Raw genomic sequence first — 54,310 nt, forward strand, 5'->3', positions numbered from 1 at the left:
CGGCCGACGCATCGCGATGGATCCAGGGCCTGGAGAGGCGGTGGTGGTGTGCAATGCGGATGGAAGCATGGCCGGCATCGGCCACCGCGAGAGCGAAGGTCTGCTGCGACCCAAGGTGGTCTTCGATGCAGCAGGCTGAAACCAACAGGTCGCTCAGTACTCTCCGAGCGCATCCCGCCCTGCCCTGACGCGATGGCTGGCCACAGCAAATGGTCCCAGATCAAACGCACCAAGGCCGTCGTCGACGCCAAACGTGGTGCGGTGTTCACCCGGCTGGGGCGGGAAATCATGGTGGCGGCCCGTGCCGGAGCCGATCCCGCCGGGAATTTTCAGTTGCGCACGGCCATCAGCAAAGCCCGTGCCGCTGGGGTGCCCGCCTCCAACATCGAGCGGGCCATCGCCAAGGGGTCAGGTCAGGCCGGTGATGGGGCCCAACTGGAGGAGGTGCGCTACGAGGGCTATGGCCCCGGCGGCATGGCGGTGCTGGTGGAAGCGCTCACGGACAACCGCAACCGCACCGCGGCGGATCTGCGGCTGGCCTTCAGCAAGAACGGCGGAAACCTGGGGGAAAACGGCTGCGTGGCCTACCTGTTTGAACACCGCAGCGAAGTGATCCTCAACGCCGGCCCCGACGACGAGGAACGGTTGCTGGAAAGCCTCCTGGAACTGGACGCCGACGGCTATGAGCTGTTGGACGAATCAGTGATGGTGCATGGCCCATTCGAGGCCCTGGAGAACCTTCAGGACGGCTTGCGCCACGCAGACTGGGATGTGCGGGAGTGGGGCCATCAATGGTCCGCCCAGACCAGCGTTTCGGTGAGTGATCCCGACACCGCCCGCAGCTGCCTCAAGCTGCTGGATGCCCTCGACGGGCTCGACGATGTGCGCAGCGTCAGCGCCAACCTTGATCTGGCCGAGGGGCTGGAGATCGACTGACGCACCGGCTTTCAGAACCACGTCGGAAACAAAGCCAAGCTGAGACAGGGGACCCAATGGCTCTGCTTGAAGCTGGCACGTCCATTGAATGAAGTGGCCAACTGTTTTACGTTCCGGATGACAAGGTTTCTCAGCTTTGGCGGCCCCTCTCTCCAATTGCAAAGCTTTACCCCAGGACAAGCGACGCAGCTGCAGGCGCCAGCAGTCCAAGGATCTGCAGTTGGGCTGGTTAGATGAATTGGGTGCCTCCGGACAGAAAGGCAAAGAGGCCTGGCAAGTGCAGCTATGGCTTGGGATTTTTCCAATCCACCGAAGGCAGCTTGGCAATCCGGCCTTGTTGCACAACACCGTTGGCACCATTCGGTCGCATCTGGGCAGCACTTACGGCCAAATGCTCCAGTCAATGCTGCTCGATCCCGCCCTTCAGATTTCTCTGAATGGACCTTCCAATCACCGAAAGAAACCCAACGAAAACCTGGCGAGAGAGCTGCTCGAGCTCTTCTCTCTGGGAGAAGGCAACTACAGCGAAGCCGATGTAAAGGAGGCTTCACGAGCTCTCACTGGCTATCGCCTGGGTCCTAACGGTCAGATGGCGCTCAAGCACCGTCGCCATGATCCAGGCCCTCACACAATCCTTGGACGCACGGACTCCTTCGATGCGACCAAACTTGCTGACTGGTTGACCAAGCAGCCGGCCACCGCTCGTCACGTGACACGCCGGGTGTGGCGACGTTGCATTGGGACTGACCCTTCACCAACACACCTTGAGGCAATCGCCTCCGCCTGGCGGGATGTCGATCTCTCCCTGCCCTGGCTGATGCAAGCCTTGGCCGAATCCCCTGAGGCTGAGCAGAGCAAACGCCAGGGTCTGCGTCTTGTGGACCCCCTTGAGCTGGTCATTCGCAGCCTGCAATTGCTGGACAGCCCACACCCCGATGCACTTGCCATCAGCTTGCGGGGGTTGCGGGCCATGGGGCAGGCCCCCTTTGAACCACCCTCGGTCAAGGGTTGGCCCGTCAATGAAGAGTGGCTGAACCTGCGTTGGTTACAGGCCCGTCGACGCACCCTTCAACAGCTACTGGCAGATGAAGAGGTTTGGGACACACGCCAGTTACCGAAAACCCTGGCCACCAGCCTCACCGATCTGCCTCCTCTGGCTCTGGCATTACCGACGGCGGCCGATCGCGACAGCGTCGCTGCCCTGTTCGCTGATCCGATCTGGCAGCTGGGTCTCTCCCCTGCCTTGCCCTGATGTCTGAGTTGCATCTGTCCCGCCGAAGCCTGCTGTCTGGTGTTGCTGCCGCTGCAGCGACCGGTGGTTTGGGTGCATTGGCGCAAACATTCGCATCCGGTCGAGGGACATCGGCTTCAAACCATGTGCTGGTGCTGTTGGAATTGCGCGGCGGCAACGACGGCCTAAACACCCTCGCGCCGATCCATGATCCCGCTTATCGCCAGGCCAGACCAACCCTGGCGTTGGGTGATGACGCCATTGCTCTTACCGATGGCCTCGCCTTACACCCAGCCCTGGCTTCGTTGGAACCTCTCTGGCGTCGTGGCCGCCTGGGTTTTGCACTCGGCGTGGGTTGGTCGCATCCAAATCGCAGTCATTTCAAGGCGGCCGATCAATGGGCCGTCGGTGATCCATCCGGCGAAGGAGCTGGCTGGCTGGCAAGGGCCTACAACGTTCGCACACAGGCAGGGCCGCTCGTCGCTCTGCATGCCACCGGGTGTGCGGCGATGGAAGGAGGTTCTCCTCTGGCTTTGCAGCTTGGGACTGCTCAATTGCAGGGCCGTCTCTCGCTCATGCCGAACCGTCTGGCGATGGATGCCAGTCCAGTGCTTCGCCAGATGATTGCCCTGGAATCAGCCGGTGCCAGGGAGATTGAGCGATTGCGCGGTGCCCTGGCACCGCCGCCTGTGGGTCTGAACTTACCGCCGGGTGATCTGAGCCGGCAAGTGAAGCTGGCACTACGCCTGCTTGGTAGCGGTCAATGCCCACCAGTGTTGGCATTAGCCCAGGGCGGCTATGACACCCACAGCAATCAGAAGCGCCGGCATCAGCGAGTCCTAAAAAATTTGGCCCACGCTTTAACGGGCTTGGATGCCGGTCTGCGAGCCATGAAACAACGGCCTCAGATGACCCTCTTAGCGGTGAGTGAATTCGGGCGCAGGCTGCGGGAAAACGGTTCCGGCGGAACGGATCACGGCAGTGCGTCGGTGGCCTTTTTGATGGGTGACCGAATCCCAAGTCGGTTGTTGGGCACCTATCCCAGCCTCCAAAACCTGGATGAACGAGGTGATCTGAGGCCCACACAGTCGCCCGAACAGCTCTACCGCCATGTCTTAGCCATGGGCTAAGGCATCTCATCAGCGCCAAACGCCTCCTTGAAGTCTGCTGTCAGCAAATCCGAACCAAAGCTTGCGCCACTGAGCCCTGGGCAACCCCATCGCTAGGCCGTGGACATCCCTTCTGGAGGATCACCATGTCCATGAAACAGCTGGAGACGTTCATGTCGCGGGTGCAGAGCAACGACTCCCTACGCGATGAGGTGCAGCGCTGCGGCAAGGACAACTCCTGCGTGGTCAAGGTCGGTGCCAAACACGGTCACAAGTTCTCCCCGTCCCACCTGAGCCGCTGGCAAAAGGAACACTGAAACCCAACCAGGCCGGCGGCCGGGCCCCCTCAGGGGGTCCCGCTCGCCTGCTCCTCTGTGCCATCGGGTTGCTGACGAATCATCCGCGCCAGCATCTGCAACTTGGCATTTTCTGATTCCGAGGCCCGTGTGGCCATCCAGGCACTGGCCGCCTTCTGCTGAGCCAGCTGCTGCACAAGCGCCAGAGCCGTCTCGCGCAGCTGCTCGAGGTCCTCACACTCCTGGATGAAGCGCGTCCAGCGTTCCGCCTCAAAGCTCTGCTCAAGACGCCGTTCCACCGGGTCGATGCTCATCGCCTCTGATTTGGGCTGTTCAGGCTAGAGCCGCTGCATCGCACCAGAGCCAGACATTGGGATGAGTCAGCAGCCAACTGGCGGGCAGCGCAGGATCCGGCTCTTTCAAGGCCAACAACCGCTTGAGGATTCCGGCCTTGGCGGTGCCGGTCACCACCAGATGAATCTCGGCAGCCTCGAGAATTTCCCGCAGGCCCAAGGTGATGGCCCGCTGGGGCACAGCCTCAACGCAACCATCGAAGAGCGCCGCGTTCTGATGCCGGGTTGCGGGCGTCAGCACCACCTCATGGCAGTGCTGATTAGGGGGACAGGGCGGCTCGTTGAAGCCGACATGACCATTGCTGCCAAGCCCCAGGAGCTGTAATCCGATGCCCCCGCAGCGCGTGAGCTGCTCGCCATAGCGCCTCGCAGCGGCCGATCCGTCAGTGGCGGTGCTGTCGGGAAGATGCACCGCTGAGACGGGCAGACCCAACGGTGCAGCGAGGTGATGGGTCATGTAGGCCCTGTAACCGCGGGGATCTTCCGCCGAAAGTCCGAGATATTCGTCCAGGTTGAAACTGCACCATCGGGCGCGCAGGGCCTCCAGCTCATCGGCAGACCACGACAGCAGCCGTTCCACCAGGGTGCGATAGAGCGGCTCCATGGTGCGGCCCGTGGCGAGGCCCAAGGGCTTCAGGGGATCAGGCCCCTGCCAACTGCGCAGATGACGCTCCAGATGGGCCGCCAGCACAGCGCAGAGATCCGTGTGACTGGAATGGCGTTGCAGACGACAGGGAAACCGTGCCAAAGGGCGAAACCGGCATGTCTCTCCAGAGTGGCTTCGTTGGGGGCTTCAGCGCCAGCGATGGGTCGTGGTGCGGCTGGTAGGGAACAACCTCAGCCCCGCGGTAGTAGTGCCGAAGAATCGAGCGGAAGTGAGCCCCCTGCTCCGCCAGACCATGGGCTCCCCACTGACTCATGCCAACGCCATGGCCATAGCCCTGGCCCTTCACCAGCAGCTGGAGTCCGCCAGCGGACCAACGACGCACCGATGTCTTGCTGACCAGCACCGGCGGAGGGGCCACCAACAGGGGCGGCCGTGCTCCCCGCTGGCGGGCCGCCGATGCGGTGATCCGATCAATGCGGGAGCCCAGGCGGGCGGTTGCAGTCACCCGCCGCACCGGAAGCTCCACGGGAGAACGCTGCCCCCCCGCCACCATCTCAAAGTTCACCAGTGTGCTTTTGAGTCCCAACCGCTTGCGCAGCTCGCCGCCGCTGAGCACCAGCGATCCGCGGGGCCCGCGCAAGCGGGCCTCACGCACCCGTCCGCTGGCGGAACGACTCAGCACCTCAACGTCCTGGAGCCCACCGGTTTCGGGCAGCCGCTGACGCAGCCCAGACGAATCAAACCATTGTTCCCAGCGGTGCACCGGGCTGTGCTGATCGTGATCGGGGACGCTGACCAGATAGGGATGCTGGCGGCGCCAGACCATCCCACTCGCCTCGGTCACCCCGCCAGAACTGCTGTGGAAGACGGCATCGATCAGGCGACCCCCATGCACGAGCACCAGCGAACGGGTGCTCGCCACCGCCGTGCGTGTGCTCGGCGTTTCCGACTCCACGCCGCGGTACACCTGACTCGCCACCGTGGCCTTCACATCCCAGGCACCACCGCGACTGCGCTGTTTCAACGCATAGGTGCGCGCGGCCACGGCCTGGGCCTGCAGGGCAGCCAGGGGCCAGCGGTGGGGCATTTCGCTGCCGACAACACTGGCGAGATAGGTCTCAACGCCCAGGCTGTTGACCACCCGCAAGGTGCCGCCGCGGCCGCTGACGCGGAGCACACCCCGGTAGCGACGCCCTCCCAACCAGATGCCCCGTGGATCGTCGTTCTGCACCGTCACCAGGGTGCTGGGGGCCAGCCGCATCGATCGGCCATCCACAGTGGCGCTCAGGCGGGCCCCTTGAAGGCTGAGCTGCAGCCGCTGTGGCCGTCGCTCGCCGCCGGGGAGTCCCTGCACCCGCAGCGGCAGTGCACCATCGGAGCGCAGGCTGACCCGGTTGCTCTCCTGCAGCAGCACGCGCATCTGCGGCTCGCGGCCGCGGGCCAGCGCCACCGGTGATGGACCGATCACAGCGACGAGCACCAGACCGACGGCAATGGAGGCGCGGCGCACGCTGGAGATCAACAGGCGCCCCAGTGTGCCGCCTGTGCCGGGGTTCAGCCAGATGGCAGCATGAGCCTTGAGGAGCACCGGCCTTGCAGGTCACATTTCTCGGTACGAGTTCTGGGGTACCCACCCGGGCCCGCAACGTTTCAGCCGTGGCTCTGCGCTTGCCGCAGCGCTCGGAGATGTGGCTGTTCGACTGCGGCGAGGGAACCCAACATCAGTTTTTACGCAGTGACCTGCGACTGTCGCAGCTGCGTCGGGTGTTCATTACCCACATGCATGGCGATCACCTGTTCGGCCTGCCTGGTCTGCTCGCCAGCCTCGGGCTCGCCGGCAGCAGCGCCGCAGGGGTGGATCTCTACGGACCGGACCCGCTGGAGAGTTACCTCAATGGTGTGTTGCGCACCAGCTCCACGCGGATCGGCTATCCCCTTGCTGTCCACAGGGTCCGGGATGCAGCCGAGCAGGGCACGCTGCTGTTCGAGGACGACGACTTCACGGTGCGCTGCACCCCGCTCACCCACCGTGTGCCGGCCTACGCCTACCGGATCGAACAGAAGCCCCTGGCCGGTCGCTTCGACATTGAGAAAGCACGGGAACTCAACATCCCGCCCGGCCCCGTGTACGCCCAGTTGAAGCGGGGTGAAACGGTGACCCTGGAGGACGGTCGCAGCATCGACGGCACCAGCCTCTGCGGTGAGGAACGGCCCGGCGTGAGCGTCGTCTATTGCACCGACACCGTGTTCTGCGAGGCGGCCGTCGAGCTTGCGCGCGGCGCGGATCTGCTGATCCATGAATCCACCTTTGCCCATGGCGAGGCGGAGATGGCGTTCCAGAAACAGCACTCCACCAGCACCATGGCTGCCCAGACGGCCGCCGAAGCGGGTGTGGGGCAGCTGGTGCTCACCCACCTCAGCCCGCGCTACGTGCCTGGCAACCCGGTCACGCCCCAAGACCTGTTGGACGAGGCCAAGGCAATCTTCCCCAACACGCTGTTGGCCAAGGACTTCCTCAGCATTGACGTCAAACCACGCTGCAACAGTTCGTGATCCGGCCACAGAGGGTCACTTCCCCGTGATACAAGAGCTTGGTGCGGTGAATGCGTCACACCCCCTTACCTTCATGGCCTCTGTGTTCTCTTCCTTGCGACGGTCCCTGAAGGGCCTTCTGGTCCTCATCCCGGTGCTGATCGGTTTAGCCGTTATCTCTCCGGCCCAGGCGGCCCAGTGGGACGCTGAGACCCTGACGGTTCCGGCAGATCCCTCCGGCACAGAGGTGACCTTCAGCGATCGCGAAATCGATGCTGGCCGCAAGGTGTTCAACACCAGCTGCGGCACCTGCCACGCCGGTGGCATCACCAAGACCAACCACAACGTGGGCTTGGATCCTGAGACCCTGGCCCTGGCCACCCCGGCCCGCGACAATGTTGAGGCCCTGGTCGATTACATGAAGGACCCCACCTCCTATGACGGTGAGTACAGCATTGCTGACCTTCACCCCAGCATGCGCGACGCTGAGCTCTATCCCGCCATGCGCGACCTCGATGACGAGGATCTGCGCCTGATGGCCGGTTACATCCTGGTGTCACCCAAAGTTCAGGGCAGTGCCTGGGGTGGCGGCAAGATCTACTTCTGAGCAGCTTCCGCCGATCAACTCCGATCAAAATTGTCTGTCCCCGGCGGCCTCAGGTCGTCGGGGCTTTTTGCTGGGGACTCACCTGCTCAGGGGCCATGGAGTTGGGATGGCGGCTGTACCACCACTCCTGCAGATCCCGGCTGAAACGAACGGAGAACAGGGTCAGCACCGTGGGCGTGGGTCGCCCGCCCGGCTGCAGCAGTTCCACGGCGTAGGAGGGGCAGCGCCTGGCCGCCAGGTCGGGAACAAACCGCCGTCCGATCCGTCGCCAGCTCGGCTCTTTGCTGCGCCAGGCCAGGCGACAGCAGGGCCAGGGCAGTTCCTCACGGTCAAACAACCGGCAACAGGGCCCGATGACGCGGAAGCTGTACTGACCGCCGGGGCTGGTGTGCACACTGCCGGGCTCCAGAAGATCGTCGACTTCGGGGCGGCTCACGGCAGGAGAAGACAAGTGACACGCATGGAAGACGACCAGACCAAAAAAAACCACCCCCGAAGGGGTGGCTGAAAAAACGTCCCGTTGAAGGGCAGAGGCTCAATAGAGCTCTTCCTCGGCGTGGGTCTTGATGGTGCAGTCGCTGGTGGGGTAGGCGACGCAGGTCAGCACGAAACCAGCTTCGATCTGGTCGTCGTCCAGGAAGCTCTGGTCGGACTGGTCGACGGTGCCAGCGGTGATCTTGCCGGCGCAGGTGGAGCAAGCGCCAGCGCGGCAGGAGTAGGGGAGGTCGATGCCCTGCTCTTCAGCAGCGTCGAGGATGTACTGGTCGTCGGGCACTTCGATGGTCTTGTTCAGACCTTCGCTCTCGGAGACCAGGGTGACCTTGTAGGAAGCCATGATTGATGAATGCGTACAGGGTTCCGGAAAACCCGGTCCTGCAGAACGCCACATTTTTACTTCAAATAGGTGCTCAACCTGACGATTCCTGGGCCACTGGGGAGGAGGACCAATCGGAGACCCCACTCTGATAAGCCTGGCTTATGGAGCCAAGGTCAGCGGCGGCGGATCTCCAGCAGCCCCCAGCGGCCCTGTTCCGCTTCGGCAGTGACCATCCAGCCCAAGCCCCCCAGGACCTCCTTCAGGCGCGGTGCCTGATCCACCAGGAGCCCACTGAGCAGAGCGCGTCCATCGGGCTGAAGCAGCCCCTCGAACCCCGGGGAGAGGGCTTCAATCACCGGAGCCAGGATGTTGCAGAGCAGCAGATCAGCACGGCGGGGGGCGAGCAGCCCGTTCAGGGTCTCCACTGAACCGAGGGCCACCTGAAGCTCTAGCTCCGATCGGCCGTTGAGGCCGCGGTTGTCTGTCGTGGCACGCACCGCCAGGGAATCGGTGTCAGCAGCCACCACCGCCTCCGCGCCCAGGCCCAGCGCAGCAAGGCCCAGCACCCCGCTGCCGCAGCCCAAATCCGCCACAAGCGCCCCCACCGGAGGCGACTGCTCCAAGGCTTCCAGGCAGAGCCGGGTGGTGGGATGGCTTCCGGTGCCAAAGGCACTGCCGGGGTCCATCTTGATCACCAGACGATCGGCATGCTCCGGCGGGACCTCCAGCCAGGCCGGCAGGATCAACAGCCCTGCACCGACAGGATCGGCCTGCCAGTGCTGTTTCCAGCTGAGGCTCCAATCCTCGTCGGCCACATCGTCCCAGTGCCCATCGGGCAGGCTGAGACCAAAGGGCTCCGCCAGCGGCTGCAGGCTGGCGATCAGCTCACGCCGTTGCGGCTCCGGCCACTCCGGCTTCGGGAGCCAGACCAACAGCGTCTTACGGTCAGGCGTTTCGGGCGCATGCTGCACCGCATGGCGGTGCAGGCCGAGATCCGTCAGCTTCCACACCAGCGATTCCTCCAGCTCTGGAGGACACGGGAGTGTGAGACGCCACCACATCAGAGCGTGACCGGGTGTGCTTCCTGGATGCCATCGATGGCCGTGATCGTCTGCAGAAGATCTGCTGGGATCGGATCATCGATGCTGAGCACCATCACCGCATCGCCGCGCACGATTTTGCGGCCCACCTGCATGGAAGCGATGTTGACGTTGTGTTCGCCCAGCAGAGAGCCCAGGTGACCAATGATTCCGGGCATGTCCCGGTGCCGGGTGAACAGCATGTGGCTGCTGGGGGTCACATTCACCGGGAAGGCATCGATGCTGGTGATGCGCAGATCGCCGTCGGCAAAGACGGCACCGGTGACGCTGCGGCTGCCCTGATCACCACGGGTGGTGATTTGCAATGAGCCTCCGGCGAAGTCGCGGCTGCTCTCATCCTTCACTTCCAGCACCTGAATGCCGCGGGCCTTGGCTTCGAGCGAGGCATTCACGAAGTTGATACTGTCACCCAGGCCAGCGCTGAGCAAACCCTTCAGGGCAGCAATCACCAGAGGCTGGGAGGGATGGCTGGCGAATTCACCTTGCAGGCGCAGTTCCATCTCCTTCACATGACCGCCAGCCAGCTGACTGACGAGCAGACCGACCGTCTCGGCGAGCTGGAGATGGGGCTTGAGCCGCTCCATGATCTCGGCACTGAGGCCGGGAATGTTGACCGCACTGCGGGCCGGCAGACCCAGCAGCACATCACGGATCTGCTCCGCCACATCGATCGCCACATTCTCCTGGGCCTCTTCCGTCGATGCACCGAGGTGGGGCGTCAGCACCAGACCACGCTCCACCGCCCGCAGGGGGGAGTCTTCCGCCAGGGGCTCACTGGCGTACACATCCAGGCCCGCACCGGCGATCACACCGTTGTCGATAGCTTCAGCGATCGCCGCCTCATCCACCACGCCGCCGCGGGCGCAGTTCACGATCCGCGCCGTGGGCTTCATCGTGCGCAGCAGCTCCGCATTCACCAAGTTCTCGGTGTCCTTGGTGCGCGGGATGTGCAGGGTGACGTAATCGGCGGAGCGGAACAGCTCATCCAGCTCCAGCAGCTTCACCTGCATCCGTTGAGCCCGGTCAGCAGCAATGAAGGGGTCGTAGGCGATCACCCCCATGCCCATGGCCTGGGCAACCCGGGCGACGTGGGATCCGATCTTGCCGAGACCGACCACCCCCAGAGTCTTCTTGTAGAGCTCGTTGCCGACGTATTTCTTGCGGTCCCACTTGCCGGCCCGCATGCCGCCATGGGCCTGAGGAATGTGCCGCGAGAGGGTCAGCATCATCGCCAGAGCGTGCTCCGCTGCAGCGATGGTGTTGCCCTCAGGCGAGTTCACCACCAGCACACCCCGCTGGGTGGCGGCAGGCACATCAACGTTGTCAACGCCGACGCCGGCACGGCCGATGATCTTGAGCCGGCTCGCCGCCGCGATCACCGCTGCGGTCACCTGGGTGCCAGACCGGATCATCAATCCGTCGTACTCACCGATGATCCCGATCAGCTCCTCCTCTGAAAGGCCGGTGCGCTGATCCACCTGCGCCACTTGGCCAAGGATGTCGATCCCGGCCTGGTCGATCGGATCGGAGACAAGAACTTTCGTCATCGAAAGGCGCAGAACTGCCGCGGTGAACTGTAGAGATCGACATCCACCACCCCCTCCAGTTCGATGCACAGGGTTCAGAATTCAGCGCATTGGATCTGAATGCCCCATGCCCGTCTGTGTGATGGTGATGGCCGATGCCCCTGCGGCGGAAGGCCTGACCCAGCGGCTCCGGGACACCGATCTGCCGCTGCTGAAGTGTCTGACAATCCCCCCAGAGGGGGATGCCATCGACAAGGTTGCCCTGCTGAACCCAAACCTCACGCGCCAACAGCGCCAGCGGGGCATGGCCCGCTGGCTGATGCCCTTCGGTTTCCTGGCAGGGGTCACCTTCACCAAGATCACCACCCTCACCACCTTCGCCAGCTTTGGCCCCTGGGGTGAAACCCTGATCGGCGGCTTGCTGGGCATGGGCTCCGGCCTGATCGGGAGCTATGCCGCAGCCGCCAGCGTGGATTCAGACAACGATGCAGGCGTGCGGATCCTTCGCAACCGCCGCGACGAAGGACGCTGGCTGGTGCTGCTGGAAACACCCAATGGCATCGAGGCCCCCTGGCAGGTGATTCAAAAGTCGCGGCCGCAGCAGGTGGTTCGCCTCGACGACCTGTGATGCTGCCCCGGGAGGAGCTGCTGGCGGGGGCCCAGAACCAGGAAGGGCTGACGGTGCTGGTCGATCTCGCGGAGCAGGTGTTGCGCACCTGGCAACCGGCCTGGAGTCCCTTTCTCAGCGCACCGCTGCGGGAGGAAGCCTTGGCACGCCTGGGCAGCCTCAGTGAATTGACCTGGATCAGTGATGGCGGCTATCCAGGCGCCGAACGCCAACGGCTGCTCTGCCACCGTCGCGACGACAGCCCTGATCCAGCAGCCCCGGTTCAAGGCCTGCTGATTGAAGGCAATTTCCTCTTCGACCCCCTTTCCCCCGAGGACCTGCGCGAAGCGTTGCAGACCATGGGGGTCGATGCAGACAACATCGGCGATCTCTGGGTGCGCGGCGATCGCGGCGGGCAAGGGATCTGCACCCCCAGTGCTGCCGAAGCCCTGCATGGCCGCCTGGGGGCCGTGCGCGAGGTCGAGATTCGCTGCGAGTCCCGTCCTCTGGAGCAGTTGCAGCAGCCTGTACAAAGAAGCGTCCGCACCCTGCAAACGGTGGAGGCCTCCTGTCGCCTGGATGCGATTGCATCAGCAGGATTCGGGCTGTCACGAGCCAAGATCGTGACCCACGTCAAAGCCGGGCGCCTACGGCTCAACTGGGGCAACGTGCGTCAAGCCAGCCGTGAACTGGTGGTGGGCGACCGGCTGCAGCTGCAGGATCGCGGCTCGGTGGAGGTGCTCTCGCTCACGCGCACCAAACGGGAGCGCTGGCGCGTTGAACTGCGCCGCAGCTGAGTTGAGCTGCCCACCAGCTGCTACTGTTCAGCCTCGGTCGATGAAATCACAAGATTTCAACTTGATCGATGTCGGGCGATTAGCTCAGGGGTAGAGCACTACATTGACATTGTAGGAGTCACTGGTTCAAATCCAGTATCGCCCACTTTCCCTGTAGGGACTGCGTTTTCGAACTTCAGACCTCGCGATGACACGCACGATTGTCGTTGGCTTGGGTCGCTCAGGTTTGGGAGCTGCGCGTCTGCTCAAGCAGCAGAATCGCGACGTTGTTGTGTTCGAACGGGGCGATAACGAAGCCCTCCAACACACCTCGAAAAGCCTCGCCGAAGAGGGCATTCAGGTGGTTCTGGGGCAGCCCCTGACCCTGCAGAGCTTTGACGCCTGGCGCGACAACCTGGACGCTGTAGTGATCGGTCCTGGCATTCCCTGGGATCACCCAACCCTGGTCCAGCTGCGATCCGAGGGCATCCAGGTGCGGGGCGAGATGGATCTGGCCTGGCATGCCCTTCAGCAGATCCCCTGGATCGGCATCACAGGAACCAACGGCAAAACCACGGTCACCCATCTGCTCAGCCACGTGCTGGAGGCCTCAGGCCTTACGGCACCGATGGGGGGAAACATGGGCCTCTCCGCGGCAGAGCTGGCCTGCCAGATCGGCTCAGGGGCCACACCGCGGCCGGATTGGCTCGTGATGGAACTGAGCAGCTACCAAATTGAGGCAGCACCCGCCGTGGCCCCAAAGATCGGCATCTGGACCACGCTGACCCCAGACCATCTCGAACGCCACGGCAGCCTGGAGGCCTACCGGGCCATCAAACGCGGGCTGCTTGAACGCTCGGCGTGCGCCCTCTTCAATGCCGATGATCCAGACCTGCGCCAGCAGCGCAGCAGCTGGAACCGTGGCACCTGGGTGAGCAGTGAGGGCCCGCGTCCGGACAACCAGCCCGCCGACCTCTGGATTGATGACGAGGGCATGGTGCGCAACACCACCACCCGCTTGTTTGCGGCTGATGCCCTGGTGATGCCGGGCCGCCACAACCGCCAAAACCTGTTGCTGGCGACCGCTGCTGCCCTCGAGGTCGGCCTCTCCCCCCAGCAAATCGCCGACGCCTTGCGCACCTTTCCGGGCGTACCGCACCGGCTTGAGCAGCTGGGCACGTTGGCAGGAGCCAGCGTGTTCAACGACAGCAAAGCCACCAATTACGACGCAGCCGAGGTTGGCTTGCGGGCCGTGCAGGGGCCCGTCGTGGTGCTGGCCGGGGGGCAGACCAAACAGGGCGATGCCAGTGGCTGGCTTGAGCAGCTGCAAACCAAGGCCTGCAGCCTGATCCTGTTCGGTGCGGGGGCCGATGAGCTGGCCAGCCTGGCCAAAACGGCTGGATACCCCGGCGAACTGCTGCAGTGCCCGGAGCTCGAGAGCGCTGTGAACCTGGCTGAAACGGCCGTACAGCGCCATCAAGCCTCATCGCTGCTGCTGTCACCGGCCTGCGCCAGCTTTGATCAATACAGGGATTTCGAGGCCAGAGGAGACCACTTCCGCACCCTGATCACCCCCCTGCTGGACGTCGACTGAGACCAAACGAACGCCATGGGATGCATCTGGGCCTAACGGTCCGATGATGGTGTGAAACAAGCCTTGCGACGTGGCCTTCTGGTTGATGAAAAGCGAACCCGACGCCTACGGGATCGATGATCTGCGGCGCGAGGGCACGACGTTGTGGGATGGCATTCGCAATTACCAAGCCCGAAATTTCATGCGCAGCATGGAGCTGGGCGACCGGGCTTTTTTCTACCACTCCAATTGCAAACCACCCGGGATCATCGGGCTGATGGAAGTGATGGAAACCGGTCTGGTGGACCCGACGCAATTTGATCCCACGGCCAAGTACTACGACCCCAAATCCAGCCCTGAGAAACCACGCTGGGACTGCGCACGGCTGCGATTCCTCGGCGAATTCGACGTTCTGCTCAGCCTCGACCAGCTGCGGGAGCTCTACAACGAAGAGCAGCTGCCCGTGATCAAACGCGGCAACAGGCTCTCAATCCTTCCGGTCCCCACCGATACCGCCAACGACCTCCTTTCACGGCTTGGCCAGCTCCACTGAAATCCCACTGGTCACGCTGCTGCCACGGGCCTGGATCGGCTTCAGCCGGGGGCCCTGGCGCTGTGTTGGCTTGGCGGCGTTGGTGTTGATCAGTGCCAGCGGCCCTGCGGTGATCGGCCACGACCTGCGCCTGGCGGGATCCCCATGGCTGAATCGACTGGGGGACCTCTCAGTGTTGATCAGCCTGGTGCTTCCGCTGCTGCCCCTCCTGGGCTTGCTGCAACTGACGGATGGCCTGCTCCCTGACCGACGCGACGACCGCCCCCAACAGAGCTGGAGACAGCTGCTGCGCCAGGCCTTCACCCTGGTGCTGCTTGAGCTGGTGCTGGTGCTGGGAGGCGTCGGATTGATTCAGTCGTTGAGCTGGGCGCTCGGACGCTGGAGCACGGCCTTGGCAGGCCTGAGCGTGCTGCTGGGGGGAGTGGTGCTGCTGAGCTGGCTGTTCAGCCAAACCCTGGCCCTGCCCCTGCTCGTGCACGAGCGCTGCCGTGCGCTTCAGGCGATGGACCACAGCCGACAACTGGTGCACCGCAATGGGCTCAAGGTGCTGGCGCTGCTGGGGATGCTGCTCGGCCTCAATCTTCTTGGGCTGATCGGGGCCACCCTGGGGCTGCTGCTCAGCCTCCCCTTCAGCGCCCTGGTGCTGATGGCCTGCTGCCGGCCTCAGACCCCATTGATCAGCGATTCCCGGCGGAACATGTTTCCGACGTAAACCCGGGTGATCTCCCGCGATGCCTGGCCGTTCTGCACCAGGAAGCCGGCAAGCGCGACCTGAACCAAACGGTATTGATCCCAGTTCGGATGTCCTTCGATGAACTGGGTCATGGCCTGCTGGAGGGGCTGCGGCACTTCCGATTGGAAACTCACAACACTCGTCTCAGCCGCGGCTTGCTCAAGGCCTTCCGGCATCTTTTCTCTTCGAAACGAACACTAGTTCTCCACACCACGGCGCCGCCGTCAAGAACCCCCAACACGGGACCATTCTCACGAATCTCCAAGCGAGATCCCTGCCAGAAAGCCACTGCTGCACTGATCGAAGCACCGGCCTAGACGGAACTGCGCAGCCCGCCGCCATCGTCAAGCAAAAACAACGACAAACGGGGGATTTCCACAGAAACCCGCCAGGGCGGCGCTAACGCCCCATGGCCTGTGGAAAAACTGTGCAGAGCAGCGAGGAAAGGGCGGGGGAAATCAATGACTCAAAAACGATTAGCTGGATTAATCAATGCTGCGAGTCCCACAACGTTCTCAAGGCCGCAACGACCGCCGCCGCCGCTGGGGCCGGCCACTCCCCCTCCGCAGCACGTCCCTGCTGCGGGGTGAGCAGGATGCGCAACTCCCATTGGCTGCGATCACCGCTCAAGCATCCCCACCACACGCCCCGATCCAGCTCCAGCTCGATCGATTCCTCGGGCATCAGTTGGTCAACCAGACCCCTGTGCTGCTTTTCCAGGGTTGCCGCGAGATCCACCAGATCTCGCCACTCCGGCTCGGTCAACTCAAACGCCCAGCGTTCTCCTCCAATAAGAACGCAATATTCGCCGCGGGAGGGGTCGTGCGACACCCGCCAACCGTCCCCCTCCTGCTGGATCACAACCGATGGATCAACCAGGCAGCAGATCGGGCTGGTCTTGCTCGTCACTCAATTCCACGATGGCCCGCTGCACCGGCTTAACGCTGGACTCCTCCAGCAGACCGTCAAAGTCGTCGAAGCGGCGCTGCTTGGCCCGGAAGGCAATCCGCACCGTCGTCAGATAACGGTTGCTTGATTGACGAATCAAGCTTTCGCCACGTTTGGCGAGATCCTTGGAATCGACTCCGGCCGAAAGCACAGGCTTCTAGATCAAACACCTTCAGATTAGTTGGTGGCCGTTTCAGGCCAACTGATCAGAGTGAAAAGGCACGTGCATCGGATAAGCACGCTGACGGGCCCCAGGGACCCGCAGCACGATCTGACGCCCCAACGCCAGGGCCGCAAGAGGCACCCGCAGATCAGCGACCAAACCACTCAGCTCCTCGAGGTGCGCATCGTCAACGCACTCGATGCGGATGCTGCCCCAGCTGCGACGCATGCGACAGCTCCGCAGAGGCTCCAGCCTGTCCTGCAACTCGGGATCTTCCCGGTAAAAGGAGAAGATCAGCTGTTGCAATCGATCCATCGCCTCCAGCCCCCTTAGTCTCAACCTGACTTCACCGTGCCCCGAGCACGGTCTGAGATCGCGTGGTCGAAGAAAAGCTTCAGCATTCAGGCCAACGGGGCGGAACACTCGCCATCGACTTGGGCAGCACCACAACCGTGGTGGCGTATCAGGGGGCGACATCCACAACAGCCGATCTGTTGAACCTGCCCGCCATCTGCAGCCGGGCTGGTGAAATTCCCAGCCTGGTGTGGAACGCGACGCAACTTCCCCTGATTGGTCGGCAGGTGCTCGAGTCGGGGCTCAACGATTCCGGTGACATCCGCCTGCATCGGGACTTCAAAAGCCGCATCGGTCAGGCTGAGGCCCCGGATCAGCAGGCAGCCCGTTGGGCCGGAGAGCAGCTGCTTCAACAGATCTGGAGCCGGCTCCCCCCCGATCTCCCGATCGAGCGGCTGGTGCTCACTGCGCCTGTGGAGTGCTATCGGGCCTACCGCAGCTGGTTGCTTGAGGCCTGCACTCCGCTGCCGGTAACTGAAATCGCCCTGGTGGATGAACCCACCGCAGCCGCCATGGGTGCAGGGCTTCCTCCTGGTTCCACGCTGCTGGTGGTGGACCTGGGCGGAAGCACCCTGGATCTCGCCCTGGTGGCCCTGGAAGGAGGGGAAGGCCGTGCCGCACCGATCGCGCAACTGCTGCGGCTGGGGGGACGCAGCCTGGGGGACAACAGCCGCCAGATGCTGCGCACAGCAAAGGTTCTGGGCAAGGCAGGGCTGCGCCTTGGTGGTCGCGACATCGATCGCTGGATTGTGGACGGCTGTTGCCCAGGGCAACCCGCCAGCGCCCCCCTGCTCAATGCCGCCGAACGGCTGAAATGCCGGCTGAGCGACACCGCCCTGGGCGAACGCGAGCAGCTGATGGAAGTGGCGGTGGATGGCCAGGAGCATGTTCTCCGCCTGTCGCGCAGCGAACTCAACAACCTGCTGCTGGAGCGCGGCTTCGCGAACGCACTCGAACAACTGCTGGAAACCTGCCTAGCGGGCGGGCGCCGCAACAACTGCAGCCTGGAGGATCTGAACGGCGTCGTGGCCGTTGGAGGCGGGGCCCAGCTGCCCTTCCTGCGCCAGTGGCTCTCCGAAAACACGACGCCAGCCCCCTTGCTCACCCCACCACCGGTGGAAGCCGTCGCCCTCGGCGCCCTGAAACTCACGCCAGGGGTGGCCATCCGGGATGTGCTTCAACACGGGGTCTCCCTGCGCTTCTGGGATCAGCGCAGCAACAGCCACCGCTGGCACCCCCTCTTCGTGGCCGGTCAACCCTGGCCGAGCCCCGCCCCCCTGGAGCTAGTGCTGGCCGCCAGCCGGACCGGTCAACGCAGCTTGGAGCTGGTGCTGGGGGAGCCCATCCCCCAGGGGAGCCACAGCGTGGTCTTCATTGATGGTTTGCCGACCCTGCAGGAGCAGACCGCCGGGGAGGTCTCCCATCAGCCTTGGCCCGGCATCGAGCTGGTGCTGCCTCTGGATCCCGCCGGAGAGCAGGGCGAAGACTGCCTGCGGCTGCGCTGGAGCATTGATCAAGAAGCGCAGCTTCAGCTGGAGATCAACGATCTGCGTTCAGGTCGGACGTGGTCCCAGCCAACGCTGGGAGCTGTCCGATAAGACTGACCCATAAAGACTGTCCGATAAGACGTCCGTCCACAGGCCCTTGGAAGGGGAGCCGTCACTCCATAAAACAGAACCAACGTTCAGCTCCACCCTTCGTGGCGGCACCGCGTCAACTGCTGCTTCGGCTCTGGGGTGTTGGAACCCTGGGATTGGTGCTGGCGATTGCGACAGGTGCTTACTGGTGGGAACAACAACTGCCGAAGCGGCTGCAGAGCGCCCTCGCTGCCAACGACTACGAGGCCTGCATCCGCACCAGTGAGCAACTCGCCTCCCTACGGTGGTTGGGGGAGGGCGCACCGCAGGAGCAGGCCCTCTGCCGCCAGAAGCACGCCGAACATCTCTGGGACCAAGGCGATTCGATCGCTGCCCTCACGCTGCAGCAGCAACTGGTCGCCTCGGGCCATGGCGACCTTGCCCTGCATCGCAAGACCCTCGAACGCTGGCGCCAGGCTCTGATGGATCAGGCGATTGCTCTGTTTCGTGAGGGAGACCTGCAGCAGGCACTCGAGTTGCTGGATCCCCTCAAAGGCAGCGCGCGCAGCTCCATCAGCCAACTCAGTGCAACGCTGATGGAGATCTGGAACCGCAACCAATTGGAACAGCGTCGGCTGGTTCAACTGGTGGAGCAAGAACGCTGGTGGGAGGCCTTAGACAGCCTCAACAAACTCGATCATCCCTGGTGGCAGCAGCAGGCAAGTGCCACCCGTCAAGAGGTGGAGAGTGCCATTCAGACCCTCGATGAGGCCCAGCAACACCAACAGCACCCAGCGGTGCGTGCCGACGTCATCAGCGGTGACCGGCTGGATGCCGCCGTCGAGGATCAGTTGCTCCAAGGTCTGGACCCCTGGACGGCCTTTTCAATGGGCTGCAGCGACCTTGGCGGTCGCGTCGAAGAGGACGGACCGGAAAGTTTCTGTCGACGCTCGTCCCCAAGCCCGTGACAAGATGAGCCCGTGGACGACTCAGGTGCAATGCAGGCGGGCGACAGGGTGACGGTGGAGGCATCCGTCGTTGTGTTCAACCATCCCGAACACCGGGGCAAAGCCTTTGACATGAAAGGGCAGACCGGAGAGGTGGCGAACGTTCTCAATGATTGGAAGGGTCGGGTGATCAGCCCAACGCTTCCTGTGATCGTTGCCTTCGGCCGCTACAAAGCCCATTTCCGCGCCGACGAACTCAAGCCTGCCGGCTGAGTCGGCTGAGGAACACCCCCTCCTCACCATCAACATCCCTGAGGCGGAGCTCGATGGTTTCACTGCGTCGGGTCGGCACAACGCGACCACAGAAATCAGGCTGAATCGGAAGCTCCCGATGGCCTCGATCCACCATGGCCAGCAACATCACCCGCTGCGGCCGCCCCCAGTTCTGCATGGCCTCTAGGGCGGCACGCACCGTCCGCCCCGTGAAGATCACATCGTCCACCAGAATCACCTGGCGGTCCTCAATGCTGGTGGGGAGAGTCGTGAGCTGGGGCAGACGGGTGCCGATGCGCTCCAGATCATCGCGATGGAACGTGGGATCAATGGCCCCCTGGGAGATGGCATGACCTGTCAAGCGCTCCAATTCCCGCGCCAAAACTCTGGACAACTGAACGCCGCGGGTGGGGATCCCCAACAGCATCAACCGACGGCTGTCTTCGGCGCTCTCCAACACCTGCGATGCCAAACGCGACAGCGTTAGACCAAGCTCACGCTCCGAGAGAATTTCGATCCGTTCAGGGTCGGCCATGGAGGATTGAGCGCTGCAGGGTGTGGGAATTGGCTGAAACTGAAGCTTGAGGGCTGGCGTGGCGTTAAGTTGATTCTGCAAGAGTCCTTAAGAACCGTCGGTCGCGGGTGAACGTGGGGAAAAGCACTACCAACGGTTCAGGACGCTCCGGGACAGTGGCACCGGTCGTTCTCGCCATTCTTGATGGCTGGGGTTACAGGAACGCAAGCGAGCACAACGCGATTCAGCAAGGCGGCACTCCTGTGATGGATGCCCTGTGGCATGCCTATCCACACACCTTGATTGAGGCCAGTGGCTCCCATGTGGGCCTCCCCGATCAACAGATGGGTAACTCTGAGGTGGGCCACCTCACCATCGGAGCCGGCCGCATCATTCGCCAGGAGTTGGTGCGAATCAGCGACACGGTGCGCAGCAACCAACTGGGCGACACGCAGGCACTCAAGGAATTGGCAGAGCGCACCCAAGGGCGAGGCGGCACCTTGCACCTGCTCGGCCTCTGCTCCGATGGGGGCGTCCACAGCCACGTGGACCATCTCTGTGGACTGATCCAGTGGGCAGCCGACAGCGGCATCTCTGATGTCGCCGTGCATGCCATCACCGATGGTCGCGACACACCGACCCAGAGCGCACCGGGATACATCAGCCAGGTGGAAGCGGCCCTGAGCCGAGGCGGCGTCGGTCACATTGCCAGCCTCTGTGGCCGCTACTGGGCCATGGACCGTGACCAGCGCTGGGAGCGGATCGAAAAGGCTTACAACCTCTACACCGATCCCAACATCGCCGTTGACAGCCGGACGGCAGAGCAGGTGTTAGCGGACAGTTATGCCGAGAACATCACCGATGAATTCCTCGAACCGGTGCGGCTTCAGAACAGCGTCATCAAGGACGGCGACAGCGTTCTGGTGTTCAACTTCCGACCGGATCGCGCCCGCCAGATCGTGCAAGCGCTCTGCCTTTCCGATTTCGAGGGGTTCGAGCGCAGCCACACGCCGGAATTGGATGTGGTCACGTTCACCCAGGTGGAACAAGACCTCCCCGTTCAAGTGGCTTTCCCCCCCGAGCCGCTCGACCAACTGTTGGGGCAGGTGGTGGCAGACGCCGGGCTGAAGCAGTACCGCACCGCCGAAACAGAGAAGTACCCCCACGTCACGTACTTCATGAACGGTGGCATCGAACAGCCACTGGCAGGAGAAGACCGTCACCTGGTTCCCTCGCCGAGAGTCGCCACCTATGACCTCTCACCAGCGATGTCGGCCGAGCAACTCACCGACAGCTGCATTTCAGCCATTGAAAAGGCGGACTATTCGCTGATTGTGATCAACTACGCCAATCCCGACATGGTGGGGCACACCGGTGTGATGGAGGCCGCCAAGGAAGCCATCCAAACCGTGGATGCCTGCATTGGCCGGTTGTTGGATGCGGTGGGACGCCAGGGCGGAACCATGCTGATCACGGCTGATCACGGCAATGCCGAATTGATGCAAAGCCCAGATGGCCAAGCCTGGACAGCCCACACCACCAATCCTGTTCCTGCGATCCTGGTCGAAGGAGAACGGCGCAAACTGCCTGGCCATGGCAACGCCATCACATTGCGCGATAACGGGGGTCTGGCCGATATCGCTCCGACGTTGCTGCAAATTCTTGAGCTTCCACAACCGGCGGCCATGACTGGCCAAAGCCTGATTGCACCCATGTCCAATATGGACCCCACCCCCAAGACCGCCCGCCTTCCTCTTTCCGTTTGATGCTCACCTCAATTTTGTCCTGGAGCTGGATCGGCACCGGCCTTCTGTTGATCGTCTTGGTTCTGCTGCATAGCCCCAAAGGTGATGGGATGGGTGGCCTGGCGGCAAGCGGCAGCTCCATGTTCAGCAGCGCCAGCAGTGCAGAAGCAACGTTGAACCGGCTGACATGGACCTGCCTGGCCCTGTTCCTGTCCTTGGCAGTGATCCTCAGTGCTGGCTGGCTGAATTAAGTACTCACGATTTCCTTACGGGCAGCATTAAAGAAAGCATCTTCAATTGAACGGTTGAACGTTTGAATCGCCTTTAAGCGGCGCGTCTTGGCCATCTGAGAGGCCAGATCTTTGAGTTCAGCGCCCGTCATCATCACCGCGTCGGACGACGGCTGGAAATAACGCTGATCGACAGACATCAACTCGCAATAAGCATGGTTGTCCGCGGCTGTCCTGCTGTCCAGATGATTAAGCAAGCGGCGTTCAAAGGCCGGTGAAAACAAATCCTCAAACTCATTCATCACATCTGCCTGATCAGAAACACGATCACAAACACGGAACAACCAACGGTTGCCTTCGTGTGGACCAGGAAAAAAAGATTGCCGGTTGGCGGGAAGGTCACTGGAGAAACTCGAAACACCATGAATCACGACGGGATGAAACGATTGATTTTTTCGAACATCCATAGACGAAAGATCCTCAAGCCCCAGATCCAAACCAGTCGATTCCACAAAATGCTGCAAAAGCGAGTAAGGCAACTGGCGCGTTGGCATATGACAACTCACGACACGAACGCGGCCAGACAGATGACTGACGCCCGCTAAAAAACGCCGATAATTAGCACACCAGTTTCGATCTTTTCCGGTCAGAGAAAGAACAAACAAACTTCGCTCCTGAGCGGTAAACTTGCGCCACGGCAGACCCAAGTCACGGAAAATCTTGACGTCAGAAAGCAACTTTTTGCGATCACGGAAATACCACTGCGCGAAAGAAGAGACATGATAATTCGACTGCAATCTCGTATATCCACTGATCACAACACGATCAAACGAGAACACACCAAGTGCACGCTCGGCGATCGAACTCACCAGAGCAGGTCGGTTACCCAGCATTTCGTGGCTGATCACAACCTGATCGCACACCTGACGGGACAGCACTTGGTCGACGTAGTCGAAGGCGCCGTCGCTCTGCTTCGCAAGCGCTACATCAGCTGCACGCAATTGTGCAGGATTCAGAAAACAAAAGCCCAAACGCCCTTTCAGGGCCTGATGCACAAGCCGCAACGATGCTTGGAGAGACGAGGAAGCACACTTTTGTGCACCCACATGGATGACCAAGGTCCGCGACATCCAGCAACCTCATTGCATCACAGATCGGTCAAGACTATGACAACAGGCCACAACTGGGCAATGCGAAAGATGAAGCGGCAATCCTGGACGCACCAGACAGACAGAGAGCAACAGAAATCGAAATGCTAATATTGAATCAATAGTGAGATAGCGGTGGCGAAAACAAGAATCGTTTTACATGCAGGCCACGGCAAAACAGGGACGTCTGCCATTCAATCAGCACTGGCAATTTCCACAGATGCACTCCTGAAGAATGGAATTCGGTATCCAATTGATCCCAACGAAAGGCAACGCGCTGCACGCTTCGAAATCACATCCGGAAATTGGAAGCACAATCCAACAACCAGCCTGAGCCAGCAATGCCTTCAACTTGCAGCTTCCAACAGTGCTGGACACACCATCGTGTTGAGCTCAGAGTCGCTCTTCTGGCATCTCACGGATTTCGCCAACCAAAAAGATCAATGGAACGATGCTGTTGAGGTTCAGGTCATTCTTGCCGTACGCGAGCTGGAAGAAATGCTCTCATCCGAATACCAACAGCGCGTGAAAAGACACGGAGAAAGCAAACCTTTTGAACAATTTCTCAGACGTCGCAATTTCATTTCTTCTCACCATAAAAAGGCCGCCGAGGTACTAGAGCGGCTGTCACAACAGCAGATCCCAGTCACACTCATCAACTATTCACGCCATAAGAAAACAATATCCGAACGCGTCTTTGATGCTATTGAATGTGGAGAACTATATCCACACGATCAAATGGGAAACCTCGTAATCAACCGAAGCCTGAGCCAGAAAGAACTGCAGATGCTGATGATGATCAATGCCCTCTACTACGACCAGTTCCCATGGATCAGCGCACGGCTTTCAGATGCTCTTGCGAAGAACCTACCCAATACAGAGACACAACGCAGCCGCATTTCACCACAGAGCCTTGAAAAGCTCTATCAAAAGAATGATGAATATCTTCAAATCATCAACAGTCACCTCAACCCTGAAGAGCCTTTAACGGTTGCCCGAACACTCGAGCAAGATCGCAAAACAAAAACACCGGCCAAGCGATTGCAGAACATCAGGCAGGAAGAAGAACAGTCCATCAGGATGATCAGCCAAACACTTCTAGAGGCGCTTCGCAACGATCCAACACAACGGCTCAGCAACGAAACAATCGATACGCTGATCAAAACGAGTCAGGTGGAAGACACCCCAGCCCATGTTGAGGTTGAGCTCCTTGAAATTGCAAAAATCAATCGTCCCCAGGGTCAGCGTCTGGGGCAACTGCTTGAACGCGCTCAGATGAAGAAGCGGCAGTGTTAGGCAAGGTCAACCGGCAAAGATCAGTGATGATTTGAGAAAGATCACCCACCGCAAGCTCTTCCGATACTGAATCGGAAGCCAAAACAAACTCCTCTGATAACAAATCAGCAATGGCTTGGTTGGATCGATCCAATTGATCCTTCAGGAGACCAATTTCATTCCTTGTGAGTCTAAATTTACCAGTGGCCTCCAAATCGTCTTGAAGGCGAAAGTGATCGGCATTGAACTGTTTACGTTGATCAAACACAGGCCAGCGCCTGTTGATCAGATTCTGGACACGAACCCATCCGTTGCTCTTTGACTCCTGGCTGCTCTGAAACCTGATCAATTCCAGATTCGAAACACCACAGAACTCCTCCAGCAGGTATCCGACAGGCCCATGGGGATGGGCACAAGCCCGTCGGAACGGAACCAACTCAAGCTGCTGACCAAAAACCTTCATCAGCGTCGCCAGCTCACGCTGACCATCAGGAATGGTTATGCGCTTCATCGGCCGTGGGGCAAGCAATGGGCCACAGCCCACCAACTCCAAGTGCTGCCCACCACGAATCAGTTGCTGGGCAATGGAATGGGCGTAGTCCAGCGGTGATCGAACCAACGCCAAGGGACGAATCTCAAAACCGCTGAACCGTATCCGTTCCGCAAGTTGGGATAGGGCTTTGGCAGTCAGGAGTGACAAGCCCTCACCACTGAGAATGATGGATACGTCGCTGGCGAGTGCTTCCGTGAGCTGAGCATCGTAATCACGGATAGCATCATCCAGGCGAGCAATCTTCCAACGCTTATTGATATGATAGTTCTTCGGATTTTGATCATAAAGACACCGTAGAGGAACCGAATGATTATTAATTTTTAAACGCCTAGGCCGCGAGTACTCACACGAAAACAATGGATAAAGAAGCCCCTGCTTGCCAAGCATCTTGCGATTCGAGGCGCAAGTCTGCTGAAAAGAAGAGGATGCAGTTTTATGCAGGCCCAGATGAAGAAAGCACGTTTTCATGCCTGCGGAAGCATCGCAAGATCACTTTAAACGATCAAGCCAACAGCAGCTGGACAACATCAGCAGGCCTGAGCAAGACTATTCCGACTACAAAAGAGTGGAAAAACAATTTTAACCGCAAATTAACAAGTTAATAATACAGCGATTTTCAAAAATCAAAGACCAAAGCTTATGGTTAAAAGGTCGGAGAAGCAACATTGAACTTCTACTTTCTATCCTCGAAAAGCTGCGTCGTCACTTGGTCCCAAAAATGCGCCTGCACTTCATTGTCGCGCTGGATCAAACATTCGTTCAAGGAGGGACAACTGTGTCCGGAAGCTACATCCATGCGAACGTATCTCGCGAAAGAAGGTCACAACCATAAAGACATCAACAAATTAAAGTTATTTACCTGCAAGAAATCGCCAAAAGCCAATACGGTCATTGTCTCCTACCGCGATCCAGCCAGTCGGATCACCAGCAGCTTCGTCAACAAGTTCCACATCTACGAAAACCGAACAATTTTTGACGGAAAGAAAAAATTCAAACCTTCTCAAAAGAATCCTCAGACAAGATCACACCAAGCCTCTACCGAAACCATGGAACGAGCAGAGAGCACGGCGACTTTTCACTTCGAGACATGATTCTTTTTCTATGGGAGTGCAAACAAAGCGGAGGCCTAAGCGAAGTTAATCCTCACTTCACACCTCAACTCCTCAGCAAGAAACAGCTGCACACCATATCGTCATGCATCAGCGGAGCCATCCGCCTCTTTCCACTCAAGGTTGAATCGTTTCGGAACGACTTGAACGCCATCAACAAGGCATTAGAGATTGATTACATTCCCTGTCATACTAATTCGACGTCCTTACGTCATCAAGACTGGACTTTTAGTGATTCAGCAGACCTGGTTGACTTACCACTCTCCAGACTTTATGCGGAGAAGATCATACCAAAATCAGGCAGTCTTCGCAAAGCACTCCATCAAGACAAAGATTTCAATGCAAAATACATGGATGTGCTTGAGCATGACTATGACCTCTTGAGGTGGATGGACGGAGTCCGTCAAACAGGGAAAAACCGACGACTCCTCTTCATGCGTCCCTCCATGCAGAGAGCCAACGCATGAAGACATTGCTTTGCTCAAGGCTGAGCAGGCAGCCAGCGAATGTCGTCAGCCGAGAGCTGAAGCATTGTGCCATCAGTCAGATGACTCGCTCCATCGGCCCTCAAAACGCTTGATTGGCGATCCGACATTCCCTAAGCAAGAGAGTTAGAAAGCTGCCTAATGTGACCAGTCTCTAATGAATTAGTTCTAACAATTGCGCGATTCCGATAAATTATCAATGATGAAACGCTGCTTTCTGCATGTTGGCTTCCACAAGACAGCCACGACATCTTTCCAGCTCACTCTGCAACATAACCGCAAACCGCTCGAGCAAGACGGTATCTTTTATCTTTCTTCCCAAATTTCGCGGGAAAAAACAAAAGTTTTCTGCCAACCACTCAGGACAGATTCGAGATATCTTCGATGAAAAAGCACAGGATCTGTGGCCCTGCAGCGATCGCAGCAACCGACCCACAGACAAAAAACAACAGACCGTTCAAAACCACTGCCAGAGCCTGACGCGGTTGCTGGATCAGGATCACGACATCTTGATCAGTGGCGAAGGAATATCGACCATGCCTGACAATCATTGATCAGGCTGAAGTCAAAACTCGAGGTGTATGGCTTCCAGATTGAACCCTTTGCCTTGGTGCGTTCACCCTATGCATTCATCACATCTGCACTACAGCAAACAACTAAAAACGGAAAATACCATCCCCTGATCGGCCTGATCCCGGGCCAAAGCAGTGCACCCCAAAAAGCCTTCAAAATACCTAATTCCTCCAAGTCGATCAGCACACTCAATCGCATTTTCGGAGAGAGGATGAACTACGTCCCCTTCAAAACAGCCACGAGTCATCCGGGGGGGGGCCGGTTCTCTTCCTTCTGCAAGAGGTGCTTCAGCTCTAGCAGGCTGATCAATACCAACTCATCAATGCCAACGAATCAAAGAGCAACGTAAGCACAAGACTGAAAAACTTCCTCAACCAGCAACACCCCCATGCCGATCAAGGCAAGCTAAGAAGTCTTTTCAAAACAATTTCGCTCCAGGCAGAAGAGCCCAAGTTTTTGCTCACCCAACAGGAGTTTGATCGGATTGAAAGCGACTTCAAACAGGTGAAGCGGGAGATGAAACGCAAGCTTCGAAAAGCATTCGTCGAAGAAAAATTGCCTTTTCATCAGAATTCTCTACGGAAGAAACCAATCAACTCCTCTCTCAACTCAGCCAAAAACTGTATGAGTTGGCGATCAAAGACTAGCTCTTGAATCATCCAGGGCTTTGCAAGCCTGATTTCAAAAAAGCTAACTCTTTGTAGACCCGATCAAGCTCGTACAACATTTTCACATCCTTCTTTTCCAGAATTTCGACCCGCTTCAACAGATCTTCCAACAGCTTGTTCTGCAGGGTCTCGACCTGGACCTGACGCTTCTGAACGCCTGGAGCTGCCGCACCAGGAGCAACTCGCTCGGCCAAGACCGCACCGTTGGTTTCGATATAGAGCAGCGCAAGGCGCTCCAACACCTTGGAGTAGGCCTTGTCCTGCTGGCGACAGAGATCCCTGAAACGCTGAAGCGTCTCCGGAGCAAATTGAGCCGCGAAGGCACCGGGGCGCTGGGGCATGTGTCCCGACACAACCATACGAAGCAAGACGCTAACCCAGCAGATTCAGCACCCCACATCTGCCAAGCTCGGCAGCTGAGACCGCGAACCATGAGCCAGATGTCTTGAAAGACCTATGCCGATCAAGACGATCGCGGGGCATAAAAAAGAGGCCCCGCAGGACCTCTTGGCATGACTTGAGTTAGGCAGATCGGGTGGTCTCCCGACCACCCGAACGTCAATCAGTAGTCGAAGTCGCCGCCGCCCATGCCGCCGCCGGCAGGAGCTGCTTCCTTCTTCTCAGGCAGATCAGCCACGATGCACTCGGTGGTGAGCACCATGCCAGCGATGGATGCGGCATTTTGCAGACCGGAGCGGGTCACCTTGGCGGGATCGACGATGCCGGCAGCCAGCATGTCGACGTACTCGCCGGAGGCAGCGTTGAAGCCTTCGGCACCAGCGCGAGCCTTGACGTTCTCAGCCACAACAGCGCCGTTGGCACCTGCGTTTTCAGCGATGCGCATCAGCGGAGCGGTAAGAGCAGCAGCCACGATGTTGGCGCCGATCAGTTCCTCGCCGGACAGGCTGGAGGCTGCCCACTGCTCCAGGGCCGGAGCCAGGTGAGCCAGGGTGGTGCCACCACCAGGAACGATGCCTTCCTCAACAGCCGCCTTGGTGGCGTTGATGGCGTCCTCGAGACGGAGTTTCTTGTCCTTCATCTCGGTTTCGGTGGCCGCACCCACCTTCACCACAGCCACGCCACCGGCCAGCTTGGCCAGGCGTTCCTGCAGCTTCTCCTTGTCGTAGGTGGAGTCGGTCTCGTCCATCTGCTTCTTGATCTGTTCGCAGCGGGCGCCGACAGCCGCCTCGTTGCCCTCGGCAACGATGGTGGTGGTGTCCTTGTTGATGGTGATGCGACGGGCGGTGCCCAGCATCTCGAGCTTGGCGTTCTCCAGCTTGAGACCGGCATCTTCGGTGATCAGCTGACCGTTGGTCAGCACAGCCATGTCTTCCAACATGGCCTTGCGGCGATCACCAAAACCAGGAGCCTTCACAGCGGCCACGTTCAGCACACCGCGCAGACGGTTCACCACCAGAGTGGCTAGGGCTTCCTTCTCGATGTCCTCAGCAATGATCAGCAGAGGCTTGCCGGTGCGGGCGATTTGCTCCAGCACGGGCACCAGATCCTGCACCAGACCGATCTTCTTGTCGGTGAGAAGGATGTAAGGCTCGTCGAGGACGGCTTCCATCCGCTCGGTGTCGGTGGCGAAATAAGGGGAGATGTAGCCCTTATCGAAGCGCATGCCCTCGGTGACCTCGAGTTCGGTCTCCATGGACTTGCCCTCTTCGAGGGAAATCACACCTTCCTTGCCAACCTTGTCCATGGCATCGGCAATCATCTTGCCGACTTCTTCATCGTTGCCAGCGGAGATGGTGCCGACCTGAGCGATGGCATTGCTGTCAGCGATGGGCTTGGCCATTTCCTTGATCTTGCTGACCAGGAAATCAGAAGCCTTGTCGATGCCCTTCTTCAGGGTGATGGCGTTGGCACCGGCAGCCACGTTGCGCAAACCCGCCTTGACCATGGCGTGGGCCAGAACGGTGGCGGTGGTGGTGCCGTCGCCGGCGGCGTCATTGGTTTTGGAGGCGGCCTGACGGATCAGAGCAACACCGGTGTTCTCGATGTGGTCTTCGAGCTCGATCTCCTTGGCGATGGTGACGCCGTCATTGATGATCTGGGGTGCACCGAACTTCTTCTCGAGCACCACGTTGCGGCCCTTGGGACCCAGGGTCACGGCAACGGCTTCGCAGAGGATGTCGATGCCTTTTTCGAGAGCGCGACGGGCGTTCTCGTTGTAGATGATGCGCTTTGCCATGGAAGGCGGTTCCTAATGAAGAGGATGGTTAAAGGAGGCTGAGTTGAGACTCAAGCCGCAATGCAGCAGGGCTGATCTCAGTTGACGACAGCCAGGATGTCCTTCTCGGACAGCAGCACGTATTCATCGCTGCCGAGCTTGATGTCGGTGCCGGCGTACTTGCTGTAGAGGACCTTGTCGCCCACACCAACTTCGGGAGCCTGACGGCTGCCGTCGTCGTTGCGCTTGCCGGGGCCCACCTGAACCACTTCACCCACCTGGGGCTTTTCTTTGGCGGTGTCAGGCAGAAGGATGCCGCCGGCAGTCTTCTCCTCGGATTCAGAGACCTTGACGAACACGCGGTCGCCGAGGGGTTTAACGGTCGAGACGCTGAGAGAAACAGCAGCCATGGGTACTTGCAGGAGCAGGGACAGGGCGCAATGCGCCACGCATCGACGCGAGTTGGCACTCGATGCCGATGAGTGCCAACGTATGCAAGCGACCACCCCCCGGGCCATACCCCAAGCTGTGCGGGTGACCGAACCGTGGGGGGTGCAACCACAGCGGTGGTATGGTGGCGCCGCTCTGAATGGGTCCGAGCGCGCAGCGCCTGTTCCCGCAACTCTCCTTCCTATGGTCGCTTCTGCTCCTGCATCTGCTGGCACCAAGGGTGTGATCCGTCAGGTGATCGGCCCGGTTCTGGACGTTGAATTTCCCGCCGGGAAACTGCCCAAGATCTATAACGCCCTGCGCATCGAGGGGAAAAACCCCGCAGGTGACGACGTCGCTCTGACCGCTGAGGTTCAACAGCTTCTGGGTGATCACCGGGTTCGTGCCGTTGCCATGAGTGGCACCGACGGTCTTGTGCGCGGCATGGAAGCCGTTGACACCGGTGCACCGATCTCCGTGCCCGTTGGTGAAGCCACCCTCGGCCGCATCTTCAACGTGCTGGGCGAGCCCGTCGACGAGCAGGGCCCCGTCAACACCACGGCCACCGCTCCCATCCACCGGGATGCCCCCAACATCACTGAGCTTGAGACCAAGCCCAAGGTGTTCGAGACCGGCATCAAGGTGATCGATCTCCTGGCTCCCTATCGCCAGGGCGGCAAGGTCGGCCTGTTCGGCGGCGCCGGCGTGGGCAAGACCGTGCTGATTCAGGAACTGATCAACAACATCGCCAAGGAGCACGGCGGTGTGTCTGTGTTCGGTGGTGTGGGTGAGCGCACCCGTGAGGGCAACGACCTCTACGAGGAATTCAAGGAATCTGGCGTGATCAACGCCGACGACCTGTCCAAGTCGAAGGTCGCCCTCTGCTACGGCCAGATGAACGAGCCCCCCGGCGCCCGGATGCGCGTGGGCCTCTCCGCTCTGACCATGGCTGAGCACTTCCGCGACGTGAACAAGCAGGACGTGCTGCTGTTCGTGGACAACATCTTCCGCTTCGTGCAGGCCGGCTCCGAGGTGTCCGCACTGCTGGGTCGCATGCCTTCCGCTGTGGGTTACCAGCCCACCCTGGGCACCGACGTGGGTGCCCTGCAGGAGCGTGTTGCATCCACCGTTGAAGGTTCGATCACCTCGATCCAGGCCGTTTACGTGCCTGCTGACGACCTGACCGACCCCGCACCGGCCACCACCTTTGCCCACCTCGACGCCACCACGGTGCTGAACCGTGCCCTGGCTTCCAAGGGCATCTACCCCGCTGTGGATCCTCTGGATTCCACCAGCACCATGCTCCAGCCAGCTGTGGTGGGTGACGAGCACTACCGCACCGCCCGCGCCGTGCAGTCCACCCTGCAGCGCTACAAGGAACTGCAGGACATCATCGCGATTCTTGGTCTCGACGAACTGTCGGAAGACGACCGTCGCACCGTGGACCGTGCCCGCAAGGTGGAGAAGTTCCTCTCCCAGCCTTTCTTCGTGGCTGAAATCTTCACCGGCATGCCCGGCAAGTACGTGAAGCTGGAGGAGACCATCGCTGGTTTCAACCAGATCCTTTCCGGTGAGCTGGACAGCCTCCCCGAAGCCGCCTTCTACCTGGTGGGCAACATCGAGGAAGTGAAAGCCAAGGCCGAGAAGATCGCCGCCGAAACCAAGTGATCCCTGCGGGGGTGTGATTCACACCCCCGATCACGTGTTTCTCGACAGTCCGTTCTCTTTTCGAACCAAGGTTCATGTCCCTCACCCTCCGCGTGCTGGCAACAGACCAGAACGTCTTTGATGGCAGCGCCGACGAGGTGATCCTGCCCAGTACCACCGGTCAACTCGGCATCCTGCCCGGCCACATCTCCCTGCTCACCGCCATCGACATCGGTGTGCTGCGGGTGCGTGCCAACGGTGCATGGAACTCCATCGCTCTGATGGGTGGTTTCGCCGAAGTGGATGCTGATGAAGTCACCGTTCTGGTGAACAAGGCCGAACTTGGCAGCTCCATCGATGCCGCTACCGCCGAAGCCGCTTTCCAGAAGGCCTCCACCGTGGTGGCTGGCATGGAAGGCCAACCCGCTTCGCCGGAAAAACTCAAGGCGCAGCAACAGCTGAATGAAGCCCGCGCTCGCCTTCAGGCCAGCAAAACCGCCGACTGATTCATCCCCCTGTTTCAAGGTTGACGTCGTCAAAGGCCAGGGGTTACCGCCCCTGGCCTTTTTCATGATGTGGTTTGTCCGTTCGTCATCCCAACACCAGCCAAGCCACGGGAAGGCATAAAAAAACCTGCCCGAAGGCAGGTTTGCATCATCAAATTGAAAAGCGGAATCAGGCGGTACCGCAGAAGGTGACGTCGGGGAACTTGGCCTTGGCCTCGTCGAGGCTCTTGCCTTTGCCCTCTTCCTGCCAATAGTTGATCACCTCAGTGGCCTGGTTGAGCACTTCAACCCGCTCGTTGTCGGTGATCCAGCTCTTGCCTTCCAGTTCGGTCTTCAGGCTTTCCCAGGCATCCTCACGGGGCCAGAAGAAGTAGGAGGTGAGGGGGCTGGGGCCACCGCCAACGATTTGATCAACCGCAAGGGCCACGTTGTCGGGAAGCCAGAGGATCTTCAGCAGGAAGCGGCCCTCATCGGCCTTGGGGGTGTAACCGGAAGGAACACCATCAGCATCGATGGTGGCCGTGGCCAGAGCCGCGGCGGCGCCCTTCAGCACAGGACGGCCTTCAGCCTCGCTGGCTGCCGGCTTTTCAGTGGTTTCAGCTGCCTGGGTGGCGCCTTCAGCCGCGTCGGCGGACGGAGTCGCGACCTCCTGGTCGGTAGGGGCAGCGCCTTCGGTGACCGTCATGGTGTCAGCGCTCAAGACAGAAATACAAACAACTAACCTACCAGCCGCTCCCCATGAGACGTTCTGGGATCCCCAACCATCCTGCTGTTCGACATCGATGGTGTGATCCGCGATGTCGCGGGCAGCTATCGACGGGCCCTTCAATGCACTGTGCAGCACTACTGCGGTTGGCAGCCCAGCGCTGATGTGATCGATGCGTTGAAGGCTGAGGGAGCCTGGAACAACGACTGGGACGCCAGCCTTGAACTGCTGCGGCGTCATGGTGCTGAGCTGCCGGATCGCGCCGCGCTGATCGATGTGTTCAGCGGCTTCTACTTCGGCGGAGATCCGGATGGAGACCCCAGCCAATGGACGGGCTTCATCGGTGATGAGCCTCTTCTGGTGGACGCCAGCTTTTTCGCCACGCTGTCGAAGCGCAAGTTGCGCTGGGGATTTGTGAGTGGAGCTGAACCACCCTCAGCCCGCTTCGTGCTTCAGCAGCGCCTGGGGCTCCAGGACCCGCCCCTGATCGCGATGGGGGATGCCCCCGACAAACCGGACCCCACAGGCTTAATCCGCCTGGCCAAAGCACTGGGGGCCAGTGCCGAGGGAGTTCAGGTGGCCTATCTCGGCGACACCGTGGCCGATGTGAACACCGTGATCCAGGCCCGGGAACGCTGGCCGGAACAACCATTCGTAAGCCTGGCGGTGGCACCGCCTCACCTGCAAACCGCAGAGCAGGCTGCGGCGCGCGACATCTATGAGCAACGGCTGCGGGAAGCGGGCGCCGATCAAGTGCTGACGACCACTGAAGCGGTCTTGCACTGGGAAGGAGCTGCGGGATAAGGGCAACTGCGGTCCGCGAAACTCCCCGCTGATCGAGGCGATCAGCGCTCCATCGCAGCAACGCTCTTGAGGGCGCCGGCAGTGAGCACCTCATGGCCGGTCTCGGTGACGGCAACGTCGTCTTCGATGCGGATGCCGATGCCTTTCCAGCGATCGTCAATCTCTGGCTGTCCTTCCGGCACGCTGAGGCGATCGCTGACGTAAAGACCGGGCTCAACGGTGAGCACCATGCCTGGCTCCAGCGGCGCAGGTTGCTCACCGAGCCTGTAGGCCCCCACGTCATGCACATCCAGACCAAGCCAATGGCCGGTGCGGTGCATGTACAGGTGGCGGTAGTCGCCTCGCTCGATGATGCCGTCCACATCCCCGATCAGCAGGCCCAGGTCCACCAGGCCCTCCACCAGAATTCGCAGAGCGGTGTCGTGCACCGCCTCCGCCGTGCCGCCGGGAGCCACAACGGCAACTGCAGCTTCCTGAGCCTCCAGCACCAAGCTGTAGAGCTCCCGCTGTTCCGCCGTGAAGCGGCCATTCACCGGGAAGGTACGGGTGATGTCGCCGTTGTAGTAATCCTCCAACGAACAACCGGCATCGATCAGCAGCAGGTCACCGTCCTGCAGCGGGGCCGTGTTGGCGGTGTAATGCAGCACGCAGGCGTTATCACCACCAGCGACGATGGATCCGTAGGCCGGACCGCGGGCCCCGTTGCTGCGGAAGTGGGCCTCCATCGCCGCCTGCACCTCGGCTTCGTTCATGCCCGGACGGGTCATCGATCGGGCCAGCTCGTGGGCTTCTGAGGAGATGCGGCAGGCCTCCCGCAAACGCTCCAACTCATGGGGCTCCTTGCGCAGCCGCAGGCGATGCAGGATCGGCGTTGGTGCCACCAGGCCCAGGGCCGCCGTCCCCGTGCGGGCATAGGTGTCCAGTTGCCGCCCCCAGGCCGAAAGCACCATCGATTCCACCGATGCATGGCGGCCCACCCGGAAGGCAATAGCTTCGGCACCGGCGAGGTACTCGGGCAGTTTTTCGCTCAACTGATCCAGCGGATGGGCCAGGTCCGCCCCATAGCGCTCCACCGCGCCTTCGGTGCCCCAGCGGAAGCCGGTCCACACCTCAGCCGCCGGGTCCTTGGGCTGCACAAACAGCACGTAGCGCTCCCCTTCCGGTCGATGCGGCAGCAGCAGAGCCACCGCATCCGGTTCATCAAAACCGGTGAGATAAAAGAAATCGCTGTCCTGCCGGAAGGGCCATTCGCAGTCGGCGTGATGGGTCGCCAATGCCGCGGCCGGAATCACCGCGGCGGCAGCGCCGAGTTGCTCCATGAACAGGGCGCGACGACGCGCGTGGATGCCGGAGTCGAAACCGTTCACAGCAGCAGAGCGTTCAGGGAAACAGGATGGCAGTTGGCAAGGCCGAACTGGCCAGGGCCTCTACGATGCAAGGAGTTTCAGACGGCAATGAGCTCCGATCTCCTGGTGCTGTTGCTGCTGGTTTTGGTGGTGCTGCTGGGTTCGGCCCTCTGTTCCGGAGTGGAAGCCGCCCTGTTGACCGTGAGTCCAATCCGGGTGCACGAGCTGGCGGCCCGGGAACGTCCCGTGGCCGGGGCCCGGCGGCTGGCGCAGTTGCGCAAGCGGCTGGGACGCACCCTGTCAGCTCTGGTGATCGCCAACAACGGCTTCAACATTTTCGGCAGCCTGATGCTGGGCGGTTATGCCGCCTGGGTGTTCGAGCAGCGCAATATCAGCGGTGTGGCCCTGCCGGTGTTCTCGGTGGGTCTGACTGTCCTGGTGATCCTGCTGGGGGAAATCCTGCCCAAAGCCCTCGGCAGCCGTCTTGCCCTGCCGGTGGCCCTGGCCAGCGCACCCCTGTTGCATTGGCTCGGCCTGGCGCTGCGGCCGCTGGTGCTGCTGCTGGAACGGATGCTGCCGGCCATCACCGCCGAAGCGGAACTCAGCACCAATGAAGAGGAGATCCGTCTGCTGGCTCGCCTGGGCTCCCAGAAGGGAGAGATCGAGGCCGATGAAGCCGCGATGATCGGCAAGGTGTTTCAGCTCAACGACCTCACCGCCCGCGACCTGATGACGCCGCGGGTGGCGGCACCCACCCTGGATGGGAGCCTCAGCATCGAAGCCCAGCGGGCCAAGCTGATGAGCACGAACGACCCCTGGTGGGTGGTGCTGGGCGATCAAGTGGACAAGGTGCTTGGCGTGGCCAGCCGCGAGCGGGTGCTCACCGCCCTGTTGGAGAACCGCGGCCTGCTCACACCCGTTGACCTCTGCGAACCGGTGGAATACGTGCCCGAGATGATCCGGGCTGATCGGCTGCTGACGGGCTTCCGGCGCGACAGCGGTGGTGTGCGCGTGGTGGTGGATGAATTCGGTGGCTTTGTCGGCGTGATCGGTGCCGAATCGGTGCTGGCCGTGCTGGCCGGCTGGTGGCGCAAGCCGGCAGCATGAGCGGGATGCAACCCACCCCGCCCCATACCGTTGAGCGATGCCAGCTGCTGCTGGAGCACTGGCGCAGTCAGCTTCAGCTGAGCCCACGGGACCAGGGACTGCTGGGGGGTGAATTGCGGCTGCTGGATCGTCAGCTGCAACGGCTGCAGCAACGGCGCCTGCGCATTGCTCTGTTTGGTCGGGTGGGGGTCGGCAAATCCAGCCTGATCAATGCCTTGATCCGCCGGCCACTGCTGGCAACGGATGTCGCCCACGGCAGCACCCGCCATCAGCAGGCGGTGGACTGGCCCGTGAAGATTGCCGGGCTGACCAGGGTGGAACTGGTGGACACCCCCGGCATTGACGAAATCGATGCCGCCGGGCGGGCTCGCTTGGCCTCCCGCTTGGCCATGGGGGCGGACCTGGTGCTGCTGGTGGTGGACAGCGACCTGACCCGGGCCGACCTGGAGGCCTTACAAACGCTGCTGGAGAGCGGCAAGCCCCTGCAGCTGGTGCTGAACCGGAGCGACCGCTGGCCGGAGCAGGAACGCGCCGCGCTGCTGCACAGCATTCGCACCCGGCTGCCGGTGGATCTGCCGATCACCGCGGCGGCGGCAGCGCCCCGCAGGCCCCAGATCCAGGCCAATGGGCGGGTGCGCAGCAGGATCACGACGCCGCAGGTGCAGGATCTGCAGAAGCAGCTCTGCCGGCAGCTGGAGAACGAAGGCACCCTGCTGTTGGCAATTCAGTCGCTGCGCCAGGCCGACCGCTTCCAGAGGGCCTGCCAAGCACTGCGGCTGCAACAGCACCGCCGCACGGCCCAGAGCCTGATCGGTCGTTATGCAGCCGCCAAAGCCACCGGCGTGGCCGTCAACCCTGTCATGGCATTGGACATGGCCGGAGGCATGGCCTGCGACACCGCCCTGGTGCTGCAGCTCAGCCGTCTCTACAACCTGCCGATGACGCCAGCGGCGGCACGGCTGCTGCTCACCCGACTCTCCAGCCACAACGCCTTGTTGGGCGGGGTGCAGCTGGGGCTGGCGGCCCTCAAGCAGGCCCTGCTGCTGCTGGTGCCGGTGAGCGGCGGCGCCAGCATGGCCCCTGCAGCCCCGGTGGCCGTGGCCCAGGCCGCCCTGGCGGTGCATGCCAGCCGCCGAACGGGGCGTCTGGTGGCGCAGCAGTTGCTGCGACGGCGCGGTGCACAACCCGGTGCGCTGTTACGCCGCCTGGCCGAACGAGATCCCGTGGTGCACCACTGGCTGTTGCGCTGGCCCAAAGCCCTGGAGCAGGATCTGCAACCACTGCTGCCCTGAGATGACCGCTGCTGCCATCGCTTTGCTGGGCACCAGCGCCGATCCACCCACCCGCGGCCATCAGGTGCTGCTGGAGGGGCTGTTGAACCGCTACGGCCAGGTGGCGACATGGGCCAGCGACAATCCCCTGAAACAGCACGATGCCCCCCTGGAGTTGCGAGCGATGCTGCTCGGCCAGCTGGTGCAGCAACTGCAGGATGAACGTCTCGAGCTGGCCCAGCATCTGAGCAGCCCTTACACCTTGATCACCTTGCAACGGGCTGCCCAGCATTGGCCTGATCGCAACCTTGTGTTTGTGGTGGGCAGCGATCTCGCTGGCCAGATTCCCCGCTGGAAACAGAGCGATTGCTGGCTGCCGCAGTGCCGCCTGGCCATCGCCCCCCGCAAGGGTTGGCCCCTCGAGGAGGCGACGCTACAGGCCCTGCGCGATCTGGGCGGACAGGTGGAGCTGCTGGATCTGGAGGTTCCCGCCACCGCCAGTTCGCAACTGCGCCAGCAACCGAATCAAGCGCAGATCCCTGAAGCGGTGTGGCCGCTGTTGCTCCAGCACAATCTGTACGGCCTTTCGGGGAGCCTCTGCTGATGCGCATCGCCCTGGCGCAACTCAACCCCGTGGTCGGCGACTTCGAGGGCAACGCGAAGCGGATTCTGGAGGCCGTGCGCAGGGCAGAAGAGCAGGCTGTTGAGCTGGTGCTCACCCCTGAACTCTCCCTCTGGGGGTATCCCCCCCGAGACCAGTTGCTCGAGCCCAGCCGCATCCAGCAGCAGAACACGGTGCTGCAGTGGCTGGTGAACCAACTGAACAGCAGCGTCACCCTGTTGGTGGGAGCTGCGCTGCCAGCATCAGATGCCCGCAGTCCACGGCTGCACAACGGTGTGGTGCTGGTGAATCGCCTGGGCTGGCGGCCGATTGCCCAGAAACAACTGCTGCCCAGTTACGACGTCTTTGATGAGCGGCGCTACTTCCGCCCGGGCCATGGGCCCTGCCTGCTCAGCCTGCCCAACGGGAAACGACTTGGCCTCACCATCTGCGAAGACCTCTGGGTGGATGACGGCCTGCAGCGCGAGCGCCTGGACGGACCGGATCCCATCGATCAACTGATCCCCGAACAGCCGGATCTGGTGATCAATCTGGCGGCTTCCCCCTTCGATGCCTCCAAGCCAGCCTTGCGCCAACAGCTGGCGGCGGCGGCGGCGCAACGCCTCAATTGCCCACTGATCTACCTCAATCAAGTGGGGGGCAACGACGAGCTGGTGTTCGACGGGGCCAGTTTTGTGGTGGGAGCCGATGGCGCCGTGCAGCTGGAGCTCCCCGTCTGTGAGGAGCACCTGGCGGTCTGGGACAGCGGTCATCCCACCCCTGTGCAGTCCCACGGCCAGATTCAACCCATGGATCCCGTGGAGCGGCTGTTCCGCGCCCTGGTGCTTGGGGTGCGTGACTACGCCCGGAAATGCGGGTTCAACAAGGCATTGCTGGGGCTGAGCGGCGGCATCGATTCGGCGCTGGTGGCCGTGATCGCCAGCGCAGCCCTTGGGAACGAGGCGATCTCAGCGCTGTTGATGCCCTCCCCCTGGAGCTCGGCTGGATCCATCAACGATGCCTTGGCCTTGGCCGAACGGTTGGGACTGCAGACGAACACAGTGCCGATCGCCGGCCTGATGGAGGGCTACGACCAGGCCCTCACCGCACCGCTGGGGGCAACGCCCCAGGGCGTGACGGCGGAAAATCTGCAATCACGCATTCGCGGCACCCTGCTGATGGCCGTGGCCAACCAGCAGGGCCAACTGCTGCTCACCACCGGCAACAAATCCGAGCTGGCCGTGGGGTACTGCACCCTCTATGGCGACATGAACGGCGGGCTTGCGGTGATTGGCGATCTCTACAAAACCAGCGTGTTTGCCCTGTGCGACTGGCTCGACAGCGACGCAGCCCGGGGCTGCCGCCAGGCGCTGGGACTCCCGACCCACGGGGAGCTGGTGGGGGAGGCGATTCGACGCAAACCTCCGAGCGCCGAGCTCAGGCCCAACCAGAAAGACAGCGACTCCCTGCCCGACTACGACGCCCTGGATGCCCTGCTCAAAGCCCTAATCCAGGAGCGCCAGTCTGGACCAACCCTGGTGGCGGCCGGCCATGATCCCGCCTTGGTGGAGCGGGTGGAACGGCTGCTGAAACGGGCCGAGTTCAAGCGACGCCAGGCGGCACCATTGCTCAAGGTGAGCCCCCAGGCCTTCGGCAGCGGCTGGCGGTTGCCCATTGCAGCGGCCTAAGAGGCTGCTGAAAAAGCCAGCCGGCTGCGAGAGAATGGAGCAACGGCATTGATTTGATGCGCGGCCAGCAGGAACGCACCGGTCCCCTGTTCTCGTACATCTCCACAGAAGACCGGATCCCGGCCTCTCATCCGTTGCGCCAAGTGCGGCGGTTGGCGGATCAGGCCCTCGATCGGCTCAACCCCACCTTCTGCCAGCTCTACCCAGAGGGTGGTCGCCCGTCGATTCCCCCGGAGCAGCAGCTTCTCGCCCTGTTGCTACAGGCGATCTACGGCATTCGCTCTGAGCGGATGCTGATGGAGCAGCTCGACTACAACCTGCTGTTCCGCTGGTTTGTGGGGCTCAACCCGGACGATCCGGTCTGGCACCCGACCACATTCACCCTTACATCGGCCGCAGGCCGATCGTGCCGGAGGCACTAGAACCGTGATCGGCTTTTGAACGAGGAGCTCATGGCCAAGTTCCTCGAACTCCTGCTGGCAGCACCTGAGGTCAAGCCATTACTGAGTTCGGAGCACTTCTCAGTGGATGGCACCTTGCTGAGAGCCTGGGCGTCCCACAGCTCGTTAGAGCGGATCGATGGTCTTGACGACGGGCCGCCGCCACCCAGTGGTGGCAATGGTTTTGGTGGTGCTCCAACCACTGGCAAGAAGCGCGCCAAAGGCGACTTCCGCGGCCTGCTGCTCTCCAACCAAACCCACCGCTCCGCAAGCGACGACGAGGCCCGGTTGTTCAAGAAAGCCCCGGGCGTCGGCGCTTTCCTGAGCTTCATGGGCCATTGCGTCATGGAGAACCGCAACGGCCTGGTGGTCGCCAGTGAAGTCAGCCAGGCCACAGGCAGAGCGGAGCGTGAGGCAGCGCTGCGCATGGCCCGTTCGCTCCGTGGTGCGCACCAGAAAACCTTGGGTGCCGACAAGGGTTACGACACCAGGGAGTTCGTGGCCGATCTGCGCATCAACGGCATCACACCGCACGTTGCCCAGAACATCACTCGCAGCGGTGGATCGGCGATCGATGGCCGCACGTCCCGCCACCAGGGGTACGCCCAATCGATCAACTCCCGCAAGCGAATCGAGCAGGTGTTTGGCTGGATCAAACAGTCAGCAGGGTTGAGGCAACTCAAAGCTCGCGGCCGATCAAAGGTGGGAGCGGTGTTCCGGTTGCATGTCGTGGCCTACAACCTGATCCGCATCAGCAATCTGCTCAGAACCCAGACGGTGATGGCATGAGGGTGGAAACAGGAGACAAAAGGCACCGCCCACCAGTCTCCGAAACCTGACTTGATGGCTCTCCAAGCAACGGGTCAGCCCATTGCTGGCGGTCAACCTGATTGATGCCGTGGAAAAGGATCACGAATCGACCAAGACCAAGAGGACTGCTTCTCCTCGCTTTTTCAGCAGCCTCCTAAAGCCATCCCACCCTGGTGATGTGGCGGGTTGCGCGCAGCGGAGCCAGATTGAAGGGATCTTCTTGAAGCCGCCATGGCAGCCTCCGTTCTCTCGGCCCCGATGGCCAGCATCGGTGTGCCGAAGGAGATCAAGCTCGATGAGCAGCGAGTGGCGCTGACTCCCGATGCGGTGCGGGAACTGGTGAGCCAAGGCTTGGAGGTGCGCATCGAAACCGGAGCCGGGGCTGGAGCGGGAATCGGTGACGACGCCTTCGCCGCCGCCGGTGCCCAAATGGTGAGCCGCGACGAGGCCTGGGGCGCCCATTTGGTGGTGAAGGTGAAGGAACCGCAGGCGGAGGAATTTGTCTATCTGCGGGAGGACATGGTGCTGTTCACCTACCTGCACCTGGCCGCCTATCCCAGCGTTGGCGAGGCTCTGCTGGAGGCAGGCACCGCTGCCATCGCCTACGAAACCGTGCAGCTGGAGAACGGCAGCCTGCCGTTGCTGGCACCGATGAGCGAAATCGCGGGGCGCTTGGCGGCCCAGGTTGGAGCTCACCTGCTGGAGAAACCCCACGGCGGCCGCGGCGTTTTGATGGGGGGCTGCACCGGCGTGCAACCGGCCCGGGTGGTGGTGCTTGGCGCCGGCACCGTGGGCTGGAATGCCGCACGAACGGCCGCCGCCATGGATGCCGAGGTGTTGCTGCTCGACCGCTCACCCCAGCGGTTGCGCAGCCTGGAGGCCGACCGGCGCGGTCGCCTGATGAGTGTGGTGAGCAGCCGCGGGCTTCTGGAACGGTTGGTGCCAACGGCGGATCTGGTGATCGGAGCCGTGCTTACCCCCGGCGGACGGGCCCCCACCCTTGTGGATGAGGAGATGGTGCAGCAGATGCGGCCCGGTTCGGTGATCGTGGATGTGGCGATCGACCAAGGCGGCTGCATCGCCACCAGCCAGGAGACGACCCACCGCGATCCCACTGCGACCATCCACGGCGTGCAGCACTACGCCGTGGGCAACATGCCAGGAGCGGTGCCGTTCACCTCAACCGAGGCCCTGGTGAGCGTGACACTCCCCTACATCCTGGGTATCGCCGGGCGAGGGCTGGAGGAAGCGGTGACGGAACGGCCTGAACTGCTCTCCGGCCTGAACACAGTGCAGGGATCGGTCTGCCACCCCGGCGTGGCCAAAGCACTGGGGGTGCCGCCACGGCATCCGATGGCCTGCCTGCGTTAGCCCTCCAAGTGGAGTGCACCCACATAGAGCCAAGGACCATCCTCCGCGCCGTCGCGCCGCTGAAACAGGGAGGTTTCCTTCAGCACCCCACCGCGGTAACGGGCTTCAAACTGCACCGTTCCCTCAAGATCCCGCGGGCCGCCGGCGCTGACAGCCAGCACCGTCAAGCCGAGCCAACGGGTCTGCCGGCAACTCCGCTCCAGGGAACGACGCCGCTGCTGTGCTGGAACATCCGGCTCGGGATGGGTGGCCAGCAGATAGTCGATCTCGCCACGCGCAAACGCTGAATATCTGGAGCGCATCAGCTGTTCAGCCGTTTCGGCACGCTGATCGGCGCGATGCAGGGGCCCGCAGCAGCTGCGATAAACACCACCCCCACAGGGGCAAGGGCTCTGATCGAAGGCTCCACCAAAACCGCCAGGCATCAATCCAACCGTTGCAGTGCTGGGAGTGGCCGGCCCAGGGACGCCGGACTCAATCCCTCCCGCAGCGCCAGCACCAACCCTGCTGCCTCGCTGTAACTGCTGGCCTGAAGAACGCCCTGGCTCAAGCCAAGGGCATCGGCCGTGACCGACAGCACCGAGGGGTTCTCCACTGTGATCAGCGGAACATTCCGTTCCAGACAAGCCAGCACCGCTTCACCCCCCAGGGCGCCTGCGGGCACTACAACCGCCCCCAATTGCGTCGCATCAAGATCGCCAGGCTGCTGGGTGGCACTCACCAGATCCGGTGCCCGGCTCAGCCCCACCAGCACGCAGGCCAGGAAGGTGTAACCGAGCTCCTCTCCCGCCGCCCTTGGATCCAGTTGCGGATCCAGGGGTAAGGCGTCCAAGGCCGGAGCGTGGGCGCAGGGAATCTGCAGGTGCTGCACCAGCAGGTGGCTGATCACCGCTTCAGCACCAGCCAGAGCATCCACACCACTGCCCTGGCGATACGCCGCCAACGCCTCACTCTCCGGACCCTCCGGGAAGCGGGCCACCACCGCAATCGCCGTTGCCCCGGCCCGCTTCAAGCGTTCACCGGCCCGCAACAAGGCATCAGGACACCCCAATCGCCCCCAGCTGGCGCCACTGGCACCGCACTCAAGCGTCACCTCAAGCGGCGCATCCGTTGAAATCACCGGGCCGATCTCCAAACCCAGGCTGGCGCGGCAGCCCTCAGCCACCTGAATCTGGCGCTGGGCCAGCTCGGGCTCGATGCCGGCATCCAGCAGCAAGCCGATCCGTTGCCTTCGCACCGGCCGCAAGGCCCAGTCACCCACGGCAAACCGATCGAGGCCATAGCCCTCTACGTAGAGCACGCGGGAATCGCTCCAATACAGCGAAGCCCCGTTCATCACATTGGGATGGGTGATCAGGCAGCCGCTCGCTGCAGCCAGCAAGCGTGCAGACGGCAGGGCGTCACCGGCGTAACCACCGATGTCACAACCGATGCCCGTGGGCACCAGCATCAGCGTTGGCATCGGTGCCGAGCTCACGCGCTGATCACTGCCTCCACTTGAAGGGTTCGGGCACCATCGGCACTGGAGTGCACTGCGGTAAGAGCCCAACGCAGCAGATCACCCTCCTGAGCCAACTGCTGACGGATCCAGCTGCGCAGCTCAACCAATGGCACATCAGCAGGCCAAGGAAACTGCCGTTGCAGGCTGATGAGCCTCACTTCTGGTATTGACCGAACTGGGCTTCGTAGAGCGCATCCTCCTGACCCGCCTTGAGGGTGAGATCGGCCCTCGGGAAAGCCACACACAGCAGGCTGTAGCCCTGCTGCTGAAGCTCACCCTTCACGCCCATGGCATCGGGCTGTTCAACAGTGCCCTCGCTGATCACCGCAGCACACGTGGTGCATACCCCGGAGCAGCAGGAGCTGGGGAGGGTGATGCCAGCGGCCTCAGCAGCATTCAGCACCGTCTGGTCAGCGCGGCAAGGAAAGCTGTGAGTTTCGCCTTCGAACTCGGCGCGGACGGTGTAAGTGGCCACGTCGGACATGCCGGGCTCAACAAGGAAGATGCAGCATTGTCTCAGGCAATGGGCTCGTCCAGCGAGTCCCAATGGCGGGGGTGAGGCGCCAGATATTCCGGCGAACCACCCTGCACGGGTGCTGTCAGCACGAAATCAAAACTGATAGAACAGCGCAGCTCGTCTGGGGCGTCGTTGGGTAGAACGCTGTGGTGCAGGTTCGACGGAAACAGCACCAGCAAACCAGGGCGGGGGGCCAAATCCCAGTAGGACTGATTGAACGGGTGGCCTTCAGCAATCGGGCCGCCATAACCCACGGCCAAGCCGGCCACCAACTCATTGGGTTGATGGGGGGCATGCAGCCGCAACACACCCTCCTCTCCCGTGCCCGTACCCGTGAGGTAGAGAACGGCGCTGAGATGGGCATTGGGGTGATGGTGGCGGCCAACCGCTTGATCCCAATCACTGATCACCGGCCAGCAACGCTGAAGATGCAGGGCCACTTGGCTTCGCTCAAACCCAAGCGAATCGAGATAGCACCAGGCCTGCTCAACCACCAGCTGAGCCAAGGCCTGAAAGGGCTGCTGTTGATGCAGCTGCCACACCCCATGCAGGTCCCCCGTCCAGGCGCAGCCTTCATTGGGGTTGCCCTCGGCCTGGCCGCGAAGCTCCAACAGAGCCTGCATGCAGGACGCCTGCTGCAGAGGGTCGAGAGGGAGTTGCGTCGTTGCCACGACGGTGGGGAAGAGCTGATGCAGCTGAAGCACGCCCACGCCCTCAAACCGCTCCGCTTCACCGTAAACACAACACAAAAAAGCCGGCCCCGAAGGACCGGCTGTCTATAAATCGATCGACCGAAAAGATCAGCCGAAATAGTTAGCCAACAGCGGCCGCACCACCTGCAACTTCCAGGATCTCCTGGGTAATCGCAGCCTGACGGGCCTTGTTGTAGTCAAGGGTGAGGCTCTTGGCCAATTCCTTGGCGTTGTCGCTGGCGTTGTTCATGGCCGTCATCCGGCTGGCCAGCTCGGAGGCCGCCGATTCCTGCAGGGAACGCAGCATCTGGTTCTGCAGATAGAGCGGAAGCAGTGCATTCAGCAACTGTTCAGGGGTCTGCTCAAACACAATGTCCGAAGGGATCTTGGGCTCGGTGTTGGCAGGGCCTGCACCGGGCTCAACGGTGAGAAGGCCGTCCTTGGTGGTGAGGCGGAAGATCTCATCCTCGGGATCAGCGATGTCCTGAGGATCCAAGGGCAGAAGGGTCTGAACCACGGGCTTGCAGCTCACCAGGTTGATGAACTTGGTGAAGATCAGCTCGACGCGGTCGGTGCTTTCGGCAAGGAACTCAGCCAGCAGATCCGTGGAGATCGTGTTGGCCTCATCGGCGGTGGGCACCTGTTCCAGACCAGAAAAGGTGGCCTGGATCGGGTAGTCCCGACGGGTGAAGTAGCCGATGGCTTTGGTGCCGATCAGCAGCAGCTTCACGTCGAAGCCCTTTCCCTTCAGCTCAGCAAAACGCTGTTCCGTGCGCTTGATGATGTTGGCGTTGTAGCCACCACACAGGCCGCGATCGCCGGTGACCGCCACCAGGGTGATGGTCTCCACATTGCGCTGCTGCATCAGGGGAGATGCCGCATCTTCGAAACCCATGCGGGACTGGAGGTTTTCCAGGATCCGGGCCAGCCGATCCGCGAAGGGACGGCTGCGGAGCACTTGCTCCTGGGCGCGGCGCACCTTGGCCGCAGCCACCAGGCGCATGGCCTCGGTGATCTTGCGGGTGTTTTTGACCGACTTAATTCGGTCTCGGATTTCTTTGAGATTCGCCATGTCGGCAGCTCCTTCAGGCCGCGGAGGCGACCATGGTGGACACGACTTCGGTGATGGCGTCCTTGAGGATCGCCTCAGCCTCAGGGCTCATCACTTTCTTCTCCTGGATTTCGGTGATGAACTCAGCCTTGTTGGACTTGAGGTACTCACGCAGTTCGCGGGAGAAATCAACAACCTTGTCGACGGGGACGTCGTCGATCAGGCCCTTCACACCGGCGTAAACGATGGCGACCTGCTCAGCCAGGATCAAGGGGCTGAACTGAGGCTGCTTGAGCAGTTCACGCAGACGCTTGCCGCGCTCCAGCTGCTGCTGGGTGGAAGCATCCAGGTCAGAAGCGAACTGGGAGAAGGCGGCCAGCTCGTCGAACTGAGCCAGCTCCAGCTTGAGGGTGCCGGCAATCTTCTTGATGGCCTTGGTCTGGGCAGCACCGCCCACCCGGCTCACGGAGATACCCACGTTGATCGCAGGACGCAGACCGGAGTTGAACAGGTCGGAGCTGAGGAAGATCTGACCATCCGTGATCGAAATCACGTTGGTGGGGATGTAGGCCGAAACGTCACCGGCCTGGGTCTCGATGATCGGCAGGGCGGTCATGGAACCCTTGCCCATGGCGTCAGACAACTTGGCTGCACGCTCGAGCAGACGGCTGTGGCAGTAGAAAACGTCGCCGGGGTAGGCCTCACGACCGGGCGGACGACGCAGCAGGAGCGACATCTGGCGGTAGGCAGCAGCCTGCTTGGAGAGATCGTCGTAGATCACCAGGGTGGCCTTGCCCTTGTACATGAAGTACTCGGCAATGGAGGCGCCGGTGTAAGGAGCCAGGTACTGCAGCGCAGCAGGCTCGGACGCGTTGGCGGCGACGATCACGGTGTAGTCGAGGGCGCCGCGCTCACGCAGCACTTCAACGACGTTGGCCACGGAAGCAGCCTTCTGACCAACAGCGACGTAGACGCAGATCATGTCCTGATCCGCCTGGTTCAGGATCGTGTCGATCGCGATGGCGGTCTTGCCGGTCTGGCGGTCACCAATGATCAGCTCGCGCTGGCCACGGCCGACGGGGATCATCGCGTCGATGGCGGTGATGCCGGTCTGCATCGGCTCATGCACCGACTTGCGCTGAATGATGCCGGGCGCCATAGATTCGATCAGGCGCGTCTCGCTGGTGGCGATTTCGCCCTTGCCGTCGATGGCGCGGCCTAGGGAGTTCACCACCCGGCCCAGCATGGCTTCACCCACGGGCACAGCGGCGATCTTGCCGGTGGCCTTCACCGTGCTGCCTTCCTGGATGCCATATCCCTCACCCATGAGCACCGCGCCGACGTTGTCGTCTTCGAGGTTGAGGGCGATGCCTTCGGTGCCGTCCTCGAATTCGAGGAGCTCACCGGCCATGGCTTGCTGCAGGCCGTAAACGCGGGCGATGCCGTCGCCCACGGTGAGAACGGTGCCGACATTGCTGACGGAAACCGACTTGTCGTAGTCCTCAATTTGCTGCTTGAGGATGGCGCTGATCTCGTCGGGACGGATGGAAACCATGGCGTGTGATCCCAGCTGGGAGTGGGGTGAAGAAGCGGTGGAGGAAGAAGTGAGGTCAGCTCGCTTTGGCGAGTGCCAGACCAAGGCGACGAACCTGGCCAGACAGGCTGGCGTCGATCACCTGAGATCCGAGACTCACGACGAAACCGCCGATTAGGGACGGATCCACACTGAGGTCGATGTCGACCTTGTTGGTGCCGGCCATGGCCTGCACCTTCTTGGAAAGGGCCGCTTGCTGCTCTTCGCTGAGAGCCTGGGCTGAGCGGACCTGAGCCAGGGTGATGCCCTGCTGCTCGCGATAGAGCTCGAGGTAACGAAGCATCACCGCATCGAAGGCAAGGAGTCGCTGCCGATCCGCCAAGACCTTGAGAAGGTTGAGGACAGACGGCGTGACCTGCTCGCCTACCAGAGCCTTGAGGGCCTGCTTTTTGGCATCCGGCTCAAGCACTGGGGACACCATGGCGTCGCGGAAGTCTTCGGAATCGTTCCAGATCGCAAGCAATTGCTTGCATTGATCCGCAACGGTTTCAGACTCACCGCGGGCTTCGGTGACCTGAAGCAGTGCTTCGGCGTAGGGGGTGGCCAGAGAGTTGAGGAGAGGCATCAGGCGTTCTCCAGATTTTTGATGGTGGAATCGATCAACTTGGCCTGAGCGCTGGCATCGAGACGAGCCGGAAGTTCGGAGAGAGCCTTGTCGATTGCGGCCAGAGCGGCCTCACGACGCAGGCTGTCCTTGATCCGGGCAGCATCGGCTTCGGCATCAGCATCGGCACCGGCCTTGATCGCAGCCATCACGGAGATGGTGCGCTTCTCGCCTTCGGCACGAATGCCTGCGGCACGGGCCTGACCATCAGCACGGATCTTCTCGGCTTTCTGCTGGGCAGCAGCCAATTCGGACTGGGCCTGGCTCAGATTTTCGGTGGCGGTCTTCAGGCGGGACTCCGCGTCCTGCAACTCCTGAAGGATCGCGGTGCGGCGGCGTTCCAGGATTCCTCCCAGGAAACCGCGCAGGAACCAAACCAGGAGCCCGATCACGATGACCAGGTTGACCAGATTGGTTTCGAGCGGATTGAAATTGAGAGACATCACGCGGCCAGCAAACGGTTGATGATCGTGGTGCTCAGCTGATCCACCTGACCCTTGAGCTGGGTGCGGGCAGCCTCACGCTCGGCCTCGATGGCACGACGGCTTTCCTCTTTGGTGCGGTTGGCTTCAGCTTCCGCCTGGGCCAGCGCTTCGCGGTAAAGCCGATCAACTTCTTGTTCCGCCTCAACGATCACGGCCTGAGCGGCCTGGCGGGCACCTTTGAGCTGTTCAGCCAGATCAGCCTCCAGGCGTTCAACCTGGGCAAGCTTCTGCTTGGCATCAGCACGACTGGTGGAGATATAGCCCTCACGATCTTCCACGACCTTGCCGACCGGACGGAAGAAGAGGACATTGAGCAGGAAGGTGAGGAGAACCACCTGAACCGCCATCAGCGGAAGGGTGGCATCGAGGTCAAAAAGACCTCCCTCCGGAACACCTGCTTCAGCAAGCAGAAGCCAGGTCATGGAAAGGTGCGCTGGGAAGGAATCGAAACAAGAAGCTCAGGAGGGGGATCAACGATCCCCCTGCACTGATCAGCCGGCGAAGGGGTTGGCGAACAGGAGCACCAGAGCCACCACCAGGCCGTAGATGGTCAGCGATTCCATGAACGCCAGGGACAGCAGCAGGGTGCCGCGGATCTTGCCTTCGGCTTCGGGCTGACGGGCGATGCCCTCAACAGCGCCGCCGGACGCGGTGCCCTGACCGATACCAGGGCCGATGGCGGCGAGGCCGACTGCCAGGCCAGCAGCCACAACGGAAGCGGCGGAGGTGATGGAATCCATGTTGGGTGGTGTAAGGGGAAGCGCTGGGGAGCGCTGTACGGAATGGACTTGGGGATCGGTTCCCCCCGCGCAGGGACATTCCCGAAGGAACGGGCCCGGGTGGAATGCCGGACCTGCGCGCGGAAGTGTTTAGCAGATCGCCGTTCTCAGGCGATAGAGGAGCTCGGTTTTAGTGGGCCTCGTGGAGGCCTTCACCGATGTAGAAGGACGCCAGGGTCGCGAAGATCAGAGCCTGAATGGCACTGGTGAACAGACCCAGAAGCATCACAGGCAGGGGCACGATCAGCGGAACCAGGTACACCAGCACGCCCACAGCCAATTCGTCGGCAAGGATGTTTCCGAACAGACGGAAGGAGAGCGAGAGAGGCTTGGTGAATTCCTCGATGATCTTGAACGGGAGCATGATCGGGGTCGGCTCCACGTACAGCTCGAAGAAGCGCAGACCCTTACGGCTCAGACCGGCATAGAAGTACGCCAGTGACACCAGCAGAGCCATCGCCACGGTGGTGTTGATGTCCGCAGTGGGAGCGCCGAGCTCACCCTCGGGGAGTTCGAAGATCTTCCAGGGGATCAGGGCTCCGCCCCAGTTGCTCACGAAGATGAACAGGAACAGGGTGCCGATGAACGGAAGCCAGTCGCGGTAGTACTTCTCGCCGATGTTGTCGCGGGCGATGTCGCGAATGAAATTCCAGAGGAATTCGAGCAGGTTCTGCAGACCGATCGGATCACGCTTCATCCCGCGGGTGCCGACAAGCACCACAGCCAGGAGGATGCCGATCAGGATCCAGGAGCTCAGGAACACCTGACCGTGCAGATACAGATCGCCGATCTGCCAGTACAGGTGGTGACCCACTTCCAGTTCAGCGAACGGGAGTGGTAAGGGCAACAAAGCCATGGGTGCAGAGGAAAGTGCTCAGACTCAGCGGTCGTCGAAAACGTGCTGAAGAATCAGGGCGGGCTTGTAGAGAAGGAATCCCAGGAAGGCCGGCAGCAGATCGAGCTGAGGCAGCTTGGCCGAACCAACCACAAGCAGTGTTGGAACGATGAGCTGAAAACGCCCCAGTCCACGGGACTGGTCACTGAGCCGGGCCACACTGCGAGCCAACAAGCGCACGTACAGAAGTCCGGCGCAGGAGCCCACAAGAACACTGCCGGCCACCGAGAGATTCATGGTGAGAGCCACGATCGGAACCGTGACGAGTGACACCAGAACAGTGGCCAACAGCAGGCGACGTTGAAGACGGTAAAAATCTTCCAAGCGCTGCCTGTAATGGCGCGCGGAATCTATCACGCGTTCGCTGCTGCTATTCCTTCAGCAGCAGCAGCTGTCGATCCACAAGATCGCGGATCTGATTGGGGGACGCAAGGGCCCCCAGCGTTTGTTCCGGCTGCTCCGCGACAGTCCGCAGCAGGGCGCGGTCGGCATCACTGAGCTGGATCGGCTCCATGTTGCGACCAAGGATGGGATCGGGTTCCCCCCAGAGGCAGGGCTGGCGCAAACCCCGGGCCTGCAAGAGCTCGTCATCGGAGAAGGCCTCTGACTCCACCGGTGCCGCGGAGAGAAAGAACTCGAAGTGGCTGATGTCGGGATCCAGCTGCTCCACGAGCTCCCACTGCTGACGCGGGGGCAAGGTTTGGGCTCGCTCCAATAGCTCACCCATCAACAGGCGCGCCGGATCCCAAACCTCAGGATTGGAGAAGCCGGCGAAATGCAGACCCGCCGTTTCGATGAAGGCGAAGAGGCGCTCGAGGTTGTAACTGGTTTCCTGCGGGTGCAGGTACATGTCCGCGAAATTCGCGTCAGGTGCGCAGTCCACGGCCCAGCGTTCCCGGTGATGACGGGCCAGCCGGTTGCCCTCGGGCAGGGTCTCGAACAGTTCCCGCCCCAGACGCAGGCCCTCCGAGCCTGTGCCGGCATTCAGAAGACTCAGCGCTTTCTGGGTGCGGTGGATCTCCCAGCGACCGGCATCGGCGTAAAGAAAGAGATGCAGCAGACCCGACGGAGCTAGGCGATCCGCCAGGGAGCGCAGCCCCGCTTCCGGCTGATCCAGGTGATGCAACACCCCCACCGAATTGATGTAGTCGAAAGACCCTTCGTCGCTGAGATCAAGAAGACTCCGCCGCTCCTGACGCAGAGAGGTCACTCGCTCAGCCGCCCCGGAGCGCTGGCAGCGTTCCCGCGCCACGGCCAGCGCCCCATCACTGATGTCCACCCCGAGCACATCTGCACCCGGATTGAGATGGCAGAGGTAATCGGTGCTGACCCCGGTGCCGCATCCTGCATCGAGAATCCGCGGCTGCTCCATCCCCGCCGGGATCCGCCCGTGCACCGCAGCCAAAACGCTGCGGTGACACCACCGCCAGTTGTATCCAGGTGGCGGCCCGTCCTGAAGCGGATCCCCCGGAAAGGGGAAGCGGTCATAAAACGCACTCACCACAGGAGTCGCGGCATCACTGGGCTTGAGGTCTGTCATGCAGCGAAGATTCAGCGCCTGCGAGCTTTTCACGTCAGCCCCGTCGATCCCCTGCAGCACAACAACGCCTGCAAACATTTGTTCATGGGGCCGCGGAGCGCCATCCCGGCAGCCGTAACGTGTCGCGATCCGGCTTGCTTTCGTCGATGACAGTGACCGCCAGCAGCGGCAGCCCGCGCGTGTCTCCCCAGCTGTTCGACACGCTGCCGCTCTCCAGCGTCCGTCAGGCGGAGCAGCAGGACCGCTTCCCTGACAACGGGGAACTCGACAGTCTTGTGACCTTCTTTCGCACCGGGCAGGACCGGATCGAAGCGTCCCGGATCATTGCGGCCAACGCCGAGGCCATCGTGGCCCGCGCCGCCAACAGAATTTTTGTGGGAGGAACTCCTCTCTCCTTCCTGGAAGCGCCCTTGACCACAGGCGAAAGCGGACGGTCCAGCGGCCGAGAGGGAACTCCCTTGGCTGCCGACCAAGCCGCGTTTGAGCAGTCGGTGCGCACCTTCACCGGCGACAGCAACAGCACCAAGCGGGGCAACTTCCTCACCCGCCTGCTGGAAGGAGCCGGCGGCGATGCCGACGTGCGGGTTGTGCTCCCCACCGGTTTCAACGCCATCAGCGTGGCCAAGTACGGCCCGGCCTTCATGCGCAAGTCGGTGCGCGACATGGGTTGGTTCCTGCGCTACGTGGGCTACGCCCTGGTGGCCGGAGACCCCAGCATCCTTGCGGTGAACACCCGCGGCCTGCGGGACATCCTTCTCGAGAACTGCTCCCTTGCTGCCACCAACGTGGCCCTTCAGGAGATGCGGGCCGCTTCAGCGGAACTGCTGCGGGATCGTCCTGAAGCCCGTCAAATGACCATCGACTGCTTCAATGTGCTGTTGGGGGAGTTGGCCATCCCCACCCCCAGCACCAAACAGCGCCAGGGGAGTGCGGTGCAACAGGGCCTGCAGCTGCCGGCGATCTATGCCCTGGCTTCAGAGGGACGCCAGCTGTTTGACATGCGTCCCGGTCTATCGGGAGCCGAAAAAGCCGAAATCATCCGCGCCGCCTACCGCCAGGTGTTTGAGCGCGACATCGCCAAGGGCTACTCCCAGACCCCCTGTGCAGACAAAGCCAGCCAGGTGGCACAAGGCCAGATCTCAATGCGCGAATTCGTTCGCGCCCTCGGCCGCAGCAAGGAATACCGCCAGCAGTTCCACGACGGTTTCGTCAACAGCCGTGTGGTGGAACTGGCTTACCGCCACTTCCTCGGCCGGGGCATCAGCTCCCTCGAGGAATTCCGCAAGTCCTTCGCCATCCTCAGCGACCAAGGCCTCAACGGCCTGGTGGATGTGCTGGTGAATTCCTCGGAATACGCCCAGGCCTTCGGCGAGGAAACCGTTCCCTACCTGAGGGATCTCGGCACCGAAGCCCAGGAAAGCGCCGGTTGGGGCTCCAACCGCAAGCTGTTCAAGTTCAGCGCCCCCTTCGATGGCGCGCCGCAGTACGTCACCCTCTACGCCTCCTACCGCCAGCCCTTTGCTGATCAGCACGTCTACGGCGGCGGCAATGATCCGGTGGCCAACCAGTACGGCGCCATCTTCCCGAGCGGAACCGCCTCGGTGGCCACACGGCCGGCGCCCTACGGCTACGACAGCCGTCGGCTGCTGGTGAGCAACGGTCTCAACAGCCCCGGACAGCTGGACAGCGCCAGCTTCCGTGGCAGCCGCCCCCGCAAGGTGGGGCCTCGGGTGGTCCGGCTTCAGCAGATCGCAACCGGGGGAACCGTCAATCCCCGTCGCGGCGGAAACCCCAGCGTTCGCACCACTGAAGCCAGCACCCAAGCCGTGATC

63 protein-coding genes, 1 tRNA gene and 1 pseudogene (2 of these 65 only partly in view) are annotated in these 54,310 nt (G+C 61.6%); 32 read left to right on the forward strand and 33 right to left on the reverse strand.

What is annotated here, in order from left to right; all coding sequences use genetic code 11:
- From truB to SynA1544_RS11690, 5 genes are all read left to right on the forward strand, one after another.
- Positions 1-139 carry the end of a tRNA pseudouridine(55) synthase TruB gene (gene truB / locus SynA1544_RS11670; protein WP_186513829.1) on the forward strand. Its footprint begins 770 nt before the window's first position, so 139 of the gene's 909 nt are visible here — the last part of the coding sequence; its start codon lies beyond the left edge, outside the window; it ends in the stop codon at positions 137-139.
- Positions 140-192: 53 nt separating this feature from the next.
- The gene (locus SynA1544_RS11675) at positions 193-936 is read left to right on the forward strand and encodes a YebC/PmpR family DNA-binding transcriptional regulator (protein WP_186513831.1); all 744 of its coding nucleotides are present in this window, start codon (positions 193-195) and stop codon (positions 934-936) included.
- A gap of 136 nt (positions 937-1,072) precedes the next feature.
- Positions 1,073-2,188, forward strand: coding sequence for a DUF1800 family protein (locus tag SynA1544_RS11680; RefSeq protein WP_186513832.1), 1,116 nt, complete (start codon positions 1,073-1,075; stop codon positions 2,186-2,188).
- On the forward strand, positions 2,188-3,297 hold the full coding sequence (locus tag SynA1544_RS11685) for a DUF1501 domain-containing protein (protein ID WP_186513833.1): 1,110 nt from the start codon (positions 2,188-2,190) through the stop codon (positions 3,295-3,297). The genes SynA1544_RS11680 and SynA1544_RS11685 overlap by 1 nt, the downstream gene beginning before the upstream one ends.
- A 125-nt stretch (positions 3,298-3,422) precedes the next feature.
- On the forward strand, positions 3,423-3,593 hold the full coding sequence (locus SynA1544_RS11690) for a Nif11 family protein (RefSeq protein WP_186513834.1): 171 nt from the start codon (positions 3,423-3,425) through the stop codon (positions 3,591-3,593).
- Positions 3,594-3,622: 29 nt separating this feature from the next.
- Here the strand turns inward: SynA1544_RS11690 and SynA1544_RS11695 are convergent, their stop codons facing one another.
- The 3 genes from SynA1544_RS11695 to SynA1544_RS11705 are packed head-to-tail and all read right to left on the reverse strand — an operon-like array spanning position 3,623 to position 6,120.
- A complete protein-coding gene (locus SynA1544_RS11695) occupies positions 3,623-3,886 on the reverse strand; it encodes a hypothetical protein (RefSeq protein WP_186513835.1) in 264 nt (87 codons plus the stop codon).
- 19 nt (positions 3,887-3,905) lie between these two features.
- The gene (locus tag SynA1544_RS11700; protein WP_186513836.1) at positions 3,906-4,616 is read right to left on the reverse strand and encodes a glucosamine-6-phosphate deaminase; all 711 of its coding nucleotides are present in this window, start codon (positions 4,614-4,616) and stop codon (positions 3,906-3,908) included.
- Positions 4,567-6,120, reverse strand: coding sequence for a SpoIID/LytB domain-containing protein (locus SynA1544_RS11705; RefSeq protein ID WP_255477615.1), 1,554 nt, complete (start codon positions 6,118-6,120; stop codon positions 4,567-4,569). Before SynA1544_RS11705 ends, SynA1544_RS11700 begins: the two co-directional genes overlap by 50 nt.
- Before the next feature lie 5 nt (positions 6,121-6,125).
- Here SynA1544_RS11705 and rnz point away from each other — a divergent pair, with 5 nt between their 5' ends.
- Together rnz and psbV are read left to right on the forward strand one after the other, a co-directional pair.
- A complete protein-coding gene (rnz, locus tag SynA1544_RS11710) occupies positions 6,126-7,085 on the forward strand; it encodes a ribonuclease Z (RefSeq protein ID WP_186513837.1) in 960 nt (319 codons plus the stop codon).
- A gap of 73 nt (positions 7,086-7,158) precedes the next feature.
- On the forward strand, positions 7,159-7,671 hold the full coding sequence (gene psbV, locus SynA1544_RS11715; RefSeq protein ID WP_222929014.1) for a photosystem II cytochrome c-550: 513 nt from the start codon (positions 7,159-7,161) through the stop codon (positions 7,669-7,671).
- A gap of 49 nt (positions 7,672-7,720) precedes the next feature.
- On the opposite strand, the gene SynA1544_RS11720 is transcribed toward psbV, so the two are convergent.
- The 4 genes from SynA1544_RS11720 to serA form a co-directional block, all read right to left on the reverse strand.
- Complete coding sequence (locus tag SynA1544_RS11720; protein WP_115161698.1) at positions 7,721-8,107, reverse strand: hypothetical protein; 387 nt, start codon at positions 8,105-8,107, stop codon at positions 7,721-7,723.
- Between the two features lie 99 nt (positions 8,108-8,206).
- Entirely contained in the window at positions 8,207-8,506 is a 300-nt protein-coding gene (locus SynA1544_RS11725) for a ferredoxin (RefSeq protein ID WP_006043345.1), read from the reverse strand.
- A gap of 155 nt (positions 8,507-8,661) precedes the next feature.
- Entirely contained in the window at positions 8,662-9,549 is an 888-nt protein-coding gene (gene prmA, locus SynA1544_RS11730) for a 50S ribosomal protein L11 methyltransferase (protein ID WP_186513839.1), read from the reverse strand.
- Positions 9,549-11,135: a phosphoglycerate dehydrogenase gene (gene serA, locus SynA1544_RS11735; protein WP_186513841.1), complete on the reverse strand. Its 1,587-nt coding sequence runs from the start codon at positions 11,133-11,135 to the stop codon at positions 9,549-9,551. The genes prmA and serA overlap by 1 nt, the downstream gene beginning before the upstream one ends.
- Positions 11,136-11,241: 106 nt before the next feature.
- On the opposite strand from serA, the gene SynA1544_RS11740 reads away from it, so the two are divergent.
- From SynA1544_RS11740 to SynA1544_RS11765, 6 genes are all read left to right on the forward strand, one after another.
- Entirely contained in the window at positions 11,242-11,742 is a 501-nt protein-coding gene (locus SynA1544_RS11740) for a hypothetical protein (RefSeq protein ID WP_186513842.1), read from the forward strand.
- Complete coding sequence (locus SynA1544_RS11745) at positions 11,742-12,518, forward strand: photosystem II S4 domain protein (RefSeq protein WP_186513843.1); 777 nt, start codon at positions 11,742-11,744, stop codon at positions 12,516-12,518. Before SynA1544_RS11740 ends, SynA1544_RS11745 begins: the two co-directional genes overlap by 1 nt.
- A 73-nt stretch (positions 12,519-12,591) precedes the next feature.
- Positions 12,592-12,663: transfer RNA gene (locus tag SynA1544_RS11750), tRNA-Val, on the forward strand.
- Positions 12,664-12,705: 42 nt separating this feature from the next.
- Positions 12,706-14,091: a UDP-N-acetylmuramoyl-L-alanine--D-glutamate ligase gene (gene murD, locus SynA1544_RS11755; RefSeq protein WP_186513844.1), complete on the forward strand. Its 1,386-nt coding sequence runs from the start codon at positions 12,706-12,708 to the stop codon at positions 14,089-14,091.
- 85 nt (positions 14,092-14,176) lie between these two features.
- Positions 14,177-14,623 carry an EVE domain-containing protein gene (locus SynA1544_RS11760; protein WP_186513855.1) on the forward strand — a complete coding sequence of 149 codons (447 nt, stop codon included), beginning with the start codon at positions 14,177-14,179 and terminating at the stop codon, positions 14,621-14,623.
- Entirely contained in the window at positions 14,607-15,335 is a 729-nt protein-coding gene (locus SynA1544_RS11765) for a hypothetical protein (RefSeq protein ID WP_170950933.1), read from the forward strand. The genes SynA1544_RS11760 and SynA1544_RS11765 overlap by 17 nt, the downstream gene beginning before the upstream one ends.
- Here SynA1544_RS11765 and SynA1544_RS11770 read toward each other — a convergent pair.
- The 4 genes from SynA1544_RS11770 to SynA1544_RS11785 form a co-directional block, all read right to left on the reverse strand.
- The gene (locus SynA1544_RS11770) at positions 15,287-15,532 is read right to left on the reverse strand and encodes a DUF2811 domain-containing protein (RefSeq protein ID WP_186513857.1); all 246 of its coding nucleotides are present in this window, start codon (positions 15,530-15,532) and stop codon (positions 15,287-15,289) included. The two genes, SynA1544_RS11765 and SynA1544_RS11770, sit on opposite strands and share 49 nt — an antisense overlap.
- Before the next feature lie 313 nt (positions 15,533-15,845).
- On the reverse strand, positions 15,846-16,217 hold the full coding sequence (locus SynA1544_RS11775) for a DUF1818 family protein (RefSeq protein ID WP_186515569.1): 372 nt from the start codon (positions 16,215-16,217) through the stop codon (positions 15,846-15,848).
- Positions 16,218-16,227: 10 nt separating this feature from the next.
- Positions 16,228-16,455 (reverse strand): DNA-directed RNA polymerase subunit omega, encoded by a 228-nt coding sequence (locus SynA1544_RS11780; RefSeq protein ID WP_025362489.1) that lies wholly within the window; start codon positions 16,453-16,455, stop codon positions 16,228-16,230.
- A 42-nt stretch (positions 16,456-16,497) separates the two neighbouring features.
- Positions 16,498-16,782, reverse strand: a complete 285-nt coding sequence (locus tag SynA1544_RS11785; protein ID WP_186513859.1) for a hypothetical protein — start codon at positions 16,780-16,782, stop codon at positions 16,498-16,500.
- Between the two features lie 62 nt (positions 16,783-16,844).
- Here SynA1544_RS11785 and SynA1544_RS11790 point away from each other — a divergent pair, with 62 nt between their 5' ends.
- The 3 genes from SynA1544_RS11790 to SynA1544_RS11800 all read left to right on the forward strand — a co-directional run bounded on the left by SynA1544_RS11790 (position 16,845) and on the right by SynA1544_RS11800 (position 19,618).
- The gene (locus SynA1544_RS11790; RefSeq protein ID WP_186513860.1) at positions 16,845-18,419 is read left to right on the forward strand and encodes an Hsp70 family protein; all 1,575 of its coding nucleotides are present in this window, start codon (positions 16,845-16,847) and stop codon (positions 18,417-18,419) included.
- A gap of 101 nt (positions 18,420-18,520) precedes the next feature.
- Positions 18,521-19,366, forward strand: coding sequence for a hypothetical protein (locus SynA1544_RS11795; protein ID WP_186513861.1), 846 nt, complete (start codon positions 18,521-18,523; stop codon positions 19,364-19,366).
- Positions 19,367-19,396: 30 nt separating this feature from the next.
- Complete coding sequence (locus tag SynA1544_RS11800) at positions 19,397-19,618, forward strand: ferredoxin-thioredoxin reductase variable chain (protein WP_115010087.1); 222 nt, start codon at positions 19,397-19,399, stop codon at positions 19,616-19,618.
- Here SynA1544_RS11800 and pyrR read toward each other — a convergent pair.
- Entirely contained in the window at positions 19,602-20,153 is a 552-nt protein-coding gene (pyrR, locus tag SynA1544_RS11805) for a bifunctional pyr operon transcriptional regulator/uracil phosphoribosyltransferase PyrR (RefSeq protein ID WP_186513863.1), read from the reverse strand. The two genes, SynA1544_RS11800 and pyrR, sit on opposite strands and share 17 nt — an antisense overlap.
- A gap of 107 nt (positions 20,154-20,260) precedes the next feature.
- Here pyrR and gpmI point away from each other — a divergent pair, with 107 nt between their 5' ends.
- A complete protein-coding gene (gene gpmI / locus SynA1544_RS11810; RefSeq protein ID WP_186513865.1) occupies positions 20,261-21,898 on the forward strand; it encodes a 2,3-bisphosphoglycerate-independent phosphoglycerate mutase in 1,638 nt (545 codons plus the stop codon).
- Positions 21,898-22,128: a preprotein translocase subunit SecG gene (gene secG / locus SynA1544_RS11815; protein ID WP_006849683.1), complete on the forward strand. Its 231-nt coding sequence runs from the start codon at positions 21,898-21,900 to the stop codon at positions 22,126-22,128. The genes gpmI and secG overlap by 1 nt, the downstream gene beginning before the upstream one ends.
- Here the strand turns inward: secG and SynA1544_RS11820 are convergent.
- Positions 22,125-23,237, reverse strand: coding sequence for a hypothetical protein (locus tag SynA1544_RS11820; RefSeq protein WP_186513867.1), 1,113 nt, complete (start codon positions 23,235-23,237; stop codon positions 22,125-22,127). The two genes, secG and SynA1544_RS11820, sit on opposite strands and share 4 nt — an antisense overlap.
- A gap of 153 nt (positions 23,238-23,390) precedes the next feature.
- On the opposite strand from SynA1544_RS11820, the gene SynA1544_RS11825 reads away from it, so the two are divergent.
- Positions 23,391-24,551 carry a hypothetical protein gene (locus SynA1544_RS11825; RefSeq protein WP_186513869.1) on the forward strand — a complete coding sequence of 387 codons (1,161 nt, stop codon included), beginning with the start codon at positions 23,391-23,393 and terminating at the stop codon, positions 24,549-24,551.
- Here SynA1544_RS11825 and SynA1544_RS11830 read toward each other — a convergent pair.
- Positions 24,481-25,551: a hypothetical protein gene (locus SynA1544_RS11830; RefSeq protein WP_186513871.1), complete on the reverse strand. Its 1,071-nt coding sequence runs from the start codon at positions 25,549-25,551 to the stop codon at positions 24,481-24,483. The two genes, SynA1544_RS11825 and SynA1544_RS11830, sit on opposite strands and share 71 nt — an antisense overlap.
- Positions 25,552-25,877: 326 nt before the next feature.
- Here SynA1544_RS11830 and SynA1544_RS11835 point away from each other — a divergent pair, with 326 nt between their 5' ends.
- The 3 genes from SynA1544_RS11835 to SynA1544_RS11845 all read left to right on the forward strand — a co-directional run bounded on the left by SynA1544_RS11835 (position 25,878) and on the right by SynA1544_RS11845 (position 27,231).
- A complete protein-coding gene (locus SynA1544_RS11835; RefSeq protein ID WP_370594066.1) occupies positions 25,878-26,174 on the forward strand; it encodes a hypothetical protein in 297 nt (98 codons plus the stop codon).
- A 161-nt stretch (positions 26,175-26,335) separates the two neighbouring features.
- On the forward strand, positions 26,336-26,659 hold the full coding sequence (locus SynA1544_RS11840; protein WP_186513874.1) for a hypothetical protein: 324 nt from the start codon (positions 26,336-26,338) through the stop codon (positions 26,657-26,659).
- Between the two features lie 242 nt (positions 26,660-26,901).
- Positions 26,902-27,231 carry a hypothetical protein gene (locus tag SynA1544_RS11845; RefSeq protein ID WP_186513876.1) on the forward strand — a complete coding sequence of 110 codons (330 nt, stop codon included), beginning with the start codon at positions 26,902-26,904 and terminating at the stop codon, positions 27,229-27,231.
- A gap of 674 nt (positions 27,232-27,905) precedes the next feature.
- On the opposite strand, the gene SynA1544_RS11850 is transcribed toward SynA1544_RS11845, so the two are convergent.
- From SynA1544_RS11850 to groES, 3 genes are all read right to left on the reverse strand, one after another.
- Positions 27,906-28,259 carry a hypothetical protein gene (locus tag SynA1544_RS11850; protein WP_186513878.1) on the reverse strand — a complete coding sequence of 118 codons (354 nt, stop codon included), beginning with the start codon at positions 28,257-28,259 and terminating at the stop codon, positions 27,906-27,908.
- A 221-nt stretch (positions 28,260-28,480) separates the two neighbouring features.
- Positions 28,481-30,115: a chaperonin GroEL gene (gene groL, locus SynA1544_RS11855; protein ID WP_006851861.1), complete on the reverse strand. Its 1,635-nt coding sequence runs from the start codon at positions 30,113-30,115 to the stop codon at positions 28,481-28,483.
- 77 nt (positions 30,116-30,192) lie between these two features.
- Entirely contained in the window at positions 30,193-30,504 is a 312-nt protein-coding gene (groES, locus tag SynA1544_RS11860; protein WP_006850452.1) for a co-chaperone GroES, read from the reverse strand.
- Between the two features lie 223 nt (positions 30,505-30,727).
- On the opposite strand from groES, the gene atpD reads away from it, so the two are divergent.
- The gene (atpD, locus tag SynA1544_RS11865; protein ID WP_186513880.1) at positions 30,728-32,191 is read left to right on the forward strand and encodes a F0F1 ATP synthase subunit beta; all 1,464 of its coding nucleotides are present in this window, start codon (positions 30,728-30,730) and stop codon (positions 32,189-32,191) included.
- A gap of 74 nt (positions 32,192-32,265) precedes the next feature.
- A complete protein-coding gene (gene atpC / locus SynA1544_RS11870; protein ID WP_114989492.1) occupies positions 32,266-32,676 on the forward strand; it encodes an ATP synthase F1 subunit epsilon in 411 nt (136 codons plus the stop codon).
- A 169-nt stretch (positions 32,677-32,845) separates the two neighbouring features.
- On the opposite strand, the gene SynA1544_RS11875 is transcribed toward atpC, so the two are convergent.
- A complete protein-coding gene (locus SynA1544_RS11875) occupies positions 32,846-33,361 on the reverse strand; it encodes a 30S ribosomal protein PSRP-3 (RefSeq protein WP_114989493.1) in 516 nt (171 codons plus the stop codon).
- A 102-nt stretch (positions 33,362-33,463) separates the two neighbouring features.
- Here SynA1544_RS11875 and SynA1544_RS11880 point away from each other — a divergent pair, with 102 nt between their 5' ends.
- Positions 33,464-34,186, forward strand: a complete 723-nt coding sequence (locus SynA1544_RS11880; protein ID WP_255477616.1) for an HAD-IA family hydrolase — start codon at positions 33,464-33,466, stop codon at positions 34,184-34,186.
- Between the two features lie 41 nt (positions 34,187-34,227).
- On the opposite strand, the gene SynA1544_RS11885 is transcribed toward SynA1544_RS11880, so the two are convergent.
- Positions 34,228-35,553: an aminopeptidase P N-terminal domain-containing protein gene (locus SynA1544_RS11885; protein WP_186513882.1), complete on the reverse strand. Its 1,326-nt coding sequence runs from the start codon at positions 35,551-35,553 to the stop codon at positions 34,228-34,230.
- An 87-nt stretch (positions 35,554-35,640) separates the two neighbouring features.
- On the opposite strand from SynA1544_RS11885, the gene SynA1544_RS11890 reads away from it, so the two are divergent.
- From SynA1544_RS11890 to ald, 6 genes and pseudogenes are all read left to right on the forward strand, one after another.
- Positions 35,641-36,639 carry a CNNM domain-containing protein gene (locus SynA1544_RS11890; RefSeq protein ID WP_186513890.1) on the forward strand — a complete coding sequence of 333 codons (999 nt, stop codon included), beginning with the start codon at positions 35,641-35,643 and terminating at the stop codon, positions 36,637-36,639.
- On the forward strand, positions 36,636-37,931 hold the full coding sequence (locus tag SynA1544_RS11895) for a GTP-binding protein (RefSeq protein WP_186513892.1): 1,296 nt from the start codon (positions 36,636-36,638) through the stop codon (positions 37,929-37,931). The genes SynA1544_RS11890 and SynA1544_RS11895 overlap by 4 nt, the downstream gene beginning before the upstream one ends.
- 1 nt (position 37,932) lies before the next feature.
- A complete protein-coding gene (locus SynA1544_RS11900; RefSeq protein ID WP_186513894.1) occupies positions 37,933-38,514 on the forward strand; it encodes a nicotinate-nucleotide adenylyltransferase in 582 nt (193 codons plus the stop codon).
- Positions 38,514-40,199 (forward strand): NAD+ synthase, encoded by a 1,686-nt coding sequence (locus tag SynA1544_RS11905; RefSeq protein ID WP_186513896.1) that lies wholly within the window; start codon positions 38,514-38,516, stop codon positions 40,197-40,199. The genes SynA1544_RS11900 and SynA1544_RS11905 overlap by 1 nt, the downstream gene beginning before the upstream one ends.
- Positions 40,200-40,255: 56 nt before the next feature.
- Positions 40,256-41,428: pseudogene (locus tag SynA1544_RS11910) on the forward strand (IS5 family transposase).
- Between the two features lie 252 nt (positions 41,429-41,680).
- On the forward strand, positions 41,681-42,820 hold the full coding sequence (gene ald / locus SynA1544_RS11915; protein WP_186513898.1) for an alanine dehydrogenase: 1,140 nt from the start codon (positions 41,681-41,683) through the stop codon (positions 42,818-42,820).
- On the opposite strand, the gene SynA1544_RS11920 is transcribed toward ald, so the two are convergent.
- From SynA1544_RS11920 to SynA1544_RS11985, 14 genes are all read right to left on the reverse strand, one after another.
- Positions 42,817-43,245, reverse strand: coding sequence for a YchJ family protein (locus SynA1544_RS11920; RefSeq protein WP_186513900.1), 429 nt, complete (start codon positions 43,243-43,245; stop codon positions 42,817-42,819). The two genes, ald and SynA1544_RS11920, sit on opposite strands and share 4 nt — an antisense overlap.
- Positions 43,245-44,297 (reverse strand): DUF3326 domain-containing protein, encoded by a 1,053-nt coding sequence (locus tag SynA1544_RS11925; RefSeq protein ID WP_255477617.1) that lies wholly within the window; start codon positions 44,295-44,297, stop codon positions 43,245-43,247. Before SynA1544_RS11925 ends, SynA1544_RS11920 begins: the two co-directional genes overlap by 1 nt.
- The gene (locus SynA1544_RS11930) at positions 44,294-44,479 is read right to left on the reverse strand and encodes a hypothetical protein (protein ID WP_186513902.1); all 186 of its coding nucleotides are present in this window, start codon (positions 44,477-44,479) and stop codon (positions 44,294-44,296) included. The genes SynA1544_RS11925 and SynA1544_RS11930 overlap by 4 nt, the downstream gene beginning before the upstream one ends.
- Positions 44,476-44,805, reverse strand: coding sequence for a 2Fe-2S iron-sulfur cluster-binding protein (locus SynA1544_RS11935; protein ID WP_186513904.1), 330 nt, complete (start codon positions 44,803-44,805; stop codon positions 44,476-44,478). Before SynA1544_RS11935 ends, SynA1544_RS11930 begins: the two co-directional genes overlap by 4 nt.
- Before the next feature lie 32 nt (positions 44,806-44,837).
- A complete protein-coding gene (locus SynA1544_RS11940; protein WP_186513906.1) occupies positions 44,838-45,548 on the reverse strand; it encodes a TIGR02466 family protein in 711 nt (236 codons plus the stop codon).
- Between the two features lie 103 nt (positions 45,549-45,651).
- Positions 45,652-46,602 (reverse strand): F0F1 ATP synthase subunit gamma, encoded by a 951-nt coding sequence (locus SynA1544_RS11945; protein ID WP_114989503.1) that lies wholly within the window; start codon positions 46,600-46,602, stop codon positions 45,652-45,654.
- A 13-nt stretch (positions 46,603-46,615) separates the two neighbouring features.
- On the reverse strand, positions 46,616-48,136 hold the full coding sequence (gene atpA / locus SynA1544_RS11950) for a F0F1 ATP synthase subunit alpha (RefSeq protein WP_114989504.1): 1,521 nt from the start codon (positions 48,134-48,136) through the stop codon (positions 46,616-46,618).
- A gap of 55 nt (positions 48,137-48,191) precedes the next feature.
- Positions 48,192-48,740, reverse strand: a complete 549-nt coding sequence (gene atpH / locus SynA1544_RS11955; protein ID WP_115010103.1) for an ATP synthase F1 subunit delta — start codon at positions 48,738-48,740, stop codon at positions 48,192-48,194.
- Positions 48,740-49,222, reverse strand: a complete 483-nt coding sequence (locus tag SynA1544_RS11960; RefSeq protein ID WP_186513908.1) for a F0F1 ATP synthase subunit B — start codon at positions 49,220-49,222, stop codon at positions 48,740-48,742. The genes atpH and SynA1544_RS11960 overlap by 1 nt, the downstream gene beginning before the upstream one ends.
- The gene (locus SynA1544_RS11965; protein WP_186513909.1) at positions 49,222-49,686 is read right to left on the reverse strand and encodes a F0F1 ATP synthase subunit B'; all 465 of its coding nucleotides are present in this window, start codon (positions 49,684-49,686) and stop codon (positions 49,222-49,224) included. Before SynA1544_RS11965 ends, SynA1544_RS11960 begins: the two co-directional genes overlap by 1 nt.
- A gap of 69 nt (positions 49,687-49,755) precedes the next feature.
- The gene (gene atpE / locus SynA1544_RS11970; protein WP_006851467.1) at positions 49,756-50,004 is read right to left on the reverse strand and encodes an ATP synthase F0 subunit C; all 249 of its coding nucleotides are present in this window, start codon (positions 50,002-50,004) and stop codon (positions 49,756-49,758) included.
- A gap of 169 nt (positions 50,005-50,173) precedes the next feature.
- On the reverse strand, positions 50,174-50,899 hold the full coding sequence (gene atpB / locus SynA1544_RS11975; protein WP_006852023.1) for a F0F1 ATP synthase subunit A: 726 nt from the start codon (positions 50,897-50,899) through the stop codon (positions 50,174-50,176).
- A gap of 24 nt (positions 50,900-50,923) precedes the next feature.
- Positions 50,924-51,262 (reverse strand): hypothetical protein, encoded by a 339-nt coding sequence (locus tag SynA1544_RS11980; protein ID WP_114989508.1) that lies wholly within the window; start codon positions 51,260-51,262, stop codon positions 50,924-50,926.
- A gap of 46 nt (positions 51,263-51,308) precedes the next feature.
- Positions 51,309-52,478 carry a class I SAM-dependent methyltransferase gene (locus SynA1544_RS11985; protein WP_186515572.1) on the reverse strand — a complete coding sequence of 390 codons (1,170 nt, stop codon included), beginning with the start codon at positions 52,476-52,478 and terminating at the stop codon, positions 51,309-51,311.
- A 146-nt stretch (positions 52,479-52,624) separates the two neighbouring features.
- On the opposite strand from SynA1544_RS11985, the gene SynA1544_RS11990 reads away from it, so the two are divergent.
- Positions 52,625-54,310, forward strand: the 5' portion of a protein-coding gene (locus SynA1544_RS11990) for a phycobilisome rod-core linker polypeptide (RefSeq protein ID WP_186513911.1). The gene runs 1,305 nt beyond the window's last position; only the first 1,686 of its 2,991 coding nucleotides appear in the window; it begins with the start codon at positions 52,625-52,627; its stop codon lies off the right edge, out of view.

It is taken from the genome of Synechococcus sp. A15-44 (assembly GCF_014280115.1).
Classification (GTDB): Bacteria; Cyanobacteriota; Cyanobacteriia; order PCC-6307; family Cyanobiaceae; genus Parasynechococcus.

What these genes read in the sequence shown, in the direction of transcription:
- SynA1544_RS11675 (WP_186513831.1), top strand. Translation starts at nt 193, where the DNA reads ATGGCTGGCCACAGCAAATGGTCCCAGATCAAACGCACCAAGGCCGTC.
- SynA1544_RS11685 (WP_186513833.1), top strand. Translation starts at nt 2,188, where the DNA reads ATGTCTGAGTTGCATCTGTCCCGCCGAAGCCTGCTGTCTGGTGTTGCT.
- SynA1544_RS11690 (WP_186513834.1), top strand. Translation starts at nt 3,423, where the DNA reads ATGTCCATGAAACAGCTGGAGACGTTCATGTCGCGGGTGCAGAGCAAC.
- SynA1544_RS11695 (WP_186513835.1), bottom strand. Translation starts at nt 3,886, where the DNA reads ATGAGCATCGACCCGGTGGAACGGCGTCTTGAGCAGAGCTTTGAGGCG.
- psbV (WP_222929014.1), top strand. Translation starts at nt 7,159, where the DNA reads ATGGCCTCTGTGTTCTCTTCCTTGCGACGGTCCCTGAAGGGCCTTCTG.
- SynA1544_RS11725 (WP_006043345.1), bottom strand. Translation starts at nt 8,506, where the DNA reads ATGGCTTCCTACAAGGTCACCCTGGTCTCCGAGAGCGAAGGTCTGAAC.
- prmA (WP_186513839.1), bottom strand. Translation starts at nt 9,549, where the DNA reads ATGTGGTGGCGTCTCACACTCCCGTGTCCTCCAGAGCTGGAGGAATCG.
- serA (WP_186513841.1), bottom strand. Translation starts at nt 11,135, where the DNA reads ATGACGAAAGTTCTTGTCTCCGATCCGATCGACCAGGCCGGGATCGAC.
- SynA1544_RS11740 (WP_186513842.1), top strand. Translation starts at nt 11,242, where the DNA reads ATGCCCGTCTGTGTGATGGTGATGGCCGATGCCCCTGCGGCGGAAGGC.
- SynA1544_RS11745 (WP_186513843.1), top strand. Translation starts at nt 11,742, where the DNA reads ATGCTGCCCCGGGAGGAGCTGCTGGCGGGGGCCCAGAACCAGGAAGGG.
- murD (WP_186513844.1), top strand. Translation starts at nt 12,706, where the DNA reads ATGACACGCACGATTGTCGTTGGCTTGGGTCGCTCAGGTTTGGGAGCT.
- SynA1544_RS11760 (WP_186513855.1), top strand. Translation starts at nt 14,177, where the DNA reads ATGAAAAGCGAACCCGACGCCTACGGGATCGATGATCTGCGGCGCGAG.
- SynA1544_RS11770 (WP_186513857.1), bottom strand. Translation starts at nt 15,532, where the DNA reads ATGCCGGAAGGCCTTGAGCAAGCCGCGGCTGAGACGAGTGTTGTGAGT.
- SynA1544_RS11785 (WP_186513859.1), bottom strand. Translation starts at nt 16,782, where the DNA reads ATGGATCGATTGCAACAGCTGATCTTCTCCTTTTACCGGGAAGATCCC.
- SynA1544_RS11800 (WP_115010087.1), top strand. Translation starts at nt 19,397, where the DNA reads ATGCAGGCGGGCGACAGGGTGACGGTGGAGGCATCCGTCGTTGTGTTC.
- pyrR (WP_186513863.1), bottom strand. Translation starts at nt 20,153, where the DNA reads ATGGCCGACCCTGAACGGATCGAAATTCTCTCGGAGCGTGAGCTTGGT.
- secG (WP_006849683.1), top strand. Translation starts at nt 21,898, where the DNA reads ATGCTCACCTCAATTTTGTCCTGGAGCTGGATCGGCACCGGCCTTCTG.
- SynA1544_RS11820 (WP_186513867.1), bottom strand. Translation starts at nt 23,237, where the DNA reads ATGTCGCGGACCTTGGTCATCCATGTGGGTGCACAAAAGTGTGCTTCC.
- SynA1544_RS11830 (WP_186513871.1), bottom strand. Translation starts at nt 25,551, where the DNA reads ATGAAAACGTGCTTTCTTCATCTGGGCCTGCATAAAACTGCATCCTCT.
- SynA1544_RS11835 (WP_370594066.1), top strand. Translation starts at nt 25,878, where the DNA reads ATGCGAACGTATCTCGCGAAAGAAGGTCACAACCATAAAGACATCAAC.
- SynA1544_RS11850 (WP_186513878.1), bottom strand. Translation starts at nt 28,259, where the DNA reads ATGCCCCAGCGCCCCGGTGCCTTCGCGGCTCAATTTGCTCCGGAGACG.
- groL (WP_006851861.1), bottom strand. Translation starts at nt 30,115, where the DNA reads ATGGCAAAGCGCATCATCTACAACGAGAACGCCCGTCGCGCTCTCGAA.
- groES (WP_006850452.1), bottom strand. Translation starts at nt 30,504, where the DNA reads ATGGCTGCTGTTTCTCTCAGCGTCTCGACCGTTAAACCCCTCGGCGAC.
- atpD (WP_186513880.1), top strand. Translation starts at nt 30,728, where the DNA reads ATGGTCGCTTCTGCTCCTGCATCTGCTGGCACCAAGGGTGTGATCCGT.
- atpC (WP_114989492.1), top strand. Translation starts at nt 32,266, where the DNA reads ATGTCCCTCACCCTCCGCGTGCTGGCAACAGACCAGAACGTCTTTGAT.
- SynA1544_RS11875 (WP_114989493.1), bottom strand. Translation starts at nt 33,361, where the DNA reads ATGACGGTCACCGAAGGCGCTGCCCCTACCGACCAGGAGGTCGCGACT.
- SynA1544_RS11890 (WP_186513890.1), top strand. Translation starts at nt 35,641, where the DNA reads ATGAGCTCCGATCTCCTGGTGCTGTTGCTGCTGGTTTTGGTGGTGCTG.
- SynA1544_RS11895 (WP_186513892.1), top strand. Translation starts at nt 36,636, where the DNA reads ATGAGCGGGATGCAACCCACCCCGCCCCATACCGTTGAGCGATGCCAG.
- SynA1544_RS11900 (WP_186513894.1), top strand. Translation starts at nt 37,933, where the DNA reads ATGACCGCTGCTGCCATCGCTTTGCTGGGCACCAGCGCCGATCCACCC.
- SynA1544_RS11905 (WP_186513896.1), top strand. Translation starts at nt 38,514, where the DNA reads ATGCGCATCGCCCTGGCGCAACTCAACCCCGTGGTCGGCGACTTCGAG.
- ald (WP_186513898.1), top strand. Translation starts at nt 41,681, where the DNA reads ATGGCAGCCTCCGTTCTCTCGGCCCCGATGGCCAGCATCGGTGTGCCG.
- SynA1544_RS11920 (WP_186513900.1), bottom strand. Translation starts at nt 43,245, where the DNA reads ATGCCTGGCGGTTTTGGTGGAGCCTTCGATCAGAGCCCTTGCCCCTGT.
- SynA1544_RS11935 (WP_186513904.1), bottom strand. Translation starts at nt 44,805, where the DNA reads ATGTCCGACGTGGCCACTTACACCGTCCGCGCCGAGTTCGAAGGCGAA.
- SynA1544_RS11945 (WP_114989503.1), bottom strand. Translation starts at nt 46,602, where the DNA reads ATGGCGAATCTCAAAGAAATCCGAGACCGAATTAAGTCGGTCAAAAAC.
- atpA (WP_114989504.1), bottom strand. Translation starts at nt 48,136, where the DNA reads ATGGTTTCCATCCGTCCCGACGAGATCAGCGCCATCCTCAAGCAGCAA.
- atpH (WP_115010103.1), bottom strand. Translation starts at nt 48,740, where the DNA reads ATGCCTCTCCTCAACTCTCTGGCCACCCCCTACGCCGAAGCACTGCTT.
- SynA1544_RS11960 (WP_186513908.1), bottom strand. Translation starts at nt 49,222, where the DNA reads ATGTCTCTCAATTTCAATCCGCTCGAAACCAATCTGGTCAACCTGGTC.
- SynA1544_RS11965 (WP_186513909.1), bottom strand. Translation starts at nt 49,686, where the DNA reads ATGACCTGGCTTCTGCTTGCTGAAGCAGGTGTTCCGGAGGGAGGTCTT.
- atpE (WP_006851467.1), bottom strand. Translation starts at nt 50,004, where the DNA reads ATGGATTCCATCACCTCCGCCGCTTCCGTTGTGGCTGCTGGCCTGGCA.
- atpB (WP_006852023.1), bottom strand. Translation starts at nt 50,899, where the DNA reads ATGGCTTTGTTGCCCTTACCACTCCCGTTCGCTGAACTGGAAGTGGGT.
- SynA1544_RS11985 (WP_186515572.1), bottom strand. Translation starts at nt 52,478, where the DNA reads ATGACAGACCTCAAGCCCAGTGATGCCGCGACTCCTGTGGTGAGTGCG.